Source organism: Paenibacillus taihuensis, from assembly GCF_003386535.1.
GTDB lineage: Bacteria > Bacillota > Bacilli > Paenibacillales > Paenibacillaceae > Paenibacillus_Z > Paenibacillus_Z taihuensis.
Genome location: NZ_QTTN01000031.1, coordinates 1 through 57,671, shown reverse-complemented (window position 1 = coordinate 57,671; position 57,671 = coordinate 1). Strand labels below are relative to the sequence as shown.

Below are 57,671 nucleotides of genomic sequence, written 5' to 3'. Positions count from 1 at the left end.
GGACGAACAGGAACGATACGGCAGATAACATCAATCCGACGGCTGCCGCGTACTCGAATCGTCCGCCTTCAATGCCTAATCTGTACACATACGTATCGATGACATCGGCTTTCTCGTAAGTACTCGGGTTGTACATGAGCAGCACCTTCATGAAATCGGTACCTAGAATTCCGCCTACGGACATAATGAACAAAATGATAATCGTGGGCATAATAGCGGGAATCGATATGTTCCTGATCTTCTGCCATCGATTCGCTCCGTCGATCGATGCCACGTCATAAAGCGTTGGATCGGCATTGCTGAGCGCGGCCAAGTACAGAATTGTCCCCCAGCCGATACCCTGCCAGATGCCTGAGCCGATGAACAAGGCTCGGAAGTATTTCGACTCCGTCATAAAGTTGATTGGCTCAAGGCCAAACAGCCCCGTAATCTGGTTGAACAAGCCATCGAGCGACGTAAACTCTTTGATCATCCCGACGATGATGACGGTAGATATGAAGTGCGGGAAGTAGGAGACGGTCTGTACGAACTTCTTGAACGCCGTATGCCGAATCTCATTAAGCAGCAGCGCTAGAACAATAGGTGCCGGAAATCCGAATACGAGTCCGTATGCGCCGAGAATGAGCGTATTCTTGATCGTTCGCAATGCCATCGGGTTGTCCAGAAATTGCTTGAAATACTTGAAACCGACCCACTCGCTCCCCCATATCCCCTTTGCCACGTTGTAATCTTTGAATGCCACGAGCACGCCGTACATCGGAAAATAAGCAAACACCAGCACGATCAAAAAGCCGGGGAGTACCATGAGGTACAAATATTTTTGCTGTACGAATTCGCGCAAAAATCGGTTTGGCCCGCTTGTACCGGAACGCGTTTTCATTATGCTTTTCGCGGATGCCGTCTGATCCATGGAGCGATTCCTCCTTCTCTATGCTTCGACATCGCCATCGTTCATGTCGAACGTCCGTTGTCTGATCACACGATACTCGGAAATCGCTTTCATCCGCAATTTAAAAGATGTTAGATCATCATCAAAATGTTAGATTCGGCTATATAACATTTGTTAGGTACGGCCCGCGAAACATGTTTCTTGACGCTATCCGTTCCTATCATGTATGTTGAAATCTACATGTCTGTCCTTTACCCGTCATAGGAGGAAATCAGGATGCAACTGTTGAAGTCGATTACGCGCAAAGCGACTGCTAGCATGAAGAAAAAAACGCTGGTTAACATTTTCCTGCGCTTCTTCGTGCTGACTATGCTGCTCATGGTTTCGTCCGCCACGATAGCGGTTTATTCGAACTACCGGATGATCAACGACGCGAAAGAATCGAACCGGAACTATTTGCGCGCTGTCTCCTCGACGCTTGATGGCTTGTTCAACAAACTCAAAGACAAAGGCTACAGCGTTGCCTCCGATTCCGACTTTCTCAATCTGGTTGCGATGACGGACAAATCGCAGAAGAACTATAGTTCCTCCTCCTACGAATTAAGCAATAAGCTGTCCGATCTGTATATTAGCGATGATGTCGTCGATGACGCCTTTATCTATTTCCAGAACATCCATACAATACTGGCCGGTTCCGGATCGTACAATCCGACTTTCTATTTCAATCTTCATTATCGCTACAAGGATTACCCGCAAGCCTTCTGGAACAACGCGCTCGCGAGTGGCAGCGATTCTGCCATCTTCTCCGCTACCGACGTAATGACGCAGAGCGGCGACTCCGGCGAGAAACGATATAAGAGCATCGTTCCGCTTCTTCTAAACATCGAAAGCCTTGCTCATGCGCGCAACTACATGATCATTAACATAGACGAACAGAAAATTTATCAATTGATCGATGAGATGAACATCACGAAAAAGGGCGAAATTTACCTCGTCGATACGCATCATAACCGATTTATTAGCACGACAGACCGCAAAATGCTTGGCGAACGTTTCGATGCAAAGACACTCCGCTTGAATGTGACCGAAGGCAAAACCGAATCGACCGCGAAAATCGGCAGTGAGCGGTACATGCTGTCATTTCAACATTCGACCTGGAATAATCTCGGATTTCTGATCGTAACACCGGAGCATATGCTGACCGGCCCAACGAACAATTTTCTATACTGGACCATTGGTGTAATCGTCTTGTTCATGCTGATCGGGACGTTCTTCTCGGCCATATTCACGCGGGGCATCTATTCGCCGCTGGCAGACATCGTCATCCAGATGAAACGATTTGCGTTGTCGCCCTTCGAGCATGGCGGATCAGAATACGAGTATATAAAAGAAAATATGACGTCATTGCAGCAGTTCCATCAGGAAAGCATGCCTTCGCTTCTGCAAATCTTGCTGTACCGTGCGCTGAATCAGCAGATCGATCACGCTGACATTGACCGCCTGCAGCAGAAATACGATTTTTTTCGGGGCGGAGACCGTCTTGCCGTTGTTGTCGTCAGAGTCAGCTTCTCCGCTCGGAGCGAGCGGTCGCCTGCAGATTTGAAACGGCTTTTAGCCGGCTTCAACAAGCCGGTGCTTGATATCTCCGAGCATGAGAGCGTTCTGTTCTTCCAGGAACATCACGCGGAGGATGTACATGCGAGTGTCCGGCGGTTAGGCGATTTATCGGCGGCATTCATAGAGGGTGAGAAGGATAGCGTACATCTGGCTGTTGGCATGAGCCCGATATTCCATCAATTAGAGCAAACCTCGCAGGCCTATAAAGAAGCTTGCGCTGTCTTGGATTGGCGAAGCGTGAATAAAGCAGGCATCCTGTTTACGGATGCGGATGAATCCCGAGGCAGCAGAGCTAGCGCTTATATCGCTGCGGATAAGAAAGAAATGCTATACAAGTATATGGATCACGGAAATGTGGAGGGCTCCGCTCATTTGCTGGAACAGCTGCTCGAAGAAGCCCACGCTCAGGACATGCCGTTCAAATCATTCAAACAGCTGGCAAGCGATCTGCTCTATCTCGCAGTCGAGATCGTCTATGTTCGAGGCATAGACGGTCAATCTCTATTTGGTATGCCTGCTGACGAAGTCATCCCTTACATCGGCACCTTTCAAGATCCCCGGATCATGGAATCCTTATGCCGGGATATCTATCGCGCGCTGTCCGTTCATATTCAGAACCAGCTCCAATCGTCGAAGGCGATCCATGGCATGCTGGATTATATCGCGCAGCATTTGCCAGAGGCCAACTTGACGACGATTGCCGATCGTTTCAACATGAATGCCAACTATGTTTCGCAATATTTCAAAAAGCAGCTAGGCGTTACTTTTACCGACTACATCAATGGACTGAGGATCGATAAAGCGAAGGAGCTCTTGATTGGATCGGCGCTTACGGTCAACGACGTCGGCAAGCAAGTCGGCTTCAATAATGCGAACGCCTTTATTCGCATGTTCAAGAAGCTCGAAGCCGTGACCCCTAACGAGTACCGTAAGGGGAGCCAAGCGCAGCATCAACAAGGTCCGGCAGAGAGGGGATGAGATCCATGCTGAAGAGACATCGAAGAATTATCCTGGCAGCCTTACCAACTGCTGTACTTCTGCTCGCGGCTGCTTGTTTATTCGTCGTATTCGATAAGAAGACTGCTGGCAAGCAAGCCGAGCCGCCGGTTGTGATTAAAGCAGCCGTCCCTTCCTTCGCCAGGGAACGGAATACGATGATCGACCTCGAGTACGAGCGGCTTACGCAGCTGAAGTTCGATTGGATTCAGTTTCCGCTGAACGATTATATGAAACGCATCAAGCAGCTGCTGGCCTCGTCCGGAGAGAAACCGGATATCTTCATCATCGATAAAGATATGGTGCAGCGATTCGGTCCGCAAGGGATGCTGCTCGATCTGCAGCCTTACTTGGATCGGATGCCGAATTTGCAGCGCTGGATAAGCAAGTACCCGGAAATCTACCGCAGCATCGTTACAGAGGATGGTAAGCTGTATGGGATTGACGGCTTCAACACGTACGGGCAAATGCCGGTCGGCTATATGCTGCGTGCGGATATTTTCTATCGCAATGGGATGCTGCTTCCGAAGACGTTCGATGAGTTATACGATTCGCTCAAGCAGCTCAAGCACATATATCCGGATTCGAAGCCGATTTCGAATCGTTGGGGGCCGAACCGGCTCTTGGAAAGCTTCTTTATGGCCTATCACACGCATGGCGGGATTTACTTTAATAACGAAGAGTTGGTTTATAAGTTCGGCCCTGTGGAGAGCAACTACAAGAAGGCAGTCGAGCTTGCCAGGAAGTTTTACGAGGCGAAGCTGATTGATCCTGATTTTGCAACGACCGCGGAATCGCAGTATTTCGAGAACATTACATCCGGCAAGACATTCGCTATATTTAACGATTATTTTACAGAGATGGATGGGTGGCAGGAGAAAGGCACAAAACAAGATTCCATGTTTAACCTGAAAGCAGTCCTCCCTTTCGTTACCGATACCGGACTTCAAGCACTCGAGAAAGTTCAGTATCCGAATACGCAGGGAACGTGGGTCATCGCGATCAACGCCAAGTCCAAACATATCGACGAATTAATCCGCTTGCTTGATGCGCAATATTCGGATGCAATGATGGAGCTGACCAATTGGGGGATCGAAGGAAATACGTTTGTCTGGGCTAACGGGGAGCGTACGTATACGTCCAAGGTTCACACGAAAATGAACCCGACGGGGACAGTAACACCGGAGCAGCTAGGCGTCGACGGTCGATCGGGTATATGGGCTCCCTACGACCAAGACGCGGAATATAAGAGACGTTGGGGAGCATTGGGGCTCGAAGCACAGCAGTCCTATAACGAAAATGCAAGCCGGATCGGTTTCTTCGATGGACCGGCCGTTCCGTTCAAACAGGATGAGCTGAACACGATTACGAAGATTATGACCCCGCTAGACAAATTTATAACGGAGAAACTGATCAAGTTCGTCACGGGCGAGCTGAACATGGACAGCGACTGGAACTCGTTTCAAGAAGAGCTTGGCAGAATGGGCTACCAGCGCGTGTTAGACATGTACCGCGAGAAGTTCGCCAAGCTGCCGGAAGATCAGAAAAAGCTGAACATGAACATAAGGTGAATCTAGAAGCTTAGCGAGTCGCGCTAAGCTTCTTTATTTATGGCCACCAGTCGACAAAAATACAAAGAATCCAACAGGGAATCTCGACACAAAAACGATCCCAATTTTTATAAAATGGCAATGTACTTATCTAAATCACTTAAAAGGCGGCGTTTCATGTTACTTAACGAGGATTTGGAATTGGTCGCACAAGGAATTCAGATTGGTCAGAAGTACACGTTTGTAGGATTTAATAGCTGGGGTATGCTCTATCATCGTCATGTCATTCCTACGAGGATGGAAATTGTGAAGGTGTGGGATTGGAAAGGGAAGTCGGTAAAAATGGATTCCCTTCATATCGAGGTGGACTATCCAGACGAGCAGATGGACAAGCGTCGAAAGAAACGGCTTCCGCTGGAGAACGGCTTGCCGCTTGTTTATTCTGTTGATAATAAAATGAAAGGCGGTTTTATGGTCTTCGAAGGATGGCTCCCGGAAACCCGAATCACTACGCTGCCTCATCGCATGTATCAAACCGCTACCATGTTCAACAAGAATATGAGCGTCAGAAATTTCTTGATTCATATTAATGCCTTCCAGCCCAAATGCCTGGAGGTTGTCAGAAGAGACTTGGGAGTGGACCCTCTTGTATATTGCATGGTGGACCGGGGGTGGCTAGACATTCAGCTGCTTGAAGAACGAGTGAAACGGTTTGAACGGTTCACGCAAACGAGTCCATTATGGATGAATCATACGCAGAAGGAAGAACAGCCTCCATCTCAGAGAGTGATTCCCGTTTACACTTGCAAGCACGGCTGTCTGTATCAATCGAAACACCGCGGCGCCATGAATTTGCATGAGCATGTTCACTGCAAATTGAAATCCGTGAAAGAACAGCTTCCTTTGAAAGCATAAGACCGCTTGTTCCTTACAAAGAGAACCTCGATGCATGCGCATCGAGGTTCTCTTCTCTCTTCTCTCTTCTCTCTTCTACTTTAACCGATCTGGATTCGGTCGAACGAAGCCGAGCCTGGATACCACATGTTCGTCGCGAACTGGATCTTCGCAATATTCGTTGAAGACGTCATGACTGGCGCGTTAGTCAATACAGCCGTACCGTTAATCGAGAGCGTGAATGTGCCTGCCGCCAGATTCACGACAAGATGAACATCGTACCACTGATTCGCCGCGTAAGTGACGGAGGTATCCGTCCACGCCATGCTGGAGTTCACGTAGCCGATCTTCCCATTATCGCGGAAGGCAATCTGCACCACGTTCGCGCCGCTGCCATTGATGAGGACAGGCCCCGTAATCAATGCCGTCGTTTGATTCGCAAGCATGCGCGTATCCACGGTAACCGTGCCGGTGGCCGCGGTTATGGACTTGAATGCGGTGACATCCGCCGTACCGTAGCTAGTTTGCGTAAGGGTGAGCGCATGGTTCGTCGTTGCCGCGCCATCCGCGACCTGCTGCACAGAAGCCGAGCCTCCCGGCGCGCTCACGTTCCATCCGGACGGCATCTGCCCGACCGTCGTGCCTTCGAATGCTTCTGCATAGATGGCAGTCTTCGCTTGTGCAGAGCCGCTCGCGGCAGATAGATTCGCCGCGGCGTCGTACGCCTTGACCGTGTACGTATAGGTCGTGTTAGCCGTTAGTCCCGTATCGGTGTAGCTCGTTCCGGAAGCTGTGCCAACCTCTGTTCCGTCCCGATAGATTTTGTAGCCGGTCACGCCTACATTATCCGTCGATGCCGTCCAAGTCAGGGATGCCGTCGTATCCGTAACCGATGCTGCAGCGAGCCCGGTCGGAGCGGTCGGCGCCTGCGTATCCCCTGTGCCGACTGAAATATTATCGAATGAAGCCGTGCCTGAATACCACATGTTCGTTGCGAACTGAATCTTCGCCAGATTAGCCGAAGAAGCCATCACGGGCTCATTCGTCAAAACAGCCGTTCCGTTGATGCTGAGGTTGAACGTGCCTGCCGTCAGGTTCACGACCAGATGCACGTCGTACCATTGATTGGCTGCATAGGAGACCGACGTGTCCGTCCAAGCGATGCTCGAGTTGACGTAGCCAATCTTGCCGTCATCGCGGAATGCGATCTGAACAATCGGCGTTCCGCTGCTGTTCAACAGTACCGGACCGGTGATGAGCGCGTTCGTCTGATTCGCCTGCATCCGGGTATCCACCGTGACCGTTCCGGTTGCGGCAGTGAACAATTTCGTCGCCGAAACATCTGCCACCCCATAGGAGCCCGAGGACTGAGTCAAGGTGAGCGCGTGATTCGTGGTGGCGGAACCGTCCGCAACTTGCTGCACCGATGCCGAACCTCCCGGCGCATTAACCGTCCAGCCCGAAGGCATCTGCCCAATCGTCGTGCTCTCGAAATTCTCCGAATATCCGCCTCCGCCGCCAGATCCTGCAGTCGTAGTCGCATTAGCCGAATTGCTCGCAGCCGACAGATTGCTTGCGGCATCGTAAGCTTTGACCGTATACGTGTAGCTCGTGCTCGCCGTCAGTCCGCTGTCGGTATAACTCGTGCCTGTTGCCGTTCCGACCTCGGTTCCGCCCCGGTACACTTTGTAGCCGGTAACCCCGACGTTATCTGTCGATGCCGTCCAAGATAAGGATGCGCTTGTATCGGTGACCGAAGTAACCGTTAGGCCCGAGGGCGCGCTCGGAGCGGTTGTGTCACTGCCTCCTGTACCTGCCGTAACCACCGTGACGGAGAGATCATCCACGAAACCATAGCCGCCGGTCGTTGGCTTATAGCCGTAGATGGTCGCGCTCGTACTCGCCGCACCGGTCGTGAACGTGAAGACTTTCTCCGTCCAGTCCGTCGTCGTATTCTCCTGATACGTATCCGTTCCGCCATAGTTCTTCACGCCAAGCCGCACCGTTTGCCCGGATGCCCCGGCCCTGATGAAGCCGCGCAGCTCATACGTCGTGTTCGGCGTAAGGCCTGTAATCGTCTGCTCAATGCCATCCGCGCCAGTTCCCAAGCTTATTCCCGTCTCCCACTGCCAGCGCGAGGAAACCTTTTGCCCGGAATAGTCGAATGCCGGTTGTGCCGTCTGCGAATTCGTCTTCGTCCAGCCATAGAGGCTGTCGATGTTCGGCTGCTTCATCCGGTTAAGGTCCAAGCGGCCGTTCGTAAGCAAATTCTTGAAATCCGTATCGACGAGCTGATAGGTTGGATTTGGCGGACTGGCGAAGTTTACGCCTGCCGTCCAGTCTGCTCCTCCCGACTCATAGGCGCCTGCATCCGGCGCTGTTCCGACATACCCCGTCGTAATGCCGCGGATCGGCGTGCCGTAATCGATGGCATTCGAACCGCCGACAAACTCGAACTGGTTGTTACCGGTGCCGACGACGCTGTCATTCACGGTTGTCGTGCCGGAACCGGAGATGATGTCTACCCGGTCTGCGACATGCCAGAAGTACGAGGCGCTTGCATTCTTCGTCCCTGTCACCCGCACCTTCATCGTATGCTGTCCTGCCGACAATGTCGGACTCGTGTATACAAGCGTATTGCCCGTATGCGTCGCCGAATACGTATCGACCATCGTTTCCGTACCGCCGTCAATCGAGACGCCGACGATGCCCATTACCGTGTCTTTCTCCGAATAGAGCTTAATCTGCGTGCCATTGAACCGAACCTGATAATAGGAGCCCGTCGTAGCGGAATAGTGATTGTCGCTCTGATAATCAAGCGCGTTGCTGGCAATTGCCCAAGTTTGCAGATGAAAATCATTTCCGGATGCGTTCACATAGTTCGGAGTTCCTGATGTCAGATTGTTCGAGAACGTCGCGCCGATCGTGGATGCGCCTGTATCGAGCGCGTCGAGCGCGATGTTGTTCACAATGCGGTCTTTGTACGCTTCCAGACCGTACGTCGGTGAAGATACATAAATATCGGATGTATTATAGGTCGTGTTGTTATAGATCTGTACATTGCCCGACAGATGGTTCGCGATGATGTTGTGCCACGGCAAGCTCCACGAAACGTTCTTGTAGACGAGCGCATCCGTCGTGTGTTCATCCAGATATACGCCGCCGACCCAATCGCCGCGCGTGCCGTTCGGACCGTTGTACCGATACCCGCTTCCATGCCAGTAATTGTTGTGGATCTCCGAGTTGCCGAGTCCGTTGTGCGCGGTATACAGAAGTCCGGTATCCGTCGCAAAATAGTTCGCGTCATGGAAGTTGTTATACTGAATAACGCTCGCATAGAACTCGCCGCCGATGAGCGAACGGCCGGCATGATAGACTTCGTTATTGCTGATGAGATGGCCGATGCCGAGAATCTCAACCGCGGAATTGAACACGATCGGACCATAAGTGCCGTCATGGATCAGATTGTTGAAGAGCTTGTTGTTCGATCCCGAGATCGTCACGAGCGCTCCGGATGAATACTGCAGCTCGCTGTTCTTCAGCGTGTCGTTCGTACCGCACAGGCATATGCCCGTGGAATACGAGACGGCTTTGTTGTACTCGGACAGATATTTGGCATGAATGCCGTCAATGACGTCATTCGAGCCGTCCGTCATATCGATCGTCGCGGCAAACAGGTTCACGCCGGAGACGGTAATGTAGTTCTTGCCCGTCAGGTCAAAAGCGAGATTTCTGGCTTTCGCCTCGACCGCGTGGCCTGCCGGACTATCGCTTGTCGTTGTGCGCATGTACAAGGTTCCGGAAGCTTTGTCGTAGTACCATTCGCCTGGATAGTCCAGCGCGGCCAACTTGCCCATGATGTAATATTCCGGCGTGCCTAAGCCCCAGTCGGCAAGGTCGATGACACTCCCTGGTGATTCTTCCTTGCGGAACTGCAGATAGACCATTCCGCCAGACGCGCTGGTAATCTTGACGTCCGCCGAGTAGGTGAAATCCTTCGCGGTTGTCGTGGAATAATACCACGTCGATCCGCTGTTCGTCTGCGGCTGGGTATAGCCGGTCAATGTCGCGCCGTCGCCTTTCCAGTAGCCGGCCTCCTCGCCGTGGCTCCAGCCTTTAATGTTGCTCGTAAAGTTAGGCGCATAACGGCCGGTCGCTTGGTTCGGATTCTGGCTCGTAATCGTGGCGTTCACGTTCGTAAACGTTGCGGTTGCGGCCGTCGTGCCGGTGCTGGATTCAACGCCGAGGCCGAACGAGCCTTCTTTCAGCGCAGAATTGGTCGCCGTAATGACCGGCGTTGCGCCGTTGTTCAAATAGACGTTAAGGGTACTGCCGGATGCGGCCACTTTCAGATTGTAGGTCGTGTTCGGCGTGACGGTCACATTCGCGCTGCCAAGGACGGAGCCGTCTGCGCCGATCAGCTTAAGCGTGTTGTCGTAGGAGGAGAGCTTCAAATTGTACGCGGATTGAGAGGTTTTCAAATTCAAGTGGCCTTGCGTGTAGGTTGTGCCGAGCGCGCTGCTGAAGTTCCAAGCCCCTGAATCTTCGATGAAGAGCGCGGCATTGTCCCAATACCCGTCCGGCTGAGTCAGATTCGTCGTATCGACGAGCGTATTGCGATTCGTATCCGGGAATTTCGCGAGGTACAGATTAGGATCGTACAGATTGCCAACGTCGGTATTCGGCGAGCGTGCCAAATTGTTCGCGACGCCGTCCACATAGACTGAATCGAGATAATCGCCCATCTGCAGGTTCGCGCTTGTTTTGTAGATGCTTCCGGAGTGCACCGTCCATGTGCCTGTGATCGGATCTGCTCCGCTCACCGTAACGGTGGCTCCCGTATCCGGCATGAACGTAATCGGATTGCCGGCCGTGCCCGAATTCGACGGCTTTACCGTCTCGCGGTACACACCCGACCGGATCTTGACCGTGTCGCCGGCGATGGCGACGCTAGCCGCTTTGCTGATCGTTTTCCATGGACTGCCGGTACTGCCGTTGCCTGTCATGTCATTCCCGCTCGCTGCATCGACGTAGTACGTACTGCCTGCTGCTGCAGCCTGTCTTGGTGCCCATGTGAACACCATGCCCATAAGCATGGCCAGCACAAGCCCCAATACTGAAACCTTTCGTCTCATCAATCCACATCCCTTCATCTTTTGCTACGAAGAGTATAAGAAGGAGCGCTCCAAAACATTTGAGACAGAACTACGATTTTTGGACTGGAGCTTGGAAATTTGGACAGAAAAGCACGCGAGGCGTAATCTACTGGACTAGTACGAGCACAAGTGCGATTAAGGCAGGCAATCCTTGCTCGAGCCATTGATCTCAAGAGGTATACACGCCCGAATATCTTGATATGAAGCACTGCTGGCGAGCTTTCCGTTTGGCTACTCGGATACTGCTGTAATAATTTTGGTGTTCTTCTTCTGCTTTGTAGAAAGGTGTTGCTTCGGCAATCTTCGTTACCACCGGTTTATAGTAGGATTAACGTTCTTCCAGAAAGCTTCCAGTAGACGGAGTGACCTGCTCCTCCTCGTTGGTGTTCATATTCATCGATTTCAACATGCCGTACACAACTCCTTGGTGGTAGGATAAATGCAGCGAAGTCAAGGATACGAGCTCGCTTATATCTCGAGCGCGTAGAAAGTTTTCCCCCACAGGTTCAGTCAATCTATGCTCGAGCGATTCATGGATATAATGGCGAAGTTCCTTCAATTGCGCAATTAGCAGATCCCACTCCGGTGGATCTTCTTTCCAATCTGCTGGTTTTGTTCCAAATGCAAAAAAGTCTTCATAGCTTTCCGGAAGAACAAGCGGCCGCTCAGATAGACCGAGTACTTCATGTTGGGTAATGTAAAGAACATGTCCCAAATGCCAATGGACATTATTATGAAAGCCATCCGGAATGACTCTTCGTTGTTCAGGCGGACACTTCTTGAATAGACGAATCAATTGATTCATATGTTTGTCAAATACTCTCCAAACGAAATCCTCGCTCATTGCGCACCTCCAAATCAGGCTAAAAAAACATGGCCCGACGAATACGGGCCACGGTCTATTGAATGATTTAGTCTGGCCGGCCAAAGCCTAGCAGCAAATCTGCCACACTCGTACTATAGCAACAAATGGAGTGCTCGTACACATCCAAAGCTAATATTTCAGAACAGTCCATACCGAATGATATCTAGAGATGGCAGACTATGAATTCAACAAAACCTCGGCCAGGACAGCGATTCCCTCTTCAATCGCCTTCTCATCCACTTTTGCAAATCCAAGCACCCACCCCCTTCTGGTACTCTCCAAACCATATAGGCTAAGAGGATAAACACGAATCCCCCGCTTCAGCAGGATTGAGGTGAAGAAAGCTTCATCAAATGAAGGCTCAGCTTCCAGAAGTAGATGCGATCCCGTCTCAATTTCAGATAAAGTAAACCGGTTGGTTAATCCATTTGCAAGAATGGCTTTATACATGCATTCGTGACGGCGTCTATATAGGTTTCGCACTCTTCTCAAATGCCTAATAAAATGACCCTGCTCAATGAAACGGGTCAGTGTCACTGCTTCCATTATGGGTACATGACGGTAAAGCAGCTCCTGAACTCGCGCAAGCTGCGCGATTGCCTCTGTTGATCCGACTAATGCGGATAGACGGATACCAGGAGCGATCATTTTGGAGAAGCTGATCATATACAAGGTGTTTTTTGATGCTTGGCTAAACAGGGGCGGCAGCGGTTCTCCGCGATAACGATATTCACCGTCATAGTCGTCCTCTACGATCCAGCTGTGATTCTTAACAGCCCATTCAATCAGCTGCTGCCTCCTTGGCTCCGATAGTACGGCACCGACTGCACATTGGTGTGAAGGTGTTACAAACGTTAATTTGGATTCCTGAGGGATGCGATCAACGACCAGACCAAATTCATCGACCGGGATCGGCACGACATTCATACGCCGGTCTCTCATGACCAACCATGATGCCGGGAATCCCGGATCTTCGACGGTGACCATGTCGCCTTCCGTCAGCAAACCTTGCGCGATTAGTTGGAGGGTTTGGTGTGCACCAGAGGTTAGCAGGATCTGTTCCGTCTGAACATTAATTCCCCGTTCGATTGACAGGTATCGCTGAACTTGTTCACGTAACGGCATATATCCATAACTGTTATTTCCATATGCCCAGTCGCATGGATTCATGGAAGAGGAGACATGTAGGTAAGCTTGTTTCCAAGTCTTAAGAAAGATCGTATCTACGTAAGGCTCGTGCGGGCTGAAATCAATGGTGACATGATTAGCATCTTCACCTTTAAGCCATTCCTTCAGATGATCGACAGATGCATCCAAGAACGGTAATGAAGGCAGCAGCGGACCTTGTTTCTGTTGAAGATCGGGATTGCCATCTATGCATTTCATCCCTCGGCTTACCCTTGTACCTCCTCTCCTTGAGGTATAGATGTAGCCGCGTGCTTTCAATTCTTCGTATACGATCTGTATCGTGGAGCGCGAAACGCCTAACTGCTGCGCTAGTTCTCGAGAAGGAAGCAATAACTGTCCCGGTTGCCAATTACCGCTGGAAATTTGGCTGATGGCTTGGTCCAGCATTTGTTGCCATATGGGTTTTGCATCGTTACGGTTTATATACCACACGCTTACACCTACATTTCCGGTAAAATACACTTCCTATTCTTCGCTTTCGATACTCAACATATTCCGTTAAGCAAGTCCGCTGAATGCAGGCTCAGACAAAAAAACGACTGCCGTCAACACCGGCAGTCGTCTTCTGCTACATCATATTGTTCTCTCTAAGATGATCGATTAGCGCAGCGTCTTGAATGCTGTCCGCAGCTCAGAAACCATATACTCCGGTTGCTCCCAAGCAGCAAAGTGTCCACCTTTCGGCAGCTTGTTGAAGTGGATTAGATTCGGGTATGCCTTCTCTGTCCAGCTCTTTGGCGCTACATAAAGCTCGTCCGGGTAAACGCTGACGGCAACCGGCAGCTGTACACCTTTAACACCGAAGAAGGAGTGTTTGTTCTGACCGTAAAGACGAGCCGCAGAGATCGCAGAGTTCGTAAACCAGAAGTGCGAGATATTGTCGAGAACGTCGTCACGAGTAAGACCCTCATTGACTCCGGCAAACGATCTCGAAATCATCGCAAGGCTCTTATAATCGTGGTCGATCATAAATGCAGCCAATCCGACTGGCGAATCCGCGAGTCCCGTCAGCGATTGCGGGCGGTCTCCCATGATGAAAGCATAATAAAATTTATTCTCAAGGACTTGCGCGCATGCTTCCTTCTCTTCTTCCGACAGGCCTGCTGGCAGCGGATTGCCGGACCAGATTGCTGCATCGGCATCAGCCGGAATTACGCCAGGCATGTTGGTGTGCAGTGCCATTAAGCCTTCAGGCTCCTGAACGCCCATAAAGTCAACAACAATCGCTCCCCAGTCACCGCCCTGCGCCACATACTTCTCGTAGCCAAGACGCGTCATCAGTTCGCCATATGCACTGGCGATGCGCTGAGGACCCCAGCCTGTCTCAGTCGGTTTGCCCGAGTATCCATAGCCAGGCATGGATGGAATTACGACATGGAATGCATCAGCTTCACTGCCGCCGTGCGCCGTAGGGTTAGTCAACGGCTCGATGAGCTTCAGTTGCTCAATGATCGAACCCGGCCAGCCGTGTGCAATGATGATCGGCATGGCATTTTCATGCTTCGAACGAACGTGAATGAAGTGAATGTCAAGACCATCGATCTCCGTAAGGAAATGCGGATAACTGTTAATTTTCGCTTCGACTTTACGCCAGTCATATTCATTCGCCCAGTAGCGAGCGAGCTCTTGAATCGTTCCAAGCTGCGTGCCTTGAGATTGATCCGATACCGTTTCTTTGTCCGGCCAGCGGGTTGCATTAATGCGGTTGCGCAATTCAACTAGTTCTTCTTCTGGCACATGAATGTGAAACGGGCGGATGATGTTGTTGTCTTGTTGTGTCATTTTATGATCTCCTTTTATTTGCGTTTTTGATTTGTAACTAACTAAATATAAATTTAAAAGTTACAAGTAGTAATATAGCACGATCTAATCCCAAAAACAAGTAACTATCAAAAATTAATTTAACAGTTACATTGCGTGCGCCCGAAAATGCCAAAAAGCCATCGTAACCGACGGCTCTCGACTCGGTGTATCCGAAATATGCATAGATCATCGTCTGACAGTACCTGAATTTGCAGTGGACTTTCCTTCATTAAAAAATTCGCGGCAGATCATCAAATGCTCGGTCAAGCTAACTGTATCTTTCGTGCCGGACAACTCATCTAGCCTCTTTACTAATTCCGTTGCCTCATCAAACATGATTTCACGACCTACATATGTAATCGAATACTCCATAATGCAATAACTATTGCCGAGTCCTTTCACTGGACTCAAAATCAAAGTCACATCCGGAGTTGCTGCGTCTTCATCGTCATACGAGTAAATACGGATCGCCCACGTTTTATAGCAATCACCGCAGTAATCATCAATGTTATGCAAATCCAATTCAAACCAGCCTTTTTTCATCCAATTACTTCCTTTAATCAATATTAATTCCTGCTGTATCCCCGTGAATTATAACAACCGTATGGAAGGCAGTACAGGTCCAAAATAGCCGTGTTGTTTCAATCCATAAAAAAAGCCGGTCGTTTGACCGGCCCGGCTACAAGTCATTGCATTTCCCTAGACGCAAGAATCACTCATCGTTGCATAACTGATGATGTGTTTCTTCAATTCCTCCTTGCTATGCTGCCCGACAAAGGTTTCTACTTTGTATCCGTCTTTGAACAGCAATAATGTTGGTACGCTCGACACGCCGTATTCAGTTGCGAGCTCTTGCTCCTGATCCACATCAACTTTGGCTACGGCAGCTTGAAATCTTACTTCTTGGACTAGGCTTTGATCGGTGAGAAGCTGCTCCTGACAAGCGTTATCTCCAGACTTATAGAAGTCTACGAGCGTGATTCCATGGTCTATTTGTCCCTTGAACGTTTCTTTCATTAATGAATGGACCTCCACCTTGCGACCTCCTCTTGTGTAATGCGGCTACTTGGTATCCCTTAACCGACAACGTTCGAAATAACCTCGATATTGCCGCGGGTCGCTCTTGCGTAAGGACAAACCTTATGCGCTTCATCGACGATTTCTTGCGCGACGCTGCGTTCAACGCCTTTGATCGTAATATCAAACGTTACAGCCAGCACATAGCCGTCATTCGCATCCTTGCCTAGCGTGACGCTGGAGACGATGGAAACGCCTTCCGATTTTATCCATTCTCGCATGCGCTCCTCTTCTTTTTCATTCCAAATTGTGGACACAACATTAAGGTATCCTCTGCATTCATTCGTATACTTGTCACGTTCTCCGACTCTCCATTTGTATCGCCTCTTTAGAAGATGGAAATACTTAACATAATCTACACTCTGATTCTTCTTGGAGGATATCGCCGCGATGAAGCCCGTTGAACAACTATCAGGAATCCAATTTAGCTTGCTCTTGTTTTCATTCATATCACCCACTGTCATTCTTATCATTCCAAGTTTGATGGCACAGATCGCGCAGCATGATGCTTGGATTTCAATATTTCCTGCGATAACATGCGGAGCTTTATCCATTTGGGTCATGACCACGTTATCTAAGCGATATCCTGGATTGACGATAATAGAGTACAGCAGCCGAATCCTAGGCAAGTGGGCTGGTAAAGCGTTGGGCTGCTATTTCATCTTCTATTGGGTTCATGTGAACCTCTTCTTGCTTAATCAACACGTTCAGTTCATTAATACCGTTCTGCTAATGAAATCTCCGGCGATCGTTATCAGCCTGACCTTGGCAATCGTTTGCGCGATTGCCGTTTATTTGGGCATTGAATCCATAGCAAGATCCAATGAATATCTTAGCTTGTTGATCTTCGTCTTTTTCATTCCGCTTCTATTCCTCATGCTCGCGGAATCGAATCCAGAGAGACTCTTTCCCGTCATGAGCAAAGGGATTGTTCCCGTTCTTCGGGCAAGCATTTATCCGGTTGCGTACTTATCTCAATTCTTTATTATAGGGTGGTTTCTCCCCTATTTGAATCAACCTGGAAAAGCGATCAAAGCTTCGTTCTTTTCTTTGTCAGCGGTATCTGCGCTGCTCGCTTTCACATTAATACCTCTTATCATGGTCTTTGGGCCGTTAACGGATAATTTGACTTTTCCTTTATTAAGCGTGATCCAATATATCGGCATAACCGGAAGCTTCGAACGTTTGGAGGCTTTTGCCGTCGTGATCTGGGTTACAGCTAGCTTTGTTAAGATATCCTTGACCTTTTTTATTATCTGTCTAAGCATCGGGCAACTTTTCAACTTGAATAAATATCGCCATTTTATCGTACCGATTACGCTTTTCTCAGTGATTGGCTCCGTATCCTTATTCCATAACTCAACGGAGCTCGGTTATTTTTTGCGGTATACGTATCCGATCTATGCTTTTTTCACTCAACTGATTTTACCGCTGTTGCTCCTCATGATTGATACTTTCAAAAGATTCGGGAACAAAACCTTGCAGGGTAACGAGTAACCCTACCGATTAAGGCGTTAACAGTTTTTTTCCGATTGGCTCGAAAAAGAAGCGTACAGGAGCGATTGAGAACGGGAAATAGACGTCGGCGAGGTATAAAGCCCCTTCCACTATGCATAAGGCCATCAAACAACAGTACACGGCTGCTGTTTTAGGCCTTTTTTTATGGAGCAAGGACTTAGCAATATAGAATGTCCAGCACACCAGCACAGCCACAAAGGCAATGATTTTAACAATCATCTTCCGAGCTCCTTCTCACGCCTATTCGGTTACCATCCCATGGTATTTCCCAAAGGTTGGGTTGACCATGCCTGAGCCATTAATTCTTAATTTAACTTCAACTCCGATTTCCGCTTTCGGAAACAGCTCATCCCACTGATTTCTCATCGCTTCCCACTGCTTCGGAGCTTTCTTATAAATTTCGTGACCGAAACCGATACTGTCGGTATTATAATCCTTTTGGATTTTTGCAATAAACCGTTGAACTTGTTTCTTTACCGCATCTTCCAATGCGTGCTTAATTTGTTTCATCTCTTCTGGATCGCTGACATTAAGCGTTGAATTGTTCTCGACTAATCCGCCCTGACCACTCAACATGATTTTGAACTTTGCGGAACCCTGTTCTGTATGAGTGATGATTTTGCTGCTTGCATGCGTTACGATTAACCCTACTTCCCCTCTGCCATCAGGCAGATAAGCCGTAACCCGGCCGTAATTCAATTTGTTCGTCGTCCACATGAATCCGAGCAAATCTTCTTCATTCAAGACCCCGGCCAGCTTGAGGTCCTTAAACACGCCAGCTCCCATAAAATTAAATAATTGGTTTTTCGATTTAGACTGGTTGTCAACCTCAATAACACTCATTACAGGTTGAATCCCTTCGCTTTCTAACGCAATATAGAAATCGCGTATCGTTACCGCTAATTCTCCTCCCGAAATTTGCAATGCCTTCACGGTCTCAATCGGCACTTGCTTTAGAGGATAGTCCATCTGCAGAATATCTTTCGCTTCCGATCCTTTCACCATAATAAGATACGTTTTCAATCGATTCCTAGGATCATGGATAAAGATATCGAGAACGCCATTCAGTCCCTCCTTCGCCAGAGTTTCGCTGATATACACCACGCTTCGATGAGATAGGAACAATTTTCTCGTGCTTTTTTCCTGCAGCTTCTGATGGATCTCATTTCCGTTCTTGCCCTCTACAGAAATAACGAAGAACTTGCCATCCTTCCCTTCGCCGTGTCCTCCATCAGCAGATGAAGGGAGCGCGACTTGAAGGGAAACCTCCAGATTGCCATTTTTCTTAAGATCGATGGCCGTACCCGTAACAAGAGCAAGCTCATTAATTTCCATGCGATCCCAGCAGCCGCTAAGGAAAAAGATCTGAAGAAGAATCAGCCATTTTATCCGTTTCATTCATTTGCGCCCTCTTGATGGAATTTAGGCTTAAATCGCGAATTCGCCCATATTGGCACCCGAACCAGAATATCTCGCAGGGCCGTGAATTTGATCGGGACTATGGGAGACAGATAAAGCATCCCGAATGAGCGCAGCGAAGTCAGATGTAACAAAATGAGCAGATACCCCAGAACAATGCCATATAGCCCGAGCGCACCGGCCAAAAATAACATGGGAAAACGAAGGAGCCGGATCCCGTTCGCAAAACTATACCGCGGGATTACAAATGACGATATTCCGGTAATGGATACGATAATGACGACCGGCGAGGATATGAACCCGGCTTGTACGGCCGCCTGCCCAATGACAATACCTCCCACGATGCTAATGGCCTGTCCAATCGTTTTAGGAAGACGAATGCCAGCCTCCCGCAATGCTTCGAACGTTAATTCCAGCAGCAAGGCTTCAATCATGGCCGGAAAGGGAACGCCTTCTCTTGCGGCTGCAATGCTCAACACGAGATTTGTAGGGATCATTTCTTGATGAAAAGTTGTAATTGCAACGTACAGCGAAGGGGCAAAAATAGCAAAATTAACGAAGAGGAAACGGATCCATCTTACGAAAGTTGCAATTGGCCAGCGGATATAGTAATCCTCACTTGCTTGGAGGCCCGACCATAGCGTCATGGGAGCAACAAGCGCGAATGGGGAAGTATCGACGAGAATGGCTACTCTGCCTTCTAGCAGCTCCGCAGTCACTACATCCGGACGCTCTGTGCTTTGAAGTTGAGGAAAGGGAGAAAACGGTTGGTCTTCAATGCATTCCTCGATATACTCCGAATCGACGACACCATTCAGTTGGATGGGTTTGACTCGTCTTCTGACCTCATCAACCAAGGAGTCTTGAGCAATCCCCTCTAAATATAAAACGGCTACTCGTGTCCGAGTGTGTTCGCCAAGCGTTATATATTCAATCTTAAGCTTCGGCGTCTTCAATCTAAGACGTATCAGACTTAAGTTCGTCGAAAGCTGTTCGATAAAGCCGTCTTTGGCCCCTCTGATGACAGGCTCGGTCGAAGACTCCTCAATACTTCTATGGGATGTGCCTGGCAAGGAAACGGTCAACACTTTACAGCTGCCTTGGGTTAGAACGGCAGCATATCCCTCCAGAATATGCCCCGTCGTTTCAGCAGCATCCCGTGAGATATTCATACTTCCGACAGGAAGCGTTTTGTTCATGAATTCGGTTACATCGTGAATTTCGCGATTGCTGACCAAGCTTGTCAGCAGTGGTTTTATCACGTGTTCATCAAGCATTTTTTTATCAATAAGGTTCTCGATATATACGACAAGACAATGCTCGCTCCGATCGTCTCCTATCTTGCGGTATTCAACGTCTGCGCAATTCCGGAACGTCTTTCTTAGTAAATCTTCATTATGTCCCAAATCGCATGTAAATGTCGGTGTTTCCTCCGACTCCACTCGGTTCAATTTGCGCATGTAGTCCAATTTACGAATCGTGCGACGTTTAGACCATCTCATTTAAGCTGCTCCTTGCCAATTCAAGTTACTTTAGTATTCCAAACATGGTAAGTAATACTCATTGGCAAGGAGAATGCTGGCAATTGGGTCAAATCTGCTTAAAGAGTTTGCAACATCGCGGCAACAACACCGTTGTGATTGGACAAATGTGCGGCTGTCGTTAGGATCAGTTCACCAAAGCTCACTGCTTTCTTGAAGTTCTCTGGCACGCTTTCATCCAGACGATCTTTCAGCGTGTTATAAATGCGTTCTCGTTGCTCTTTTAATTGAACAATCATTGTATCCCATGACGGCAGCTGGTTTAGTTGCTCTTCCGTCCAAACTTTCGCGCTCGTACCGTAATGAAACAGATCTTTATAGTTTCCCGGAAGGGACATGGTTTGTTGAGATAGACCGAACACATGGAATTCCGTAATCTGCAATACATGTCCCAGATGCCAATAGATGCTGGTGTTAAAACCTTCGGGAGTGATATTCCGTTTCTCTTCCGGACATTTATCAAGTAATTTCAAAAAGTTATCATGCTCTACGTTGTATAAATGGAATACAAATTCTTTTCTCATTATTATTAACTCCTTTAAGATGTTTTTGGGCTTGTCTTATGAAGAAGAGTATTGTGATCTCACTTCCTGGCTAACATCACTTCTGCAACTTGGTCTGGAATATCAACCTGCAGCCAGTGACCAGCCTGCAACACATGCAGTTCAGGTTTTTTCAGAAGCGTAGATAAATGTCTGGCAATTCCATAGTTGAGGTATGGGTCTGTTTCACCCCAAATTAACTTGACCGGCACATTGATCTGCCACATTTGATTTATTCGTTTCGTATTTCTGGCAAGCTCATCAAAGTGCTGCGATGTCATTTGCGCGAATGCGGGACCGGAGCTCGGTTGCTGGCGGAAGTTAGCATCGATGATCGGACCAAGGAACTTCGAATAGTAATCCTTTTGCTCGTCTGTCAAATGCTCTTGGAATTTGCTCCGCTGAAAACCGAGTACCCATGCGAATTGTTCCGGGCTGCGAAGAATGGCCTGCGTGAGAGCCTTCAAACTCGTGGTAGCGAACAGTTCGATAAATTCCGGATATTTCGCCGTCGGCGACTCCATATAAAAGGCGTTGAGCAAGCATACGGAATCGACATGCTGTGGATATTCAATTGCGTAATTGATTGCTGCCGGACCTGAGGAATCATGTCCGACGGGAATAATTTTGTTAAGATTCAAACTTTGAACTACCGCATGAAGATCGCCCAACTGTTGCTCAAAGCTGTACTTAGCACCGGCCGGTTTGTCGGAATCACCAAACCCAAGGAAGTCGAATACAACGACTCTCCGCCCACCTGCTGCAAGATGGGGTACCAAATCATCGTAAATATGCAAGTTGTCGGGATACCCGTGCATGAGAACAAAGGCTGGTTCCGTTCCTGCGTAATCACGCACATAAATGCTGCCTTGTCCACGGTCGATGCGATGTTCCTGAAAGTTTATATTTGTTGTTGTCATATAAATTCCCGTCCTTTTCTGTCCATGATCATTGAATTATTATGTCCAGCATTAAAAATATTTTTTAGTCTCATATGCCGCTATCAACCAATCATCTGTCGTCTGCCACTTGCTAAACCTATATTAGTCTCATATGCCCGTATTTGCAAGTGGAATTTTTGAACCTTCGTTCCAGTCATGTCCTTTCTTGAGTTCAGTTTGACCTCTACATTAAAATTGGCCCGCAGTATGCGGGCCATGTGGAGGAACTCGTTAATCTTTTTTTTCAACAAACTGTGCTGCCAGTGCCCCATAACCTCTCTGAACAAGATCGGCTTTGGGGATAAATTCCATGGATGCGGAGTTCATGCAGAAACGGAGTCCCGTTGGCTGCGGACCATCGTTGAATACATGACCGAGAATGGAGTTGGCATTTCGGCTTCGAACCTCCATACCCGTAATTCCCGGGAATAATCCATTGTTTTTGAAGACCACGTTGTTTGACATCAAAGGCTTAGTAAAACTCGGCCAGCCGGTCTGCGCATCATATTTATCCTTCGAGCTGAATAGCGGCTCACCCGAGACAATATCTACATAGATCCCCTCTTCGTTATTATTCCAGTATTCGTTATGGAATGGAGGCTCGTCCGCACCTTTTTGAGTTACGTTATACTGAAGCTCCGTCAGCGTTTTCAGTTTTTCTTCTTTGTTGAACCTAATAGTGTCGTTCATTTTCTTAACCCCCAAACTTTATTCAAGCAGGCTGCCAACCCGTTTTTTTTGTAATAGTTCTGATGCTCTTCCTCTGCCATGTAGAACGTTGATGCAGCGGCAATCTTCGTTACAACAGGTTTGATGGACTGTTTGGCCATTTCGTTCAGAGATTTTTGAGCCAACTCTCTTTGTTCATTGCTGGTATAAAAGATGGCGGATTCCCGTAAATCAGAGTTCTTCCAGAAATTGTTCAACAGCTCGTGATACGTAATCGCGTTCGGATTATAATGTACTTCGACTGCCTCGATATGATCCGACATATAAGAAACGACTTGTTCGTAAGTCGGATTCTCCATTACTCCGCCTGTGTAACCAGCATAAACATGCGATACACCATCGAGTTTCTGAAATGCATCTTCCATGTGCCAGAAGCAGCCGCCCGCGAAAATGGCAGTTTCTAGAGGCTCTTTCATGTTCCCATTCTTCATAGCAGTCATTTATACCACCTCATCAGATTGTTTTGGCCCCATTCATAATGGCTTTCAGTGAAATATATCAGCTGATGACTTGATCGTATACATCCAAAGCACCTCATTTCTAACAGTCCAAAAACCCCTTTTTGACTCTATACTTGACGACCAAAAATAGTTCATGTTATATTTTCACTAGTAACTACTAAAATAAAATTAGATAGTTACAAACTTATTGCAACTCGGGATGGCCGAGTCGTAGTGAGCGTGCCATCCACGCGAATGCTGAGCAAAATTATCAAGCGGCACTCACTGACTTGCGCAGTCGTATCAAAGCAACAAGATAGGCCTGAGAAAGAACCCGTCTCGGACCAGTCGCATGGCGTGCAGCTTAAAACGATTCAGAGTCTCGCCAAATATTGGGCTAATGATTACGACTGGCGGAAGATTGAAGCGAAGCTGAATTCCTATCCGCAGTTCATGACGGAGATCGATGGCGAGGACATTCACTTCATCCATGTTCGTTCAAAGCATAAAGGCGCTATGCCGATTATCATCACGCACGGATGGGCTGGGTCGATCATCGAACAGATGAAGCTTAACGAACCGCTTACCAATCCCACGAAATATGGCGGTAAGGCCGAAGACGCTTTTGACGTGGTAATTCCGTCGATGCCAGGTTATGGCTTCTCCGAGAAAGCAGACACGACTGGCTGGGGTCCCGATCACATCGCCAAGGCTTGGGATGTACTGATGAAGCGCCTTGGCTATAATAAGTATGTCGCACAAGGCGGAGACTGGGGTGCGCCGCAAAGCATTCAAAACGTTGCGTTAATCGAGCTAGCACAACTTGCATTACACACCAGTTGCACATAAATCAAGCCGCAGGAAAATACCCCGCGGCTTTTTCTAAACACGCTTTTAAATTAGATTGATTTACCCGAATTAGTCAGCTCAACTTTTACCTGCACTTTAATACTCATGTTTGAGTAAGTCTTATTCCAATTCATACTTTTCCATCTTTCATAGGTCAAATGATTGCGAACGACCTTGCCTATCCCGATTGGATCTGATTGAGATTGCTGCAATTTGGCTATCAGCTTTTCTGAATTCGTCGTTAAATATTTTTCAATCTGCCCTTCTAACTGCTTTTGATACTTTTCTTTACTTATATCCATAGTACCTGTGTATTCAAGGACGCTTGCTTTTAATTTTACTTTTATTTCGGCCTGCATATTCTTTGTGTTTATTATTTTATCGTTATCAGAGTTAATGTTACTTAAGGAAAGCTGATAATTCTGTCCTGGCTCTAAATCATTCATCGCAATCATCAATCTGCCGTTTTTGATGTTACCGATCAAATAGTTCAGAATTTGCGTTTCGCTAAAAGTTAAGAGCGTGACATATCGATCGCCTTTAAACGTACCTACTCCCTTTAATCCGATGGTATCCCCTTCATATGAAAAGACGGGAAGAACCGGATCAATGCCATCGTCATAATAATCTCTTAGGAAACGGTATTGATTGGTGAACAGAACTTTATCTTGCCAGCCCGCTCTCTCCAGAAACAAATAAATAAATTCTGCATTATCTTCAATCGAAGGGAATTTTTTTTCGAGAAGTTTCCCTGCATTCCCCTCAACCATGGCGAATTTAACGCGAATTCCGATTTCCGGATCCCTTCTCAATGATTTCACGACATTTATTAACCCCTTTTTCGCCAGGTCCTCCCCGAAGAGAATCGTCCCTTGCCCGCCAACGATCTTGAGACTGGTTAGATTTTGAACTTTAAGGAAGGTGTCATGAATCGATTTACCTTTAGCCGTAAGCGCCATCGTATCAAACTTACCTTCTTTAGTAACCGTGGGGAAAAGGACTGTCGTTGTTATTGGGTTTTCACTACCCTCAGACAGATCGTATGCACCCGCTTCTACCACAGCTAATTTTTCAATCGCATTACTTTCTCCGCAGCCTGCTACGAATACTGTCAAGCAGCACATTGTGATCACGATAATGACTTTACTTTGCATAATCTGTCTCCCTAAGCATCTGGTTTCTAAGCATTTGGATGAAAAGGACACCTAACACGAATATAGGCAGCGCCCATGCAATTAATATGGCACAATTACTCAACCAGTTGGACCACTTCTCTACATGTGCGACAGAGCCCGGAATCAACGCGAGAACAAATCCGGTGGCCAGTATGAGGATGATCCAAAGACCAGGTTTTACTTTTCCAGCTATATTTTCAAGCGTTTTCTGAGCGCCCCAGTAATAGATAACCGTTGTGGCTAATATCTTGAAGGCAAAAACACAAAAGCAAAGATTCTCGGCCCGTGAAAGGAAAGAAACTTCTGTATATTCAAAGAGTGTCATAATCGGGTATAAGTCGTTTAATACTTGATCGAAGCTGAAAAATCCAAAGCACATAAAGGTGACAATCAAATAGATAAACAACGAGAAGAAATTGCCAATAAACAATGACTTCGTCCATTTCTTATCAACCACAGGGAATAAGAGCATGGAAACTTCAATACCTAGATAAGCGGAATAAACGCGTAATGATCCCTCGAAATAATCGGTTCCTCCTTTAAAATAAAACGACGTGAAGCGGTCGAACTCAAATTCCGAAATGAGGTATAGCAGTAAAGCAAGCATTGGCATTACGAAGCAGATTAGTACAACAAAAGCCTTCGTTATATGGTGAATCCCGCCTGTTAGAAGTTGAAATCCAAGAAGCGTAAAAAAAATGACAAAATAAACAGCAGGTAATGCGGGATAAAAGAAAATCTTCATGATGAAAATATATTCCCTCATAATCATGCTGGCCAATCCAATCCAAACACAAATGATGAACAAATAAATGGGTATCATCACCCACTTGGGTATAGTCGCTTCAATGATTTCGAAAATAGATCTCCCTTTGCCCAGCTTATAAATGGTTGCAATGAGCAAAATATTGATATTCACAAGTATGAAAATGAATATAATACTTAGCCAACCGTTTGTTCCAAAATATTGGGCAGTTACTCGAGGCAACGTATACACAACAAGACCATTTTGGATGCTATATAACAAGATAGACAATTGAAATGGGTGGAGTCGTTCTTTCAAATGATCACCAGCTTTCACGCTTATTCTCCCCCATCGCTTTCCTCATTTATTTCTATAGAAAGGCTTTATGATGATATTATCCATCCAGCTTTTGAAGAAGGCTGGAGATATCGCTTTAATATACGGCGAGGAGAAATTGGTCAACCCCATCAAGTGAATGATCACGATACCCAAAGTGAAGAAGATACCGATGTTCCCCAAAAATCCCGCCATAATAATAAATAGAAATCGAACGAGTCTAATGGAAGCACTCATGCCATAACTTGGGACGATAAATGAAGCAATTGCCGATACGGACACAACAATAATCAAGATATTACTGGTTATCCCGGCTTGAACGGCTGCTTGTCCGATTACGATACCCCCGACAATTCCAATGGTTTGACCAATTTTGGTAGGCAGTCTCGCCCCGGCCTCCCGCAGCAATTCAATGACTATTTCTAAAAACAGTGCTTCAATAAAAGGGGGAAAAGGCACCCTGCTCCTAGACTGCATGAGGCTCTGCAGCAGCGATTGCGGAATCATCTCGTAATGATACGTACATATTGAGACATAAAAAGCGGTGAGTATTAAAGTGACGAATAACGCTAAGTATCGCAGAAGCTTCACTGCTACCCCTATCGTCCAACGCTGATACAGATCATCAGGTGACTCGAAAAAATCAAAGAAACTGGATGGCGTACAAATAATATTGGGACTATCGTCGACAAGTCCGATAATCTTGCCGGCATATAGTTTTGACACCGCTATATCCGGTCTTTCAGTCGTATAAAATTGAGGAAATGGCGAGTTTTGATGCTCGTCTAATTTTTGAATCAGAAAATTAGAATCCGTTATGGAATCAACTTTAATCGCTTGAATCCTTTCTTTTAACTGATTCACAATGCTCATTTTTGCAGTGCCCTCAATATAGATGACAAGAACTCTAGTTTTTGAAATGTCGCCAACAGATAACGAAATCATTTTTAAGCGAGGACTTCTGATTCTTCTCCGAATTAAGGATACATTCGTTTGTAATACTTCATTAAAAGAGTCATGCGGCCCATTAATGACCGTCTCTCTCTCGGATTGCGAAATGGCACGCTCTTCGAATCCTGGCACATTTATTAAGTATGTATACGCTCCAGCGAACATTGCCACATTACCGTCTAATATGCCCTTGATTACTTCTTCTTGGTCATTTATTCGTTTGAATAGTGACTGATCCGTAGCCTGTTCAAGATGATTGAAAGACATTTCTCTTAAAGGCGAAAGTATTTCCCACTCTAATGACTGAGAATCGACTAATGAGTTCAAATAAACAATGCGAAATTTATCTTGATGAAATGAACGATGGACAAGGTCAAAACTATCCCCAAATTCCGCAAGGGTCTTTTCATAATTAGCTTCTGTCATTTATCAAGTCCCCGCCTTTGAACAGGATTACAATTATTATGGAGTACAAACTTTCCAAATATGCATAATCCGTACAGTCGTGAGCGGAGCAAGTTTGAACGGAAATACCCGCAAGACACTATCTAAATAATATCTAGAGTGTTACAATCTTTGTATTACGATTTAAAGGAGTTGCTGCACGATGCTATGGGACGATTTTTTGAAAAGCAACTATCACGACTGGAGAGGCAGCGGTTACTACGAAGACCGCCTGGACAAGCCAGGATGGTTAGAACAATTACTGACGAACCATAACCTTCCCTATCCAGGCGCTCCGTCTGCGAAAGAAATGGATGATCTGAAACAACTGCGGCACCAAATACTTCATCTCGTTCAAAGGCTGACAGAGCATAAGATCACGGATGCCTCGGATCTTGAAGGACTGAACAAGACATTGTCGGTCGCGCCAATGATTCTGCAGATCGTGGGAACGGAATCTGGATTTCAATTGGTAACCGCTCCACTACAATCGGGTTGGGCTAGTATCGGAGCAGAAGTAGCTACTTCATTCGTTCGATTACTGACAGAGGGTGATCCCTCCCGTATTCGTATTTGCGAAAATCCGGACTGTAAGACGGTCTATTATGATGAAACCCGTAATAACTCCAAACGCTTCTGCGCCAATAATGTTTGCGGTAACCTGATGAAGGTCCGACGTTTCCGAGCACGCCAAAAGGTTGATAAAACCTAAGTCGTCCAATCTGCAGCAATCAAAAAGAGTTGAGCAGAGATTATCTGCCCAACTCTTTAAGCATGAATAATGAGGAGACTCCAATGAAGCATGAACAACTAGTTTCAATCAATGTCGGTAAACCGACTGTTATGGAATTTAACCAAAAAGAAATCGTTACAAGCATTTTTAAAATGCCTGTCTATACTCTTTTGGAATTGGACTCGGACGGATTCCAAGGAGACGCACAAGCTGATTTGAAAAATCACGGCGGAAAAGATAAAGCAGTTTGTGTATATAGCTATGGACACTATCCATTCTGGGAGAAAGAGCTTGGGAGATCATTATCCTACGGGGCCTTTGGAGAAAATCTGACTGTTAACGGCTTCTTAGAGACGGAAGTATGCATCGGAGATATCTTTCAACTTGGCAGTGCCATTGTACAGATCACTCAACCGAGGCAGCCATGTTTTAAGTTGTCCGCCCGTTATCAATCCCCCGAAATGCCCATCAAGGTACAGCAAACAGGGTTTACAGGCTTTTATTTGCGTGTTCTTCAACCGGGAAAAGTCCACTTTGAAAACCAACTGATATTATTACGGGCACATCCGCAAGCAATAACAGTGGCATTCGCGAATCGGGTCATGCATCATGATAAGAATGATTACGATGGGATTGAGAAGCTATTGAGCGTGGAAGAATTATCTTCAAGTTGGAGAAACACGTTTGAGAAACGACTATTAGGGATTAAGATCGATAGCAGCGAGCGCCTCACAGGCAGATCTCAGAGAGAGCGTCAAGAAACGCAATAAAGCCAGCCTCGGTCGAACGCCGATCAAGAGGCCGGCCGAATCATGTTACTTGTATTGAATTACACCGAACCGAATACCCTGCGGATCGAATAAGTAGGCAAGATAAAAGTCACCGAAATCCATTCTCTCCGTATCTTGTTTGGCACCATTCTCCACTGCTCTTGAAATGGTCTCGTCGATGGAATCCAAATATTAACATCTCATTACCTGCCATTACACTTCATCCATTGTATAGTAAGCAATAATTTGGATATATTACAAAAACACCACGAATCAAGGAGGCTAACTAAATGTCCAGAAACACACTAGTAGTACCGCAAGCAACGCAAGCGCTCGATCAGCTAAAGTATGAAGTCGCTCAAGAACTCGGTATTCAGCTTTCTCCAGATGGATATAACGGAAACTTAAGAACTTACGATGCTGGGAAAATCGGCGGAACAATTACACGCAAACTGGTTCAGATTGCCGAACAAAGCTTAGGCGGATCATCAAGTAATTGGAGATAAAAGTAATCGGAGATAAACATAAAGGCTGCTCCTTATGATGAGGGGCAGCTTTTTTTAGTTTATAATTGCAGCCCAATTGCGGCCGTTATACATTTTCTGTATAAACACACCGAAGTTCGCAAGGTTTGAATTTACAAATGCAAAGGATATAATGGGACTATCTGTATGTTGCAAGAAGATAATAATTATGCTGACAAGCATGAATTGAGGAGTTAAGCGGATGCAAAATGTAAAAATATTTTCCGGTTCTTCGAACCGCCCGCTCGCGGAAGAGCTATGCCGGCAGCTTAATGTTCCGCTTGGAGACATTGAGATTTCGAGGCTGCAAAGCGGAGAAATCAGCTTGCGTTATATCGAATCGATTCGCTCTGCACATGTCTATATCCTTCAATCCTTGTCTCATCCCGTAAATGAGCATTTAGTCGAACTCATGATTATGATTGATGCAGCAAAACGCGCTTCAGCCAAAACGATTAATATCGTTATGCCGTATTACGGCTATGCTCGTCAGGAACGAAAAGCGGCCCCGCGCGAACCGATTTCCGCGAAGCTCGTAGCCGACGTGCTGACAACCGTAGGCGCTAACCGCTTGATTACGGTAGATCTTCATGCCGATCCCATTCAAGGCTTCTTCGATATCCCTGTTGATCACCTTACCGCTTTGGATCTCATCACCGATTATTTGAAGGCAGAGAACATCAAGAATCCGGTCGTTGTCTCGCCTGACGCTGGTCGGGCAACAACCGCTGAGAAGCTCGCCAATTATTTGGACTGTCCGTTTGCCATTATGATCAAGAACCGCCCTGCTCACAATCAGACGAAAATCACGCATATTATCGGCGAAGTCGAAGGCATGACTCCGATTATTATTGAGGATTTAATCGATACAGGCGGCACGATTGTGAATGTTGTTGAGGCGCTGCATAAACAAGGCGCGAATGACGCCTATATCTGCGCGACACATGGGCTTTTCTCGGAAAACGCGCTCGAAAAGCTGTCGCATCCCTATATTAAAAAGGTCGTTATTACGGATACCATCGCGATTGACCCGAACCATTCGGATAAGTTCGTTGTTCTTCCAATGGCGGAGCTTCTCGCAACTGCGCTCAAAATCATTAATAACGGCGGATCGATAAATACACTGTTTAAGACCAATCAAATGTAAGGAATCCTGGTAGTGAGGGACAACAAAAAAGACCGTCGACAACTGTCGACAGTCTTCTTTGATTTATACAGACTAAAAAACGCTTTAAAACCCCATCTTAACCCCGATGTATTCATTCATGACTTGGATGCGACGAGTTCCTCGAAAGGAAACGAAGACGTGAATCTTTGCCCAGCCTCCATGAACTTGTCAATGACGTCCTCTCCAATACCCCGAATGCGGCAGACTCCGGACTGTACCGCGTAGATGGCGATGCGCTGCAGCCGTCCTTGCGCCCATTCCATGTCTACCATGTAACCGCCTCGGGCCCGAAGACCGCGAACGCGGCCGTCTCCCCAAGCGGACGGCCAGGCAGGAAGCAGATCGAGCACGCCCGAATGGCTTTGCAGCAGCATTTCCGCGATGCCTGCCGTACCGCCGAAATTCCCGTCGATCTGGAAAGGCGGATGATTATCCAGCAGGTTCGGCAGCGTGGAATGGCTAAGCAGCGCCTTCACGTTCTCGCGGGCCTTGTCCGAATCCCGCAGGCGAGCCCAAAAGTTGATAATCCAGGCTCGGCTCCATCCGGTATGTCCGCCGCCGTGAGCCAGCCGCCTTTCGAGGGTGACCCGGGCGGCAGCCGCCAGCTCCGGCGTCTTCTCCGGTGTGAACTGCTCTCCGGGATACAGCCCGAACAAGTGGGAGATGTGCCGATGCCCAGGCTCCGCTTCTTCGTAATCTTCCATCCACTCCTGAATCTGGCCGTGTCTGCCAATCGCCGGTTGCGGGAGCCTGCTCAGGGCGCTTGCCACCTCACTGCTAAACGCCTCATCGATCTCAAGGATACCGGCACTTTGCATGCAAACGTCGAATAAGGCGCGAATGATTTGGAAGTCCATCGAAGCACCTGCGCATAACACCTCGGCTTCGCCGCTGTCTAACAAGTAAGCGTTCTCAGGGGATATCGAAGGACAAGTAATCAGCTGTCCGTCCTCCCCTTCGATGAGGTAATCCAGCAAGAATCGAGCCGCTTCCTTCATTGTGGGATAAGCCTGGGCCAGAAACGCCTCGTCTCTGCCGAAGTCGTAATGGTCCCAGAGATGGAGGCATAGCCAAGCAGCGCCAAGCGGCCAGAAAGTCGATGGCGGCCACCCATCCTGAGGGGCCGTATCCGCCCAGATATCCGTATTATGATGTGCCGTAAACCCGCGGCAGCCGTACATGATCGACGCCGTCGTTCTTCCCGGCTCTCGCATTCGCTCGATCAAGTCGAACAATGGAAGGTGACACTCCGCCAAATTGCAACTTTCGGCCAGCCAATAATTCATTTGGGTATTGATATTAATCGTGAATTTACTATCCCACGGGGGCAAAAAGTGGGGATTCCAGATTCCCTGAAGATTCGCCGGCAGTGCCCCCGGACGGCTTGACGAAATGAGAAGATAACGCCCGAATTGAAAGTATAAGGACACCAGCCCCGGATCTTCTTGTCCTTGTCCATAATCAGCCAGTCTCTCGTCCGTCGGCAACTCGTCACGGTCACTAATCGGGCCGTTGATTTCCAGCTCCACACGCGTGAAGTACGAACGGTAGTCCGCCGTATGCCGATCGAGTATTTCAGCGTACGGCTTCTTTGCCGCTGCATCGATGGCCGTTTTGCAGGACTGCTCAGGATAAGCCGAACGGAAGGTCGTGTCGGCTGCGATAATCAGCGTGACCTCATCCGCCTGATCGACCAGAACATATTCTCCGAGTGTGCGACAGTTTCCACCCGTTGCAAAGACCTTCAATGCGGCGCGGAACGCGACCCCGCCTTCACCTCCGCCCTCGCCTGACATTACCAGTCCGTCGGTTCCCCACGGGGAGATCCTATCCACATACCGCCACTGCTGGCGATCCCATCTTGCTCGGAACGTCAGCCGGCCTGGCTGGTCTGCCTTTAGCCGAACGACGATGACTTGATCTGGATTACTCGCGAATATTTCTCGGGTAAAGCGAACTCCATCCTGTTGATAGGAGATGGTCATTACTCCGTTCTCCAAATCCAACTCTCTGCTGTACGCCGAAGGCGAAGAACCGGATGAATCAAAGCGAAGCTGCAAATCGCCCAAGGGCACATAATGCCGCTGCGATTCCGGAATGCCCGTCAAAGCCATGCAGGCCAGCTCTTGAGCTTCGTGAACCTTTCCAGCCAGTATCAGCTCCCTGATCTTAGGAAGATTCGGGAGAGCATCCCGATTGTTGCGGTCCCTCGGTCCCCCGTACCACAAGGAATCCTCGTTCAACTGAAGTCGTTCGTTAGTTACATCTCCGAAAACCATCGCGCCCAACCGTCCGTTTCCAAGAGGCAGCGCTTCGTTCCAATTCTTGGCCGGCTGCTTATACCAGAGCCTCATACGTCCTGCCGCCGCGTTCATGCTTATTCACCTTCCATTCTGTAGGGTAGAATTGGGCTGTCCATCGTTTTCGATCCTTCTTATAGATCGAAATTATTGCCTGGAATTCTAGAATGCTCCCGGTAATCGAAAGGACTCCTTCCTTCCAGCGATTTAAAGAGCCGACTAAAATAGGCTTGATCCGAATACCCAACCTCATTGCATATTTGGTATATTTTTAATCGCGTTTCGTTTAAGAGCCGTTTCGCGTGCTCCATCCGGATTCGAGTCAAATGCTGTGTGAAGGTCATGCCTGTCTCCGTTGTAAACAACGCACTTAAATAATTGGGGGAGACATCGAGCGACTCGGCCAGCAAGCCCAGCGAAATGTTCTTGCTCGCGTATTCGGTTTCGAGCCGGTTCATCGCGAGCCGTATAATGCGATTCACGAACTCAATCGTTCGACATCCCGAAGTCGTATCCATGGAATCAGCCGAGAATGCCATCAGGCTCTGCTCGTACATAGAGCCGACCTCTCGCAAGTCCGAGGCTATGCCTCCGAAGCCCAGACGGAGATTAGGGTCCACATTCTGTTGCAGACGCTTCTCCGCTTCCAGCATTTTCTGCTCAACAGGCGGGACCGATATTTGATTGGAGAACACAATGGCCGTCATCAATAGATCATCGATAATGACAACCGAGCCCAAGGAGGATAAAACTTCCTCGAGCAACGACCCGGCGAATGCCCGATGCTTATTATCCCAATAAAGGGTATCCTGCCTGGAGATCGAACAGACGCTGATCCAGCGATATGAAGGAAGCAGCGCTTCATAGATTTTCGAAGCCTCCGCACCTAGGGTTCCGTAGAACAGATCCTGCACGCGCTTTTCCATCAACGTCTGCTCCCTCATCATGACCGCGCCAAGCATTGTTCGCTTCTCCGCATCACTAAACTCCCTGTTTACGAACCCGCTCCCGTCGTGAATGAGCATCTCGCTTAGAGCGGCAATCAAGCTTAGGGCATTGGCTTTCATCTTGACTCGATGATGCGTTGATGAGAGGCCCGACGAACTGGAGACTTCTTCTATAAAATTGTCCAGCAGTGGTCGAAGCCGCATGGTCAGCTCGGAATCTCTAGCATTCAGAATGTCCGTTAAATGATAGAAGGGATCCAGGATGAAGGGATCGTCAATGTTCAAGTGAAGGCAGAAAAAAGACATGCCGTCGCTTCCTTCAGACCTGCTGGCATGCCTCCGCCCCGGCGGTATAAGCAGCAAGTCCCCGGGACCCTGAACATATTCCACGTCTCCAACCCGCGTCACTTGGGTACCCTCCAGCACCAGATTAAGCTCCAACAGCGGATGCTCGTGTTCTGCATAAGACCAGTTTTGCAGAACGCTTCGCCAATGAATACCGTAAATCTGGAAGGAAAAATGAAGATTGGGCATTGCATGCAACTCGACACAAAGCTCGTCACCGGGTTCAAAATATTCTCCCATATTCTTTCTCCTAAAATAAATATGACTTGCTTCCACTTTATCAGTTTGTGTTGGAGATGCAAATCATAGCGCGGAAGAAAGCATTATTCCAGCGTGAATGAAGCCAAGCTAGCGCCGCCCATGCCCGTATACGTGAAATACAACGCTTGAATACCATCCGGAATGATGAGATCCGCCCAATACTCCTTCCAAACATTCGTAAAATCGACCGGAATTGTTGCAAGAGCGGGGCCGTCCCAAGATGTTTTGATTTCGAAGTCGCCGCGGCAATAGCCGCGCACTGTGATTTTGACTTTGCGGATTCCCTCGCAGCGGAAATACTTGAAGCCCGCCGTAGCGGAATCCCTCATGTTGGCAATAAATCCGACCTCTTCGTCCTCGTCTTTGCCGTCTTGGGTGATCTTCGGGAACCGGCTGTCCATCCATTCCCCGGGAGCTCCCGTGTACAACGCCTCGTCAGGGCAGAACAGATTACAGGCTAAGTATGCAGGATATTCACCCCTTCCTTCAAGCGGTCCTCCATTGGGTCCGGACGAAGTCATCTCGGCCTGGATTATCGTCCCGTCCTTTCTGAATTCGATCGGTTCGATGCATCCCTGCCGGCTGAAATTCGTTCCGTTCGTATGCCGGTGATAGAAGATGTACCACTTTTCATCTATTTCTACTATACTGCCGTGGTTATTGCCGCCATAGAACATCGGTTTGTCAGCCGGCTTGTATGAATCGATGTGAAGATCGTTATTGCTTATAATTACGCCTTGATAGACAAAATCGCGGGTCGGAGATTGGCTGGACGCATAGCATAACTCGTGCATGACGACGGACGAATAGATTAAATAATACGTGTCGCCTCTTTTCCTAATGGAGGGCGCCTCGAAGAAGGCATGTCCTTCAAATCCGCTCCCCTTGCAATAAGGTTCGCTTGGCGCGACGAATACCGGTTCTTCTATAATCGTGAGCATGTCCGGACCGAGCACTGTCGCCATGGCGCCATGCCTTGATTTATCGCCGACCGCGCAGAATCCGGTGTACAAATAGGTCCGCTCGCCTTCCGTGAGCACGCCTGGATCGAATTGAGGCTCGTCGCCTTCTCTTTCCCCCAGACGAGTGCCGTCGGCGTACTTGACGTTGCCGTAGAACTCAAACTTACCGGCTGGCTCATCGCAGACCGCTACCGAAACGATAGAGACCTTGTCGAGAACATAATAGAGGTAATATCGTCCATCCGCTCCAACCGTGACGTCCGGCGCATAGAGGCACATGCTGGCGTCCGGATTCAGCGGATCTGATGTTTTCTTGTAAATCACGCCCTCATAGCGCCAATTGCCCAGATCATCAGCCGGCGCCGACCAGCACACATAATCGTTGAGGCAATACGCATGTCCGTTAAACCGGTCATGCGATCCGTACACGTAAACTCTGCCGTTAAATAAATGAGGTTCTCCGTCTGGTATGTATTCCCACGATGGAAGATACGGATTCAACCCTTGTTTTCTCATATCCTTTGAGTTCTCCTTCAGAATATATTCTAGATTTTCAGGACGATCCTTCTAGGTTCAGCTATTCTTCTTGAAATATTGCTCTACGAGGAACTTCATGATCTCGCTTGGCTCTTCTCTCGCAAACTCGGCTTGATCCGCGAATAACATCCCGTACGGCGTCTCCGGCGCATAAGGCTCCCACTTCGGCATTCTCACACCTGTCGAATCTTCACCGTTCGGATCTCCCGTACAGATAAAGTTCGCCCAATAGTTACACATCCGGCGGGCCAGATCGTAATGCTTGCCGACGAACGGCCTCCAGCATTTGGCCAGCGTCTCGAAGAAGAACCAGAGATCCACCGAGTGGAACGTGCCGGGATCATCCCAGCCTGGGATATCCGCATCGAAATTGTAGTAGTACAGCGGGGTTTTCGCACCGGTATCGGCATTGGCCCGACCGGCAATCCGTATTGCGTATTCGATGCCGCTCACCGAAGCTTTCTTCACGGCCTCGTCCACGCTCCCCGATTGCACATTGCAAAGCGAGAGAAACTCGTCGGCATCGTCGCCGAACAGATCGAACGCCATACGCTTGAATTCGTCAAGCGAACCGACATCCGGAACGCTGTAAAACTCGGACGACGTATGGCCCAAGAGCACCGGCACCATCCAACGCTTGTTCTGAAGGAATAGTACGAACGCATCGCCTACGTTAAACTTGTTATCGACAACGGCGCCCCAGAATCCTCCGGACTCCAGGTACCTATCGCGAACGTAAACCGCGTCCAACTTCCGGGCTTCCTCAAGCGAGGACACGCCGAGAGATTCGAAGAAGCGAACGCCGTCTCGTTCCGCTTCCGCTATCGTACGCAGAAACTTTGGCGCGCGTGGGTTCGGGTACAGCTTCGTGAACACCCCGCTCTGCACGATGGCTCTCTGGAAGAGTCCTTCGTTCTGCGGCGAAGCGAGCTGGTTCATGACGCTGCCTCCCCCGGCCGATTGTCCGCCGATGGTAATGTTATTCGGGTCGCCGCCGAAAGCCGCGATGTTGCGTTTGACCCAACGCGTAGCGAATTGTTGGTCGAGGTGCCCGAAGTTCGCGGGAGCATCCGGCGATTCCGCCGTGATTTCCGGATGGCAGAGGAATCCGAACGCGTTGAGGCGATAGTTGATCGTGACGACCACGATGCCGCGCCTTGCAATGCGTTCGCCGTCGAACTCCATCTCGGATGGATGGCCGACCTGCAGACCGCCGCCGAAATACCATACGTAAACCGGAAGTTTCTCGTTAGCGCTGCCCGCCGGGGTCCACACATTCAGATAGAGACAATCCTCGTCCATAGCGATGTCCGGCTCCACGGCCCATTCCCGGGTATAGATGTTGTTCACGTCGATCTCTTGCCTAACCTGCATCGGAATCGGGGAGTATTCGTACGCGCCCCGCACGCCTTCCCAGTCCTGCAGCGGCTGCGGGGCGCGCCAACGATTGTCCCCTACGGGCGGAGCGGCGAACGGAATCCCTTTGAAACTCGTAATCCGCGGGTCGGCCGCCGGCAACCCTCGTACGGTTCCGTTTTCTACCTTCGTGACTCTTAGCATGTGCAAGTCTCCCTTCAAAATGACGATGCCGAATTATCGAAAAAGAAGCTTGGAGAAATGATACAAATCATTTTTCCATACCAACCAATCATGACCGCCGCTCTCCTCATGCCAAATATGAGGAACATGAAGCTCTTCCAGGCAGGTATGCGTTCTGTCGCTCACATGTTTCAGTTCATCCAAAATGCCGCACGACAACCAAAGCAACCTGAGTCCTGCTGCCGTCTCCTCCGGTTGCGGGATAAGCAGTTCGTCAACTTTCGTATTTGGCGCGGGAGAGAAAGCCCCAATCCATGCAAATGTTCTGAAATGCTTCAAGCCAATGTTCAAAGATTGCCCGCCGCCCATGGACAGGCCGGCTAATGCTCGGTTCTCCGAGCCTGTTAGAACCGGGTAATGCGACTCCACATAAGGAATCAAGTCATTCACCAGATCAGATTCAAAAGTCTCGAATGCTTTTATTTTGTCGGCATCGAATAAATTCCCCTCTGCCCTGTCATTCGGCATTGCACGGCCGTTCGGCAGAACAACGATCATAGGGGCGAGCTTGTTTTCTGCATATAAATTATCCAGAATCACCTGCGGAGCGGCATGATGAAACCATTCCAGCTCGTCCCCTCCAATCCCATGCAAGAGATACAAGACATTGTACTTCGCTTCATCGGTGTATCCCGGAGGCGTGTAGATCATGCATTTGCGTTTGCTGCCAACCGTGCAGGATTCATATTCGATCGTTGCCATTTTTCCGTGAGGAACATCTTCTCTGTATTGGTCATAACCAGATGGAGCCGATTCAAGAAACATATATGCTCTTCCCCTTTCTAATAAATAAAAAAGGCCATCCAGCATAAGCTAGCTGACCGAGATAACGTCATTGAAGAGGCGGCTGCTACTCCTTCACGCTGCCGAGCTGCATGCCGTGAACGAAATACTTCTGCAGGAACGGATACACAACGAGAATCGGCACGGATGCGACGATCGTGATGGCCGCCCGGATCGATATCGGCGTGACCATGTTAAGCGCGGCGGTCGCATTGTTCCCATTGACTACCGCCGGGTTGCTGTTCGAGAACGATGCGGAAGACAGCAGCTTCATGAGCTCGTACTGAAGCGTGCTCAAATTTTGCTTGGAGGACGCGTACAGGAACGTATCGAACCAGGAGTTCCACTGCCCGACCGCGACGAACAGCGCAACGGTAGCAAGCACCGGTTGGCAGAGCGGCATGATGATCGAGAAGAAGGTCCTGAAATCTCCAGCGCCGTCGACTTTGGCCGATTCGATCAGCCCATCCGGCAGCGTCTGAATATAGGTTCGAATGACGATCATATTGAACGCGCTGATCAAGCCTGGGACGATATAAACCATGAAGCTGTTCAGAAGATGCAGATCCTTGATCAGGAAGTACGACGGAATAAGTCCAGCATTAAAATACATCGTCATCACAATGATGATCGTAACCGGCTTGCGGAACACGTATTCCTTGCGGCTGACCGTATAGGCGAGCATGGAGGTCAGGAACAGGCTAAGCACCGTGGCGATAAGCGTTCGCGCTACCGAAACCCAGAAGGCATGATAGATCGTTCCGCCTATGAATACCGCCCTGTAGTTCTGATCGGTCCAAACGCGAGGCCATAAATAGATGCCGCCGCGGAGCGTATCATTGCCGGGATTAAACGAAACGGCCAGCGTATTCAGAAATGGATAAAGCGTAATGACTGCCAGCGCGATCATGACGATAGCGTTGAACGTTTGAAAGACAACCGGCTCCAGCCGAAGCGTTCTCGTTCTCATCGGTTTGCCCTCCTCATATCAATCGATCTTCGCCAAAGCGTTTGGCTATCGTATTCGCCCCAAAGATTAGCGTGATGCTGACAACGCTCTTAAAAATGCCTGCAGCGGTTGCAAGGGAATAGTTGCCGATCTGCAGACCGTACTTCAATACGAAAATATCGATTGTCTGCGACCAGTCGACGACGACGCCATTGCCGAGCAGGTACTGCACTTCGAAGCCGGCATCGAGAATCCAGCCGAGATTCATGATCAGTAAAATAATGACGATCGACCTGATTCCCGGCAGCGTGATGTTCAGCATTTTCCTGTATCGATTCGCCCCGTCGATTTCCGCCGCTTCGTAAAGCGATGGGTCGATGGACGTGATGGCCGCCAAGTATATAATGGCATTCCATCCCACTTCCTTCCACACGTGGGAGGCGCCTACAATTCCCCAGAAGGAGTGCGGCTTGCTGAGCCACATGATCGGTTCGTGAATGAATCCAAGCTTCATGAGCACCACATTGACGATGCCGCCGTCCACGGATAGCGCATTCGCGACAAGGCCCGTTACGATAATCCACGACAGAAAGTGCGGAAGATAGGATATGGTCTGAATCGTACGCTTGTACAGCTTACTCTTGATTTCATTAAGCAAAATAGCGAACATGATCGCCGTAACGAATCCGAGCACAAGATTGATGAAGCTCATGCCAATTGTGTTGCGCAGCACCAGCAGAAACGTGTCGTCTTTGAAAAGAAATTTGAACTGCTTGAAACCGACCCACTCCTGCTGAGAAAAAGGTAACGCCGGCTTGTAGTTCTGGAAAGCCTGCAGCCATCCCCAAATGGGATAGTAACTAAATAAAAGGACATATAGCAGTAGGGGCAGCGACATGATCATCAGCTGCTTCTGGCTGCGCATCCGTTTCAATAGGGACGATCTGGGTGCGGAAGTCATCACGGCCGTCGTTGATGAAACGGCTTTCGGGGCGCTCGCCATAATTCTCTCCTCCTATCTTTCTTCCGGCAAATACATAAAGAAAAGAAAGCACCGGCAGTTCGCCGATGCTTTCGGCAGCCTATCATCGCTTCAGTTATTTGCTGGTCCAGTTCTCGATCCGCCACTGAATTTGCGAGTTAATCCGATCCTCGTATGCCTTCACGTTGATTTTCTTGTAAGCGTCTACGTAGTCCTGCCAGACGGCGTCGAATTTATCCGAACTGGACATGATTGCCTTCGGCAAATACTTAAGCGAAGAGTCCGTCATTTGCTTGTTCGCGACCGAAGCATCGGATCCGTCAATCAGATCGATCTGCCATGCCGGATAATAAACCGGATTCTCCGGAGCAGGGGAGAAGAAATCCGACCATGTCTTGTAATGGTAAGCGTCGAGCAGCTCTTTATCTTCCGGCTTTAGCGAAGCGTAAAATTCGTCCGGCTGGCTGCCCGCATCCGTCGCGTTGCCGTCGCTGTATGTGCCCTCGATCTTCGGCGCATAACCAAGTAATGCTTCGGCTTTGTTAGCCAGCTTCCAGGTCGGATCTTCCTGTTGCTTGCGCTGCTCCGGCGTGCGATAAAACTTGCCGTTCTCGTCCACCTTGTAGTCGACGCCTTCTTCACCCCACTGCAAAATCTTCTGCCACTTCTCGTCCAGCTGCGCGTCGAGGAACTTAATGATGCGAATCGGGTCTTTGGCGTCCTTGCTGATGCCGAAACCGTTATTCAAGTTAATGACGCCACGATCGAGGTAGTGATCCTTGATGCCGTCGTAAGTAAGCGGGAAGCCGACGTAGGTTTCGCCGATCTTGTTTTGGGCGACCAGTTCATTCTCGGCCCCCTGGAAGTTCCAGTGTTGGTCGAACATGCCGAGCACGCGGCCAGACGAGATCTTCGCATTATATTGGTCAGCGTTTTGAACAAAGGCTTCTTTGTCCATCAAGCCTTGGTTATAGACATCGTTGAGCTTCTTGTAATAGGTCTTTGCGATATCCGCGGTAGCGAATACGCTAGCGACTCCGTTGTCGACCACGACGCCGCCGTCATTCGCATGGCCGCTTAGATGCTCCGGCGCGTTGAGCAGACCGAACGTCTGCCAGCCGTAAGCAAGAGTCGTGTAGCCGATTGTCGGCTGACCGTCAATTGTCGGATGCTTCGCCGCATAGTCGCTGATCAGCTTAAAGTAATCATCCAACGTCTTCGGTGTTGGGTAGCCTGCTTCCTTAAGAATATCCTTCTGAATCCAGAAAGCTGGGCCTGAATAATAATTGCTATGCGTCTCTCCGGTGTAAGCGCCGTAGTTCGGAAGCCAGTAAATATGCCCGTCGCTGGAATCCTTCATCCGGTTCCAATACGCCGCGTAATGCTCCTTCAGATGCGGCCCGTACTTGTCGATCAAATCCTCGAGCGGAATAACCGCTTTCGCCGTTACCAGCTTCGGATCTGCGGTAATGAGATCCGGATATTCCCCGCCTGCAATCATAACGCCCAGCTTCTGCTGCAGGTCTCCGACTAGGAATTCCATGTTGAGCTTCACGCCCAGCTCGTCCTGGATCTTCTTGTAAATCCGATTGTCCGCTGTCGGCTGTTGGTTCGGCGAACCGATGAAAGCCGAAATGGTAATCGGTTTCAAATCATCGGACGCCGCTGCAGCAGTACCGCTATCGGCATTCTCGGAACTAGCTGCCGGATCCGTCGTCCCTTGATTCCCTGCAGAATTGCTGTTGTTATTACCGCCGCAGCCAGCAAGCGCGAGGCTGAGCGCAAGCCCAAGCGACAACGAGCCCCAAAGCTTCTTTCTTTTCACAACCCCCATGTCATTCTCCTCCTCTTAATTCGTTTCTTCTTGCTCCCTTCATTATGGAGAAATGTATGCGTTTGCAACATAATCAGATTTAAGCTGTATGCCCCCTTAATTTAAGTTGCCATCCGGAGGGCTGCAGAATAGCCTTGGGTCACTTGGAGAAATGAAGCCTATAATCAGACGGTTTCATGCCAAGCCGTTTCTCGAATTGCTTCAGAAAATGCTGATAGCCTCGATAGCCGAGCGCTTCGGCGATCGCACATGAGGCGTCGTTCGTTTCCCTGAGCCTCTGCTGCGCTTTCTCAATACGAAGATCGTGAATAAAGTCGAGAATGCCTGTGCCGTATTTGCGCGAGAACGACTGACCTAAATAGACCGGATTTATATAGAAGCGATCCGCTATCTCCTTGATTGTGAACGTCTCCTTATAATGGCGTCGTAAGAAGTCAGCCACCTTCGCCGGCGTGCCTCCGCAATTTATTTCCTGCAGCTCGCGTATGGCAGCTTGGCATTTCAGGCAGAAGGCAGTCAATGTCTCTGCCGATTTCTGCAGATGTTTACCCTGCTCGATATCGGAGATGGAATCCCATAACATGTGCATTTCATCGGGGTTTCCGCCTAACTGCTTGAATAGAGATGCGCAGGCTAGCATGACCTGAGTTTCAAAGATGCGAACCAGCTCTGGCTGGACCATACGCTCTTCGAACGTGCAGAACACTTTCCGGATCGCAGACGTAAGATCGTCGGGACGTGCATTCTCCATTGTCTCGACGATGATGTCCACCGCCTTCAGCTCCCTTGGATCGAAGGACAGCTGTTGACCTTGGACTTTCGCATAATGAACGATGGGGGCACCGCTGAAAAAAAGAAACCGCGCAGCCTCGATGGCGCTACGGTAGGACATTGACAGATTGTTCAGATCATTGACGCCGCAACCGACTGCCATTTCGATTCGCCCGGACGCTGCGGCTCGCATAGCTGCAAGCAGACGCTCGGCGAATGCGTTAACGCCTTCATTGTCGGGTTGATCCGAGCCGAGTACCAGCCCGAACGAACCTCCCATTCTATCGATTAAGTAACTGCGGCCGTTTTCTTCGGTCATCCGCAAGGCAACTTCGCGGGCACTGCCCCAAATTTCTTCCCCCATCCACACTTGCACATATGTCCAATTAGACGCTTGGCTGGATAGATGATTCAGCGTCCGCATCAGTTCCTGCCGATTTGCTTCCTCGCCGCCGAAGAGAAGCATTGACAACGCTCGCCTCACGGCATAACGATCCGCACTGGTACGAATGAGCCGACGTTTCTCCGTCTCGCAGAGCTCGTTCTGAATCTGCTGCAGCACCTCGTCCACCTCGGCCTCAATGATCGGCTTGGTCAAGTAATGCTTGACGCCTAAATTCATCGCCTGTCTGGCGTAATCGAAATCGTCGTATCCGCTTGCTATAATAAAGAGGGTAGAGCGGTTACCCGAGCGACGCGTCTCATCAATCAGTTCAAGCCCGTTCAGAACGGGCATGCGAATATCAGTAACGACTAGATCGGGCGGGTTTTGGCGAATGTGTTCGATCGCTTCTTCACCGTTTCGGCACATTCGATCGATCTGGAAGCCCCACTTTTCCCAATTGACCATGATCTGCAGCCCTTCAAGGACAAGCGGTTCATCATCGGCCAACAGCACTTTGTACATGTTCACACTTCCTTCTTTCGTTCATCTATCGCTTCAAGCCGCGAGAGTGGAATGTGAAAGCCTGCCTCTGTCCCTTTTTCAGGATCGCTGTTGATATGAAATCGGACGCTCTCGTTGTAATACAGCTCCAATCGTCGGTAGACGTTTCGGATACCGACATGACCGTCCATCCCCTTATCCGACCTCACGTTCTCCATCAGCTGTTTCAGCTTAAACTCCTCCATGCCTACGCCGTTATCGATGACATTAATCTCCAACGCTCGTTCCGTCAGTTTCGCGGTCACTCTGATCGAGCGGTTGTCCTTACGGGCTTGCAGCCCATGTTTGCAAGCATTCTCGACTAGTGTCTGAATACTCATTCGCGGAACGTACAGCAAAATAGCCTTTGGATCGATGTCGAAGGCGTACTCAAACAGATCACCGAAACGGAAAGTCTCAATCTGCAGGTACATGGACGTCAACTCCAGTTCCTCCCGAAGCGGTACGAGGTCTTCCGCCCGGCTAAGCAGCTGCCGCATGAGCAGAGACAGGTTTTTAATGATTACCGCCACGTCGGAATACCCGTTTCTCGTGCAGACGACCAGTAACCCATTAAGCGTATTGAACAGAAAATGCGGGTTCATCTGGTTTTGCAGCATGGTTAGCTCAGTACGAACCCTTTCCAGCTCAAGGTTTTTTTGCTTGATTTCCAGCTTGTAGACATCGTTGATGAGTGAGGTAATCTTCCCCGTCATGACGTTGAACGTACGAATCAGACTCCCTATCTCGTCGCGCCCTTCCTGAATGTCGAGCAGATCAAACCTTTCATTTCGGAACTTGTCCATATGTCTTGACAGTTTCTTTACCCGATAATGGTAAGACCGAAGGATAATGAAAATAAGAAGAGAAGGAACTACCGTACTAATGATTGCAAGCCATATAATGGAGTTCCGGGCGTTATGAAGCAAACGATCAATGTGCCGGGTATCCGCGATTCCAACCAGCTTCCAGCCCTTTACGTAGCTGTAATTCCCGATCGCTTCCTCCATCGCATAACCTTTCCTTGCCGTAGTATCTGAGAGTGGCAAATCCTGAACGAGCGAAATCTCGGCACCCTCGAGTCCTGCACTGGCGGCAACAACCTGGTTCCGATTGTCGACGAGTCTTAGCTTCAGGCTGTCAAGCTCGCGATTCAGAATGCTGTCCATCTTATCGATGTTCAAGTCGATTCTCAAATACTTGTCGTATTTGGAATACTGCGGAAAGGTATGCATCTTACTGACGACACTGATCCGTTTGGTCGAGTGGTAGCCTTTCTCATCATAAGCTACAACCAGAATATCCCCGTTTGATTGGTTTAATTGCTCCTGCCAAGGAAGATCATCGGGGACGCTGCTGATCACATGATAGTTCGCCCCCGTTTGTATGGTGTTGTTACTTGTATAAACGCGGACTTCCAAAATATTAGGAGACATGTAGCGGGTCAGCTTATCCCGCAGAAAATCGTCGTATTCTTCATAGTAGTCGACCGGCGACATGTACGTGCGATCGAGCGCTTTGTAGAGTGAATCGTCGCCAGCGAGCGAACGGCTGAGAGCAACGCTTTCGTCTATCATGCCCAGCAGTTCTCCGGATGCCCGTTCGATCGACTTGCGCAAGTTATCCTTTTCCCGAATTTTAATATCGGCGGAATTCTGCTGATAAAAAAAGATGTTGATTGTTATGATCGGAAGAAGCACGCATAACAAATAAATGAGCAGGAATTTGTATTTAAGAGGAATGTCGTTGACTGCACTTAGAATTGCAGGTTGACTTCGCATCCAGATCACCCTTGCCGTTTGTATTTATAAGATGAGGGCAATTTACCTGAAAGCGCTTTAAATTTTGCGGTGAAATATTCCGTATCGTGATAACCGAGTGCCGATGCAATCTCTGACACCAACATATCCGTTCTACGAAGCATTTTGCAGGCTTCATTGATCCGAAGACGGTGGATATAATCGTGAAAGCTATAACCTGTCTCCCGTTTGAACTGCTGTCCGAAATAAGTCGGATTAAGATGGAACCGACCCGCCAGCTCCTGAAGTCGGATTTTCCCACGGAAATGCTGCTTCAGGTAGTCGATTGCCTCCGTTATGGCATTCCCATTCGTCCGGGCCGATGGTTCCTTCACAGTAAAATGCTCGGTTGCCTTCATGGACAACCGCTTCAACGAGGTGCTTGTCCACGAAGCTTTATCGCCTGATTCTGTACCATCCAACAGTTGATGCAGCCAATCGGTTGCCTCCTTATGGTTTGCTCCCAGCTCTGCGTATCGACGCAGCAGCTCGCCGCGAATATGACGAACAGCCGTCTTCATCAAGCCTTCTTGGGCCCCCGTCTTGTCGAACAGCCTAACCAGTCCATCCACGGAGCGATCGATACCTATCAGATCGTTGGTTTCGATCGAATGAAGCAGCTCCCCCACATATGCTGTCATTTCCTCCAAGCACCATGGGCCGGTAACCTTCCGATCTCGATAACAATGTATGCCTGCATTCGAGCCAAGCAACGCTCGGCTCCGAATCTCTAGTGCCTGCCGGTAGAGTTTCGGTACAGTCATGAGTCCGATAGCTGCTTCGCTGCAGTACAACGCGAGCTCTCGAGGCGGCCATCCTTTCTTGACGAGCGTCTCCTCCAACAATTCTTCGAATTGTTCATCGTTCAGATCGTTATCAATAATGAGAAGACCTGCCAAGCCAGGCGACTCCTCAAAAGACCAGGCTCGCGCTCCGTCAATGAACAATGCCTCGGTTAATGTTTTCATCCGTACAATAAGAGGGCTTCTGTCAGACTCGGAATCATCGCTTCCACCGATCGACTCGGCTATCATCAGACGAAAGCGTGTTCGTTCGTTTACACCAAGAAGCCGCGCAGCCATATCGACCGCCGCCGGACCTCCGTTACCGAGCAAGCCGACTATAGCTTCAGCGGCAGCGTCTGCCTGCATCTTGGTGGCAGACGCCGCCGTCTGCCTCCAATCCTCCAATGAAGCAGCCATATCGAGCAGCAGGCTGTGAATTTCCTCCGTCAGGAGAGGCTTCAATACATAACGGTCTACTTGATAGCAAAGTGCCTTTTGAGCATAGGAAAAATCAGAATAAGCGCTTACAATTATAGTTTTGGCGCCATATCCCATTTCTTTCATCGCACGAATCAGCCCGATTCCGTCGAGAACGGGCATCCGGATGTCGGTTATGACAAGTTCTGGATCGCAAGCACGAATTAATGCGAGCGCTTCCTCACCGTCCGTCGCTGTGCCGCACAATTCGTATCCGCAAGCTTGCCAGTCCACCATCGTTTTCCAGCCTTCCAGCATCAATGGTTCGTCGTCCACCACAAGAACCTTATACATCTTCCTATCACCTGCCACAGCTAATTTGCTCAATTCAACATAAGTATGTCGATTGATTGAAAATGCGGCAATGTAATGAATCTATTATTTCTTGGATTATTTCACGATAAAATTTTGACGTTTAACCGGCTGAACAGCTATCATCAAAAACTGCCCGCACGCGATAATCGCATGCGGGCAGTTCTGCGTTACAGTTGTATACTACGGCTTCAACGTGCACTGCTGCATCAGCTTACTTGTTGCCTAGAGCCTTAAGGATACTCAACACCAATGCTGCGTAACCGGCCTTCAGTCCTTTCCCCGACTGGGCGCTCACTTCATTGCTGAGGGCGTTCAAGGCATTGCCTGCCTTCTTGGCGTCGGTGCCGGCCGCTTGCACCTGCTTCACCTTCGCTAACAGGCTGTTTACCAGTCCTGGTTTCGTAATGAAGCCATTGTCTATGCCGCATTGGATCAACGAGTTCAGATGCGCGGCATCCATATAAACGGTAATTTGACTTGTAAGCGTAACGGAATTCCCAGCCTTATCGCTAGCTGTCACGACGATGGGATGTATTCCGAGAGTTAGACTCAGCGGCGCCGCTTTAATCAAGTTGGATGCAGGCATTCCGTCCAAAGTGATGGACACCGAATCCAAGCCGCTAGTTGCATCGGATACCCCAATCGGATAGTTCAGGGCATCACTGATTAGAACCTTCGTAGTGTCCGGCATCGTGATCGCGGGCGCTGTCAGATCGATCTGGATGATCTTCTCCTTCACCGCTTCCTTGTTGCCTGCCAGGTCCTCGCTGTAGTAACGAAGAGTGTGGATCCCTTCCGAAGAAACCGATATCGAATTGCCGGAGGTATAAGCTCCTCCGTCTAGACTGTAATACGTGGAAGCAACTCCGCTGCCTGCATCGGTCGCTTGGAGGACCGCGTTCACGGGATGGGTCTGCCATCCGGTTGGGGCGTTGTCCGTGGTTACCGGAGGTACCGTGTCGGACCCTGCGACAAGTTGCAACGTGCCAATCTTGAATAGATCCTGATAAGCCGTTCCGCTGGCGTCGTTCCAAGCGAATGCGCCAATGCGGGCACCGGCTTTCGCGTCGTTCACCTGAGCGTCAAAGCCGATCTGAGTACCAATCGCGGGCGTAATCTGGATAAACGGAATCTGCATCTCGACGGTGTAGGAGTTCGTCGTCTCGTCGTACGTCGTCGCGGAGGTCATCTTCGTTGCAATGCCCTGATTGTCCGTCATACCTGCGTCTACCGACGCAAAGCCGTCATACCGGACGCGGTAATGCCCGGAAGCGTTCGAGTACATGGCGGTAGAGCCATTCGTCAGGTCAACAACTGCTTCGACCGAATCCTGCTCCCAAGGGTTTGCGTTCCCCTTGTCCAACGGTTCGGACGGATCTTTGGTCACCTGCGCGAATACGTACAGGTTCGCGTCGTCCCACAGCATGCGAGCGGTAGCTGTCGGCATAATTGTGTCCGCTTTCGTGTTACCTGCCTGCGTAACATCGATTGCGATCGGCGATGTTGTCTTCCAAATGTCGTCCATCGTACCGTCGATGTTCGGCGTTCCCTTCGCGGCTGTTGAGGTTTTGCCCCCAGGAGGCTTCCCTGGCGCATTGTAATGCGCAAGGTATCCGGCCGGATCAATCACGGCGTAAAACGCGTCTTTCGGGTACAGTTTGCCATCGAACAGCAATGGGCTGCCGGAAGACAACCAGCTGTTGGTGTCTGTCAGTCCCCAGAGTGTAATGCGCTGCACCGTGTCCTTGAAGGCGGGATCGGTATAAACTTGCATCAACCGCGCGTACTGTGCGGCTTGGGCTGTTTTCTGATCGGCAGTCTGCGTTCCGCCCGTGCCAGCGGAGATGTCTAACTCGCTGATAGACACTTTGACTCCAATATCCTTGAACATCTGGATCGTCTTGCGCGTATTGTTAGGGTTGGTTCCGAGACCGTTATGCTCTTGCATGCCGACTCCCTGAATAAGCTGCTTGCCAGGGTGTCCTACAGCCCAACGGTCATTGATGTCTTTCACCATGTTACGAACTGCCGCGGCCTTGTTCTGGTCGTCCATGCTATAGTCGTTGTAGTACAACAGGACGTTGTAATTCGGCTCCGCTGCACGGGCATCCTTGAATGCCTGTTCGACGTAGTTATCGTCCGTCGCCTTCAGCCACGGAGTGGCTTTCAGGTAGCTGTGCCAGTCTTTCGGATCCAGCGAGCTGTCGCGAACGGTACCTCCGAACGCTTCGTTGACGACGTCCCACGAGATGATGTTCTGCGTACTCGCGTTGAACTTGCCATCAAAATGCGTAAGAACCGCGTTGATATAATCGTTCATGTTCGCATAGGCCCCAGCCGCGGTCAGACCCGGGTTGGACAGAGTCGGATCGGAGTCGGAGATCTTCGCGTTGTTTAGCCACGGAATCGACTGTCCTTCCCAGACAAGCGTATGCCCATGAATTTTTAGGCCATTGTCGATCGCGCTCTGAAGCTCCGTGTCCGCTTCGTTAAAGCTCAGATCCGCAACGTTATGCGTTGAGGCGCTGGTGCCGATCAGCGAAGCCGGCTTCGTCGCGTTTTCAGGCGTCACAACGCCAAACTGGGCTTTCAGGACGGACATGATTGGGTCTTGCATGTAATATGGGCCGATGATGCTGCCCATCAAATAATTCGGGTACGTATTCTTAATGCTTGGCAAGGAGAGTACATCCGGGTTTGTGGTTGGTGTTGTTGCACCACCAATGCTGTTAACCGTAGACAATGCAGCATTCCCATTCGGTGCAAAACCATCCGTAGATTGGTCGTCAAAGTCGGCAGTGTAAACAACATTGCCGGTTGTTGCGTCTTTAACAACAAAGTTGTCGATGTAGTAAGTTATATTCTTTGCATCCGTAGCTCCGCTATCGCCGGTTTTAACAAACTGAAGCTGTCCACCGCTTGCCGCTAGATAAGTATATGTCGCCGTGTATGAAGTCCAAGCGGGGCTTGCCGCACTTAAAGCTCCCGTATTTTTAATCCAGTTGTAGTTTCCGTTCGTTTGTAGAACAATGCCTGCCACATCTTGGTCAGGGGTGTATAAGTCATAGGAGAAGGTATAGGCTGTGCCGGCAACGAGGTTTAGGCCGCTTGCTCCTGTGTCTATTTGCGCACCATCCCACTGGTTCCCACCTGTGGTTTGAACTTTGAGCAAATAGTTTCCATCCGCACTGGCCGCACTGGCCTTATGTATGATCCCAACCTGCTGCAAGAACAAAACAACCGCAAACACTAACACCAAAATCTGCTTAAACCGCTTATTCATCGCCTTACTTCCCCTCCCATAATTAGTTAAGCGTTTACATTTCGGCCTAACAATCCTCCTTCTCTGAACTTTCAATTCAAATGGTAATACAAAAGAAAACAGTTAACACTATACAGATTAAAGAAGGAACCGGTACATATTATAGGTCAGGCGTGAGGAAAGCCAAAAAAGTGTCTTTTTAGCAGATGACACGTTATGAAGAGGCCCATGACTTGGTCATGAGCCTTTTGGATTTGCTTATGCTTGGGGGGGGGGGGGCTGGTCAACCTTAAGGAATTCTAAAATCTTCCTTTGTAATGAAATTGTAATATTCGTTTCATGTTCCTTTCATATTACGAATCTATAATAAAACACATGACCCCCCTTTATTATATATTTTCTCTCTTGCGCCTGCGGATATGCCGCAGGCCTCTTTGTTTTTATGGGCCTAACTTGATATCGTGATAACAAAAAACCGCCCAGGATGCTTAAGCTGCACCTCGGGCGGTTTCTATTTATTTTATTTTACACTAGCTGCTTCTACGAATTGACGAGCTCGCTCAGTGAGCAAGTCGTAACGTCCGCTGCGTACCCAATCCATATTCACAAGCTTGCTGCCCATACCTACGCCGCATGCGCCAGCTTTGAAATACTCGGCAATGTTGTCGAGATCTACGCCGCCGGAAGCGAGCATCGGGATATTGTTCAGCGGTGCGCGAATTTCGGTGAGATACTTGAGGCCAAGAGACGCCATCGGGAACACCTTCACCAGTTCAGCGCCTGCTTTCCATGCACGTACGATTTCGGTTGGCGTCATGACGCCAGGCCATACCGGTACGCCAGTTTTCAAGCCGTAATCCACGACCGATTCGTCCAAGTTTGGAGCGATGAGAAACTGCGAGCCAGCGGCTACCGCTTCCTTCGCCATGTCGAGGTCAAGCACTGTGCCCGCTCCGATGCCGGCTTTGTCGCCGAACTTCTCGCGCCAGCGGCTGATCATCGTTGTGGCACCATCTGTGTTCATCGTGATTTCCATCAGCGAAATGCCACCGTCGAGCAGCGCCTGCGCTGCCTGGTCTGCGTATTGATCCTCAATAAACCGGAAAATCGCAACAATCTTCTCTTGCTGTAATCGTTCCAACATTTGACTCAATTTAAGCAGCCTCCTCAGGTTTCTACCACTACCACTACCACTACCACTACCACTGCCACTCTCGCCTGGTTCACCTTAACTTTGCTATAACCCATTGTAGAAGCCAACGATGACAAAAGCAATTCAAATTAGCCCTGCTCGTTCCAGTAATCCCGCAAAATCCGAATGAACACATTCGGGAACGCCAGCTCTTTCATCTGCTCTGGCCCGATCCAGCGGTAGTTAGCAGGCAATGCTTCACTCGCAGCAGCAGTGCTGCTAGCTTCATAGAGTAAAACCGACTCTGCGGCAGCACTTGCGCCAACGCCAGCGGATACGGCCGCCTCCTGCTTCGCAGCGGCCTCCAGCCAGAAGCCGAACTCCGCGCGGAACACCTGCACATCCCACACGATGTGGCTGAACACATGCTCCGTCTCGCCCCACCAGCTCGTCGGCCGCACGAGCAGGCCATCCTCCGCCGACAGCGCGCGGCTCATAAAGTCCGCTTGCCGCGCGTGCAGTTCCATCGGGCTGCTCGGCGCACCTTGCGGCGCCGAGGCCAAAGCAGCTGCGCCGGCGAGTTGCGCGCCGGCGGCGATCTCCGCCGCTGCAGCTTCCGCAGCGGCGGCGGCTTTGCCGGCAGCGACGCCGCGCCCGCGCCGCTTCACAGCCGTGCTGCCGGCGCTGTCGCCCTCCGGGGCGAACAGCACATGCGGCAGCTCCCACATCTGCGCGAGCAGGCCGCTCTCCGGCCGCTGGCGCACAAGAATCCGGCCAGCGTGCTCGCCGCTGCCGGTAATGATTGCAGCAAGCCGCGTCTCCGGCCGCGGCGGCTTGGCCTTGGTCTTGATCGGCAGGATGTGCTCCTTGCCAGCCATCCTGCCTTCGCAGTGCTGCAGCACCGGGCAAGTGAGGCAGCCCGGTGACTTAGGGGTACACACCAGCGCGCCCAGCTCCATGAGCGCTTGGTTGAAATCGCCCGCCGCTCCCTCCGGGATGAGCGAGGCGGCGAGCTTCTCAATACCTACACGCGTCGCCGGCTTCGCAATGTCATCCTCCAAGCAGAAATACCGCGACAGGACGCGCATGACATTGCCGTCCACCGCCGGTTCCGGCCGATTGAAGGCGATGCTCATAATCGCCCCAGTCGTATAAGGACCGATGCCCCGCAGCGCAGCGACTGCCTCTTTATCATCCGGCATAACCCCGCCGTGAAGGCTCACCACTTCCCGCGCGCCAGCCTGCAAATTGCGCGCCCGCGAATAATACCCAAGTCCCTCCCAGCACTTGAGCACCTCCGCTTCCGGCGCTTCCGCCAGCGCAGCCGCTGTCGGGAACTTCTCCATAAACCGCTCATAGAACGGAATGACCGTATCCACTCGCGTTTGCTGCAGCATAATTTCCGATACCCATACCCGGTACGGATCGCGATTTTGCCGCCATGGAAGATCCCTTCGATTCGCCAAATACCAGCTCAGCAGCTCTCTGCTGAAATAACGGGCTGCTTCCGTCGTCATCCTTGTTTCCCCTCTCTCAACCCTTAAATTAATTCCTGCTCCAACTTATCTTCATTCTCAGTGTTATAGATATAAATTTGCCGGTAGCGCTTAGGCGTCAGCCCCGTATACTGCTTGAACAACCGCGACAAATAATGATTTTGAAGCCCGATCTGGCGAGCCACGTCCGATATTTGAATATCCATATTCTCAAGCAGCGTCTTGGCGCGCTCCATTTTGCGAATATTGATATACTGCGTTGGCGCATGACCGACAATGTTCTTGAAGTAGCCGATAAAATAATTCGGATGCAGAAACACCAGCTTCGCCAGCTCGTCCACCGAAATTTGCTCACCAATATGCTCTTCAATATATTGGATGACATGATCGATCTTCGTAATCGGTTCAATTTGCAGAAACATATCCTCATTAAATCCGCAATAGTCCAAGTAATAAGCGACAATCTCGAACAGCGCCGCCCGCACTCGCAAGCCGCGTGTCAACGTTGTGGATTGATACGCATCAATGAGCTGCCTGAACAGCGTCTCAATATGCTTCCGCTCCTGGTCGTTCAGCTCGATGCTGACCTTCAAATTCAATATATCGAATAGATCCATATCGCCAATCGGCGCCCGAAAATTACACCAGTACAAGCTGACCGACTGTCCTTCCAGCGGGCCAAAAAACTGCTGTGCCCCTGGCGGGAGCAGCAGCAGACGGCCTGGCTTCAGCTCGTAAGATTGATCTTTGATCTTAAGCCCGCCCTCACCGCCAATAATGTACCACAGGCGATAAAATTCCGGCGGCTGCTCCGACTGCCAGCCCTTGCTCGTTACGGAATGCGCAGCCATGGATACATCAGCATGGAACCGGTGAAAATAATTTTGAATAATCGTTTTGAACGTAAGCTTCATGCGGTGCCAGTCTCCCAAATTACAGCCATTTTGAAATTTCGACAATACGCTCTATTATACCTCAATCCATACACATGTGTCGCACAGCTGCACAAGTTGCATCCGGCCTGCACGACGACCTATACTGAATACATCGATCCAATCAGGAGGCTTGTTTTATTATGCCGAACCATTCTACATATACGAAAAATGCAGCAAAATGGGGCGTTTCACTGCTTCCCGCCGTACTTGCGACAGCATTCTTGAGCGGCTGCGGCTCGTCCTCTTCGGTCCAAACGGCTGCCGCTGACGTGCCGAAGGTATTTAAATCCAATTGCATTTCATGCCATGGCACTGACCTTCAAGGCCGCATGGGACCTTCGACGAATTTGACGCAAGTTGGCAAGCGAATGACGAAGGACGAGATTACGAAGCAGATTAAGGACGGTGGCGGCGGCATGCCGGCGTTCTCGAGCAGACTTTCGGCAGCAGAGATCTCAGATTTAGCCGATTGGCTAAGCAAGAAGAAATAAAAAGATAAAAAGACACTTATCCGTATGTACGGGCAAGTGTCTTCTCTATCTTCATTTATAACGATTCTGATCTGCGCGTAAGACTGCTTTTGCGATGCTGCTGCGGCGGTAAGCCTGTCTCCAGCGGTCCTTGATAGAGCCACTTGGACATCCCCATTTCCGGATGTGCCGGGAACCGGTCTCCTTGAATGAAAGGCAGCCACCCGCCCCATACATCTCCGTACATGCCATCGAACGGCACGAACTCTCCGCTCTTGTAATACCGCTTGGCTTCTTTCTCATCCTTCATTGCGCAGCAGCTCCGTTCCTGTAGGCCCATAGTAGATGCTATTGGTTTATTCCAATTATGGGCAAAAGGTGACGCTGCTATGCATCCGTTTTCAATCCGCGCTGCCATGCGCTTTTTCTGCGATGACATAGGCGGAAGCGAGTGAATGGTCGTGGGAGATGGAGACGTGGATCTGTACTTGCTGCCCGTTCAGGCCAAGCCGCGACCATGCGCCTTCGCTAAGTCTGCAGATCGGCCGGCCGCTGCTGTGGCGGTCGATCTCAATGTCTTGGAACCCGAGCGTGCTGCCGATGCCGCAGCCGAACGCTTTGGACACCGCTTCCTTCGCCGCAAAGCGGCCCGACACAAACTCCACTCGCCTTGATCCGCTCATTGGTGCTGCCAGTTCCTGTTCCCGCCCGGTAAGTATTCTGCTCATAAATTTGCTGCCTATCTCGCCCTGGAGAAGCTTCTCCATCCGCTCAATCGACGAAATATCGTGTCCGATGCCTATTATCACGCTGCGTTCAACCGCCCTATCTTATCGAATGACGCCAATATGCGCCAATCGGAAATTCGTCCCCCGGCATTCCGGCCGATCCCCGTGCACGACTTCCAGCTCTATTTGATGCTGACCCGCTGGGAGGTCGTCGCCCAAGAAGCAATCGCGATACCAACCGTCGTCGCCGCACCAGTCCGGACGTTCGCGGGATATGGCGACCCAATCCCCGCCGTCGATGCGGTAGCGGAATTCAGCAGATGTCTTGCCAAAATCAAACCCAAGCGACAGCCCTCTCCCCTCGAATGCAAAAGAAAGCTTTGCTGAGACAGCCGCCGTTTCCAGCACCTGATCGATCCACTCGTAGAATGGCCAGCGCCGAATGACCCATGGCCCCTCCGTACGCACCTCCGTTAGCGGCAGCAGTGTAGCGTCGCCCCAGTGGTGCGGGTGCAACGGTGTTGGAAGTTCGCGCTGCGCGTGAAGCGTAGGCGCCGCCGATTGATGCAGTCGCTGATTGTGCTGATTGTACAGCTCCTTCTCAAGAAAAGCAATGACGCTCTGTGCGTAGCTCAAGCTGCCGCGATGTGTTGGATGCAGGCCGTCCGGGAGCCACTCCTCCCAGCGCATGCGGCCTTTGCGCACTTCCTCCAGCGCGTACAGGCCCATCCAAACCGAGCCGATGCCGTAGTGATCGGCGAGTGTTTCCAGCTCCGCGATCGTGTCCGGCACGCCGCCTTCGCTCATGGCCGCATACATGCTTTGCATGAACGTATGCGTGAACACGACGTCTCTGCTGCCGTCTTCGAGCAGCTTGCGGACTAAGCCTTCGCGCGTGCGCTGTCTCTTGTCCGATGGTTCACCGGAGTCGTTCACCGCGTAATCGATGAACACCAGCTGGCAGCCGCGGTCGATCAAGTCCCGCTTCGCCCGAAATACAGCGAGCTCGCTGCCTGTCGCGCCGATGGCGGCATTTTCGACCACGATGCGCACCTGCGGATACTGCGCCACCAGCCACGCAATGACCGGCTCCGGCCAATTATGCCTTGGTCTCGCATCCGTAATGGACCCGCCAATTAACCCGACCGTCAGCTGCCCCTCTTCCAACGCCTTGCATGTGTGAATCAAAGGATTGCGATGCTTCCAAACCGCTCCATCCATCGTCATTCATTTCCTCCCCCGCGAAATTTCATGCGAGCCGCGAGCCTCTGATGCGAATCTATGAATATCATATCACTCAACCGGGGCTGCTAACACCTTTTCAATTTCCAGTACCTGTGATATCGTTGAATCATCGAACCATACGGTTGTGAAGCACACACCGCTCTTTTCGGACACGACGTGTCCGGATAGGGCGGTTTTTTATTTCATTAGCGAAAGGAGTAGTGTGCATGAACTTTCAGATGGCATATCAGCAGTGGTTCGAGGAGCAACTTATCGATGCTCATGGGGATAGGCGACAACGGCTTGGAGAGGGGCATGGGCATGCGGAGAAGATGTTTTTGCAGCAGGTGTGGCATCCCGCTTTCCGAAGCTTCGACCAGCTTCATGCAGAGTACGAGGTAGCAGACTTCAAAGACGGTTCGCGCTTCCTGGACTTCGCATTCTATCAATCGCCAATCAAACTCGCAATCGAAATTGACGGCTACGGCCCCCATGCTGCCAAAGCTACTCGCTGGCAGTTCGCCGACTCGCTCATGCGCCAAAATCACCTCATCATCGACGGCTGGCAAATCCTTCGCTTCGCCTACGACGACGTCAGCGACCGGCCGCGGATGTGCGAACAAATGCTGCAGCAATTCATGGGCTGCTGGCTCGGCGGCAGCCGGTCGTCGAGCAGCAGCGTCGACGATCTCATCGAAGCCGAGATCCTCCGCCACGCCTTGCGGCTAGACCGCCCGCTTCGCCCTCGGGATGTGATGGAGTTACTGCAATTAAGCCAAAAAGAGGCATATGCCGTACTCCATCGCATGTTCAATAAACGAATGTTACTCCCTGCTGGGAAAGGCACTCTGAAGATACGAGGTTACACGGTTAATCGAGCACTAACTGAATCTTGATAGTACCGGGTTAATGGGGAAGCGACGCTGAGAGAGCTGATTCCGAGCTCTCAGCCACCTCTAACGAACTATGTTACTGGGAGCCGACGCTGAGTGA

48 protein-coding genes (1 of these 48 running past the window's edge) are annotated in these 57,671 nt (G+C 49.7%); 11 read left to right on the top strand and 37 right to left on the bottom strand.

Annotation, left to right across the window (positions count from 1 at the left end):
* Positions 1–910, bottom strand: partial view of an ABC transporter permease gene (locus A8990_RS22055; protein WP_342772930.1) — the 5' portion only. Its footprint begins 50 nt before the window's first position; the window shows 910 of its 960 coding nt (coding positions 1–910); the start codon lies at positions 908–910; its stop codon lies beyond the left edge, outside the window.
* Between the two features lie 255 nt (positions 911–1,165).
* Here A8990_RS22055 and A8990_RS22050 point away from each other — a divergent pair, with 255 nt between their 5' ends.
* The 3 genes from A8990_RS22050 (at position 1,166) to A8990_RS22040 (ending at position 5,967) form a co-directional block, all read left to right on the top strand.
* Positions 1,166–3,484 (top strand): helix-turn-helix domain-containing protein, encoded by a 2,319-nt coding sequence (locus A8990_RS22050; RefSeq protein ID WP_116191214.1) that lies wholly within the window; start codon positions 1,166–1,168, stop codon positions 3,482–3,484.
* Between the two features lie 5 nt (positions 3,485–3,489).
* The gene (locus tag A8990_RS22045; protein ID WP_181909710.1) at positions 3,490–5,073 is read left to right on the top strand and encodes an extracellular solute-binding protein; all 1,584 of its coding nucleotides are present in this window, start codon (positions 3,490–3,492) and stop codon (positions 5,071–5,073) included.
* Between the two features lie 156 nt (positions 5,074–5,229).
* On the top strand, positions 5,230–5,967 hold the full coding sequence (locus tag A8990_RS22040; RefSeq protein WP_116191212.1) for a hypothetical protein: 738 nt from the start codon (positions 5,230–5,232) through the stop codon (positions 5,965–5,967).
* An 80-nt stretch (positions 5,968–6,047) separates the two neighbouring features.
* Here the strand turns inward: A8990_RS22040 and A8990_RS32255 are convergent, their stop codons facing one another.
* From A8990_RS32255 to A8990_RS21995, 8 genes are all read right to left on the bottom strand, one after another.
* Positions 6,048–11,081 (bottom strand): fibronectin type III domain-containing protein, encoded by a 5,034-nt coding sequence (locus A8990_RS32255; protein ID WP_245996147.1) that lies wholly within the window; start codon positions 11,079–11,081, stop codon positions 6,048–6,050.
* Between the two features lie 190 nt (positions 11,082–11,271).
* Complete coding sequence (locus A8990_RS32815) at positions 11,272–11,415, bottom strand: hypothetical protein (protein ID WP_116191211.1); 144 nt, start codon at positions 11,413–11,415, stop codon at positions 11,272–11,274.
* A gap of 15 nt (positions 11,416–11,430) precedes the next feature.
* Positions 11,431–11,946: a DinB family protein gene (locus tag A8990_RS22020; protein ID WP_116191210.1), complete on the bottom strand. Its 516-nt coding sequence runs from the start codon at positions 11,944–11,946 to the stop codon at positions 11,431–11,433.
* A gap of 198 nt (positions 11,947–12,144) precedes the next feature.
* Complete coding sequence (pdxR, locus tag A8990_RS22015) at positions 12,145–13,587, bottom strand: MocR-like pyridoxine biosynthesis transcription factor PdxR (RefSeq protein WP_116191209.1); 1,443 nt, start codon at positions 13,585–13,587, stop codon at positions 12,145–12,147.
* Positions 13,588–13,755: 168 nt separating this feature from the next.
* Positions 13,756–14,937, bottom strand: coding sequence for an epoxide hydrolase family protein (locus A8990_RS22010; RefSeq protein WP_116191208.1), 1,182 nt, complete (start codon positions 14,935–14,937; stop codon positions 13,756–13,758).
* 207 nt (positions 14,938–15,144) lie between these two features.
* Positions 15,145–15,501 (bottom strand): hypothetical protein, encoded by a 357-nt coding sequence (locus A8990_RS22005; protein WP_116191207.1) that lies wholly within the window; start codon positions 15,499–15,501, stop codon positions 15,145–15,147.
* 156 nt (positions 15,502–15,657) lie between these two features.
* A complete protein-coding gene (locus tag A8990_RS22000; RefSeq protein ID WP_147306848.1) occupies positions 15,658–15,975 on the bottom strand; it encodes a thioredoxin family protein in 318 nt (105 codons plus the stop codon).
* 59 nt (positions 15,976–16,034) lie between these two features.
* On the bottom strand, positions 16,035–16,256 hold the full coding sequence (locus A8990_RS21995) for an OsmC family protein (protein ID WP_245996146.1): 222 nt from the start codon (positions 16,254–16,256) through the stop codon (positions 16,035–16,037).
* Positions 16,257–16,425: 169 nt separating this feature from the next.
* On the opposite strand from A8990_RS21995, the gene A8990_RS21990 reads away from it, so the two are divergent.
* Positions 16,426–17,532: a GerAB/ArcD/ProY family transporter gene (locus A8990_RS21990; protein ID WP_116191205.1), complete on the top strand. Its 1,107-nt coding sequence runs from the start codon at positions 16,426–16,428 to the stop codon at positions 17,530–17,532.
* 9 nt (positions 17,533–17,541) lie between these two features.
* On the opposite strand, the gene A8990_RS21985 is transcribed toward A8990_RS21990, so the two are convergent.
* The 7 genes from A8990_RS21985 to msrA all read right to left on the bottom strand — a co-directional run bounded on the left by A8990_RS21985 (position 17,542) and on the right by msrA (position 23,165).
* Positions 17,542–17,772, bottom strand: coding sequence for a hypothetical protein (locus tag A8990_RS21985; protein ID WP_116191204.1), 231 nt, complete (start codon positions 17,770–17,772; stop codon positions 17,542–17,544).
* 21 nt (positions 17,773–17,793) lie between these two features.
* Complete coding sequence (locus tag A8990_RS21980) at positions 17,794–18,951, bottom strand: Ger(x)C family spore germination protein (RefSeq protein WP_116191203.1); 1,158 nt, start codon at positions 18,949–18,951, stop codon at positions 17,794–17,796.
* A complete protein-coding gene (locus A8990_RS21975) occupies positions 18,948–20,474 on the bottom strand; it encodes a spore germination protein (protein ID WP_116191202.1) in 1,527 nt (508 codons plus the stop codon). The genes A8990_RS21980 and A8990_RS21975 overlap by 4 nt, the downstream gene beginning before the upstream one ends.
* Before the next feature lie 98 nt (positions 20,475–20,572).
* Positions 20,573–21,037 carry a DinB family protein gene (locus tag A8990_RS21970; protein WP_116191201.1) on the bottom strand — a complete coding sequence of 155 codons (465 nt, stop codon included), beginning with the start codon at positions 21,035–21,037 and terminating at the stop codon, positions 20,573–20,575.
* 59 nt (positions 21,038–21,096) lie between these two features.
* Positions 21,097–21,975, bottom strand: a complete 879-nt coding sequence (locus A8990_RS21965) for an alpha/beta fold hydrolase (protein WP_116191200.1) — start codon at positions 21,973–21,975, stop codon at positions 21,097–21,099.
* A 252-nt stretch (positions 21,976–22,227) separates the two neighbouring features.
* The gene (gene msrB, locus A8990_RS21960) at positions 22,228–22,674 is read right to left on the bottom strand and encodes a peptide-methionine (R)-S-oxide reductase MsrB (protein ID WP_220376836.1); all 447 of its coding nucleotides are present in this window, start codon (positions 22,672–22,674) and stop codon (positions 22,228–22,230) included.
* 8 nt (positions 22,675–22,682) lie between these two features.
* The gene (gene msrA / locus A8990_RS21955; protein WP_220376834.1) at positions 22,683–23,165 is read right to left on the bottom strand and encodes a peptide-methionine (S)-S-oxide reductase MsrA; all 483 of its coding nucleotides are present in this window, start codon (positions 23,163–23,165) and stop codon (positions 22,683–22,685) included.
* A gap of 234 nt (positions 23,166–23,399) precedes the next feature.
* Here msrA and A8990_RS21950 point away from each other — a divergent pair, with 234 nt between their 5' ends.
* Positions 23,400–24,014, top strand: coding sequence for an epoxide hydrolase family protein (locus tag A8990_RS21950; RefSeq protein ID WP_220376833.1), 615 nt, complete (start codon positions 23,400–23,402; stop codon positions 24,012–24,014).
* Positions 24,015–24,064: 50 nt separating this feature from the next.
* On the opposite strand, the gene A8990_RS21945 is transcribed toward A8990_RS21950, so the two are convergent.
* The 3 genes from A8990_RS21945 to A8990_RS21935 are packed head-to-tail and all read right to left on the bottom strand — an operon-like array spanning position 24,065 to position 27,647.
* Positions 24,065–25,168, bottom strand: a complete 1,104-nt coding sequence (locus tag A8990_RS21945) for a Ger(x)C family spore germination protein (RefSeq protein WP_116191198.1) — start codon at positions 25,166–25,168, stop codon at positions 24,065–24,067.
* Positions 25,158–26,270 carry a GerAB/ArcD/ProY family transporter gene (locus tag A8990_RS21940; protein WP_181909709.1) on the bottom strand — a complete coding sequence of 371 codons (1,113 nt, stop codon included), beginning with the start codon at positions 26,268–26,270 and terminating at the stop codon, positions 25,158–25,160. Before A8990_RS21940 ends, A8990_RS21945 begins: the two co-directional genes overlap by 11 nt.
* 24 nt (positions 26,271–26,294) lie before the next feature.
* Complete coding sequence (locus A8990_RS21935) at positions 26,295–27,647, bottom strand: spore germination protein (protein ID WP_116191196.1); 1,353 nt, start codon at positions 27,645–27,647, stop codon at positions 26,295–26,297.
* Positions 27,648–27,828: 181 nt separating this feature from the next.
* On the opposite strand from A8990_RS21935, the gene A8990_RS21930 reads away from it, so the two are divergent.
* The 4 genes from A8990_RS21930 (at position 27,829) to A8990_RS21915 (ending at position 30,839) form a co-directional block, all read left to right on the top strand.
* Positions 27,829–28,377: a CGNR zinc finger domain-containing protein gene (locus tag A8990_RS21930; protein WP_116191195.1), complete on the top strand. Its 549-nt coding sequence runs from the start codon at positions 27,829–27,831 to the stop codon at positions 28,375–28,377.
* An 83-nt stretch (positions 28,378–28,460) separates the two neighbouring features.
* Positions 28,461–29,168 (top strand): MOSC domain-containing protein, encoded by a 708-nt coding sequence (locus tag A8990_RS21925; RefSeq protein WP_116191194.1) that lies wholly within the window; start codon positions 28,461–28,463, stop codon positions 29,166–29,168.
* 290 nt (positions 29,169–29,458) lie between these two features.
* A complete protein-coding gene (locus A8990_RS21920) occupies positions 29,459–29,674 on the top strand; it encodes an alpha/beta-type small acid-soluble spore protein (RefSeq protein WP_116191193.1) in 216 nt (71 codons plus the stop codon).
* A 220-nt stretch (positions 29,675–29,894) separates the two neighbouring features.
* A complete protein-coding gene (locus A8990_RS21915; RefSeq protein WP_116191192.1) occupies positions 29,895–30,839 on the top strand; it encodes a ribose-phosphate diphosphokinase in 945 nt (314 codons plus the stop codon).
* Between the two features lie 116 nt (positions 30,840–30,955).
* Here A8990_RS21915 and A8990_RS21910 read toward each other — a convergent pair whose 3' ends face one another.
* The 15 genes from A8990_RS21910 to A8990_RS21840 all read right to left on the bottom strand — a co-directional run bounded on the left by A8990_RS21910 (position 30,956) and on the right by A8990_RS21840 (position 54,235).
* Positions 30,956–33,235: a glycoside hydrolase family 95 protein gene (locus tag A8990_RS21910; protein WP_245996145.1), complete on the bottom strand. Its 2,280-nt coding sequence runs from the start codon at positions 33,233–33,235 to the stop codon at positions 30,956–30,958.
* Positions 33,236–33,294: 59 nt separating this feature from the next.
* A complete protein-coding gene (locus A8990_RS21905; protein WP_116191191.1) occupies positions 33,295–34,692 on the bottom strand; it encodes an AraC family transcriptional regulator in 1,398 nt (465 codons plus the stop codon).
* Positions 34,693–34,775: 83 nt separating this feature from the next.
* Positions 34,776–36,191, bottom strand: coding sequence for a family 43 glycosylhydrolase (locus tag A8990_RS21900; protein WP_116191190.1), 1,416 nt, complete (start codon positions 36,189–36,191; stop codon positions 34,776–34,778).
* Positions 36,192–36,248: 57 nt separating this feature from the next.
* Entirely contained in the window at positions 36,249–37,772 is a 1,524-nt protein-coding gene (locus tag A8990_RS21895; protein WP_116191189.1) for a carboxylesterase/lipase family protein, read from the bottom strand.
* Between the two features lie 33 nt (positions 37,773–37,805).
* A complete protein-coding gene (locus A8990_RS21890) occupies positions 37,806–38,576 on the bottom strand; it encodes an alpha/beta hydrolase (protein WP_116191188.1) in 771 nt (256 codons plus the stop codon).
* Positions 38,577–38,661: 85 nt separating this feature from the next.
* On the bottom strand, positions 38,662–39,564 hold the full coding sequence (locus A8990_RS21885; protein WP_116191187.1) for a carbohydrate ABC transporter permease: 903 nt from the start codon (positions 39,562–39,564) through the stop codon (positions 38,662–38,664).
* Between the two features lie 13 nt (positions 39,565–39,577).
* Entirely contained in the window at positions 39,578–40,504 is a 927-nt protein-coding gene (locus A8990_RS21880; protein WP_245996149.1) for an ABC transporter permease, read from the bottom strand.
* Positions 40,505–40,640: 136 nt separating this feature from the next.
* The gene (locus A8990_RS21875; protein ID WP_116191185.1) at positions 40,641–42,359 is read right to left on the bottom strand and encodes an ABC transporter substrate-binding protein; all 1,719 of its coding nucleotides are present in this window, start codon (positions 42,357–42,359) and stop codon (positions 40,641–40,643) included.
* Positions 42,360–42,498: 139 nt separating this feature from the next.
* Entirely contained in the window at positions 42,499–44,037 is a 1,539-nt protein-coding gene (locus A8990_RS21870; protein WP_116191184.1) for a response regulator transcription factor, read from the bottom strand.
* A gap of 2 nt (positions 44,038–44,039) precedes the next feature.
* Positions 44,040–45,836: a sensor histidine kinase gene (locus tag A8990_RS21865; protein WP_116191183.1), complete on the bottom strand. Its 1,797-nt coding sequence runs from the start codon at positions 45,834–45,836 to the stop codon at positions 44,040–44,042.
* 5 nt (positions 45,837–45,841) lie between these two features.
* Positions 45,842–47,410 carry a response regulator transcription factor gene (locus tag A8990_RS21860; protein ID WP_116191182.1) on the bottom strand — a complete coding sequence of 523 codons (1,569 nt, stop codon included), beginning with the start codon at positions 47,408–47,410 and terminating at the stop codon, positions 45,842–45,844.
* Positions 47,411–47,642: 232 nt separating this feature from the next.
* Positions 47,643–50,714: an endo-1,4-beta-xylanase gene (locus tag A8990_RS21855; protein ID WP_116191181.1), complete on the bottom strand. Its 3,072-nt coding sequence runs from the start codon at positions 50,712–50,714 to the stop codon at positions 47,643–47,645.
* A gap of 499 nt (positions 50,715–51,213) precedes the next feature.
* Positions 51,214–51,846, bottom strand: coding sequence for a bifunctional 4-hydroxy-2-oxoglutarate aldolase/2-dehydro-3-deoxy-phosphogluconate aldolase (locus A8990_RS21850; RefSeq protein ID WP_116191180.1), 633 nt, complete (start codon positions 51,844–51,846; stop codon positions 51,214–51,216).
* Positions 51,847–51,974: 128 nt separating this feature from the next.
* Positions 51,975–53,342 (bottom strand): A/G-specific adenine glycosylase, encoded by a 1,368-nt coding sequence (gene mutY, locus A8990_RS21845; RefSeq protein WP_116191179.1) that lies wholly within the window; start codon positions 53,340–53,342, stop codon positions 51,975–51,977.
* Between the two features lie 23 nt (positions 53,343–53,365).
* The gene (locus A8990_RS21840) at positions 53,366–54,235 is read right to left on the bottom strand and encodes an AraC family transcriptional regulator (RefSeq protein WP_116191178.1); all 870 of its coding nucleotides are present in this window, start codon (positions 54,233–54,235) and stop codon (positions 53,366–53,368) included.
* A gap of 161 nt (positions 54,236–54,396) precedes the next feature.
* On the opposite strand from A8990_RS21840, the gene A8990_RS21835 reads away from it, so the two are divergent.
* On the top strand, positions 54,397–54,747 hold the full coding sequence (locus tag A8990_RS21835; RefSeq protein WP_116191177.1) for a c-type cytochrome: 351 nt from the start codon (positions 54,397–54,399) through the stop codon (positions 54,745–54,747).
* A 55-nt stretch (positions 54,748–54,802) separates the two neighbouring features.
* On the opposite strand, the gene A8990_RS21830 is transcribed toward A8990_RS21835, so the two are convergent.
* The 3 genes from A8990_RS21830 to A8990_RS21820 form a co-directional block, all read right to left on the bottom strand.
* Positions 54,803–55,036, bottom strand: a complete 234-nt coding sequence (locus A8990_RS21830; protein WP_116191176.1) for a hypothetical protein — start codon at positions 55,034–55,036, stop codon at positions 54,803–54,805.
* Between the two features lie 91 nt (positions 55,037–55,127).
* On the bottom strand, positions 55,128–55,535 hold the full coding sequence (acpS, locus tag A8990_RS21825) for a holo-ACP synthase (RefSeq protein ID WP_116191175.1): 408 nt from the start codon (positions 55,533–55,535) through the stop codon (positions 55,128–55,130).
* 21 nt (positions 55,536–55,556) lie between these two features.
* Positions 55,557–56,681, bottom strand: a complete 1,125-nt coding sequence (locus tag A8990_RS21820) for an SGNH/GDSL hydrolase family protein (protein ID WP_116191174.1) — start codon at positions 56,679–56,681, stop codon at positions 55,557–55,559.
* A 224-nt stretch (positions 56,682–56,905) separates the two neighbouring features.
* On the opposite strand from A8990_RS21820, the gene A8990_RS31655 reads away from it, so the two are divergent.
* Positions 56,906–57,574, top strand: coding sequence for a PDDEXK family nuclease (locus A8990_RS31655; RefSeq protein ID WP_181909708.1), 669 nt, complete (start codon positions 56,906–56,908; stop codon positions 57,572–57,574).
* Positions 57,575–57,671 lie beyond the last annotated feature (97 nt).

Coding starts and splice junctions, on each gene's coding strand:
- A8990_RS22050 (WP_116191214.1), top strand. CDS start 1,166: ATGCAACTGTTGAAGTCGATTACGCGCAAAGCGACTGCTAGCATGAAG.
- A8990_RS22045 (WP_181909710.1), top strand. CDS start 3,490: ATGCTGAAGAGACATCGAAGAATTATCCTGGCAGCCTTACCAACTGCT.
- A8990_RS22040 (WP_116191212.1), top strand. CDS start 5,230: ATGTTACTTAACGAGGATTTGGAATTGGTCGCACAAGGAATTCAGATT.
- A8990_RS32255 (WP_245996147.1), bottom strand. CDS start 11,081: ATGAGACGAAAGGTTTCAGTATTGGGGCTTGTGCTGGCCATGCTTATG.
- A8990_RS22020 (WP_116191210.1), bottom strand. CDS start 11,946: ATGAGCGAGGATTTCGTTTGGAGAGTATTTGACAAACATATGAATCAA.
- A8990_RS22010 (WP_116191208.1), bottom strand. CDS start 14,937: ATGACACAACAAGACAACAACATCATCCGCCCGTTTCACATTCATGTG.
- A8990_RS22005 (WP_116191207.1), bottom strand. CDS start 15,501: ATGAAAAAAGGCTGGTTTGAATTGGATTTGCATAACATTGATGATTAC.
- A8990_RS22000 (WP_147306848.1), bottom strand. CDS start 15,975: ATGAAAGAAACGTTCAAGGGACAAATAGACCATGGAATCACGCTCGTA.
- A8990_RS21995 (WP_245996146.1), bottom strand. CDS start 16,256: ATGCGAGAATGGATAAAATCGGAAGGCGTTTCCATCGTCTCCAGCGTC.
- A8990_RS21990 (WP_116191205.1), top strand. CDS start 16,426: ATGAAGCCCGTTGAACAACTATCAGGAATCCAATTTAGCTTGCTCTTG.
- A8990_RS21985 (WP_116191204.1), bottom strand. CDS start 17,772: ATGATTGTTAAAATCATTGCCTTTGTGGCTGTGCTGGTGTGCTGGACA.
- A8990_RS21980 (WP_116191203.1), bottom strand. CDS start 18,951: ATGAAACGGATAAAATGGCTGATTCTTCTTCAGATCTTTTTCCTTAGC.
- A8990_RS21975 (WP_116191202.1), bottom strand. CDS start 20,474: ATGAGATGGTCTAAACGTCGCACGATTCGTAAATTGGACTACATGCGC.
- A8990_RS21970 (WP_116191201.1), bottom strand. CDS start 21,037: ATGAGAAAAGAATTTGTATTCCATTTATACAACGTAGAGCATGATAAC.
- A8990_RS21965 (WP_116191200.1), bottom strand. CDS start 21,975: ATGACAACAACAAATATAAACTTTCAGGAACATCGCATCGACCGTGGA.
- msrA (WP_220376834.1), bottom strand. CDS start 23,165: ATGACTGCTATGAAGAATGGGAACATGAAAGAGCCTCTAGAAACTGCC.
- A8990_RS21945 (WP_116191198.1), bottom strand. CDS start 25,168: ATGCAAAGTAAAGTCATTATCGTGATCACAATGTGCTGCTTGACAGTA.
- A8990_RS21935 (WP_116191196.1), bottom strand. CDS start 27,647: ATGACAGAAGCTAATTATGAAAAGACCCTTGCGGAATTTGGGGATAGT.
- A8990_RS21930 (WP_116191195.1), top strand. CDS start 27,829: ATGCTATGGGACGATTTTTTGAAAAGCAACTATCACGACTGGAGAGGC.
- A8990_RS21925 (WP_116191194.1), top strand. CDS start 28,461: ATGAAGCATGAACAACTAGTTTCAATCAATGTCGGTAAACCGACTGTT.
- A8990_RS21920 (WP_116191193.1), top strand. CDS start 29,459: ATGTCCAGAAACACACTAGTAGTACCGCAAGCAACGCAAGCGCTCGAT.
- A8990_RS21915 (WP_116191192.1), top strand. CDS start 29,895: ATGCAAAATGTAAAAATATTTTCCGGTTCTTCGAACCGCCCGCTCGCG.
- A8990_RS21910 (WP_245996145.1), bottom strand. CDS start 33,235: ATGAACGCGGCGGCAGGACGTATGAGGCTCTGGTATAAGCAGCCGGCC.
- A8990_RS21905 (WP_116191191.1), bottom strand. CDS start 34,692: ATGGGAGAATATTTTGAACCCGGTGACGAGCTTTGTGTCGAGTTGCAT.
- A8990_RS21900 (WP_116191190.1), bottom strand. CDS start 36,191: ATGAGAAAACAAGGGTTGAATCCGTATCTTCCATCGTGGGAATACATA.
- A8990_RS21895 (WP_116191189.1), bottom strand. CDS start 37,772: ATGCTAAGAGTCACGAAGGTAGAAAACGGAACCGTACGAGGGTTGCCG.
- A8990_RS21890 (WP_116191188.1), bottom strand. CDS start 38,576: ATGTTTCTTGAATCGGCTCCATCTGGTTATGACCAATACAGAGAAGAT.
- A8990_RS21885 (WP_116191187.1), bottom strand. CDS start 39,564: ATGAGAACGAGAACGCTTCGGCTGGAGCCGGTTGTCTTTCAAACGTTC.
- A8990_RS21880 (WP_245996149.1), bottom strand. CDS start 40,504: ATGACTTCCGCACCCAGATCGTCCCTATTGAAACGGATGCGCAGCCAG.
- A8990_RS21875 (WP_116191185.1), bottom strand. CDS start 42,359: ATGGGGGTTGTGAAAAGAAAGAAGCTTTGGGGCTCGTTGTCGCTTGGG.
- A8990_RS21870 (WP_116191184.1), bottom strand. CDS start 44,037: ATGTACAAAGTGCTGTTGGCCGATGATGAACCGCTTGTCCTTGAAGGG.
- A8990_RS21865 (WP_116191183.1), bottom strand. CDS start 45,836: ATGCGAAGTCAACCTGCAATTCTAAGTGCAGTCAACGACATTCCTCTT.
- A8990_RS21860 (WP_116191182.1), bottom strand. CDS start 47,410: ATGTATAAGGTTCTTGTGGTGGACGACGAACCATTGATGCTGGAAGGC.
- A8990_RS21855 (WP_116191181.1), bottom strand. CDS start 50,714: ATGAATAAGCGGTTTAAGCAGATTTTGGTGTTAGTGTTTGCGGTTGTT.
- mutY (WP_116191179.1), bottom strand. CDS start 53,342: ATGACGACGGAAGCAGCCCGTTATTTCAGCAGAGAGCTGCTGAGCTGG.
- A8990_RS21840 (WP_116191178.1), bottom strand. CDS start 54,235: ATGAAGCTTACGTTCAAAACGATTATTCAAAATTATTTTCACCGGTTC.
- A8990_RS21835 (WP_116191177.1), top strand. CDS start 54,397: ATGCCGAACCATTCTACATATACGAAAAATGCAGCAAAATGGGGCGTT.
- A8990_RS21830 (WP_116191176.1), bottom strand. CDS start 55,036: ATGAAGGATGAGAAAGAAGCCAAGCGGTATTACAAGAGCGGAGAGTTC.
- A8990_RS21820 (WP_116191174.1), bottom strand. CDS start 56,681: ATGACGATGGATGGAGCGGTTTGGAAGCATCGCAATCCTTTGATTCAC.
- A8990_RS31655 (WP_181909708.1), top strand. CDS start 56,906: ATGAACTTTCAGATGGCATATCAGCAGTGGTTCGAGGAGCAACTTATC.